Raw genomic sequence first — 56,909 nt, 5'->3', positions numbered from 1 at the left:
GGGCGATCTCCTGGTCACGAGCGGCAAGGGCAAGTGGTTCCCCAAGGGCCTGCCCGTGGCGAAGGTGACAAGGGTCGTCAAGCGCGAGCCCGGGCGCGACCAGGAGATCGAGGCCCAGCCCACCGTGAACTTCTCGCGGCTCGACGCCGTGCTCATCCTCGTCACGCCACCGGACGACGAGGAGAAGGCGGACAAGGCGCCGAAGGGGAAGGCGAAGCCGTGAGGTTTACGGCGTTCTTCGGCGCGGGTCTCGGCCTGCTCCTCCTGCAGTCGAACCTCTTCCGCGCGATCGTGGTGGCGGAGCGGGTGCTCTCGTCGCTCCTCTTGTGGCTGCACCTCTCCGATCACGAGGTACTGCCTGGCTTTCGTGCGGAACAAATGCTGCCGCTCGTGATCTACATGGGCGTCCACGAGTACTCGCTGGCCCGCGGCGCGGCGGTCGCCTTCGCGCTCGGGTACTTCACCGACCTCGTCGGCATCGCGCCCGTGGGGCTCTACACCTTCACCTACGTGGCGACCTTCGTGCTAGCGCGCGCCGCGGGAGTGCGCTTCGCCGCGCAGACGCGGTGGATGCAGGTGGTGCTCGCGCTCGTGTTCTCGCTCGTCCACTCGGTGATGGTCGTCATTCTCGTGGCCATCTTCTGGAAGGAGCGCGACGGCTGGATGCCGCGCATGATCGCGCCGATGGCGCTGCCGCACGTGCTCGCGACCAGCATGACGGCGCCGATCGTCTTCCGGCTCGCGCAGCGCATCCACGTGGGCACGCAGAACGCCCTGCGAGAGGGCGCTCCGCCATGAGCGATCGCCTCGTACCGCGCTCGGACGTCGGCGAATTTCGCAAACGTTACCAGTACATGGCACTGTTCGCGTTCCTGGCGTTCCTGACCATCGCCGTGCGGCTCTTCCAGCTCCAGGTGATCGAGGGCGGCGACTACGCGGCGCGCGCCCACGAGAACGTCATCCGGAGAGTTACGCTCCCGACCACCCGAGGCGTCGTGCGCGACGCCTTCGGGCGCGTGCTCGCGTCGAGCCGGGGCGCGTTCAACGTCTACATCGTGCCCGGCCGGGTGATGCCGAGCGCCCGGCCACCGCGGCGCTGGGGGAAAGACGAGCGCGACTCGTTCCCCCTCATCGCCGACACGCTCCGGCTGAACCCCGACGAGCGCGCGCGCCTCACCGCGCGCATCCGTGAGGCGTGCAAGACCGACGAGGACAAGTCCCCTTGCTGGCACAGCATCCTCGTACGCGAGGACGTGCCGCGCGACATCGTCGCAGAGATGAAGCAGCACGCGTGGGAGCTCGTCGGCAGCAGCGTGCTGAGCGCGCCGGTGCGCCTCTACCCCTACAAGAACCTAGGCTCGCACCTGCTCGGCTACGTGGCCCAGGTCGACGCGGAGACGCTCTCGAAGTTCCGGCCGGACGACTACAAGTCGATGAGCGCGGAGGACCGCGCGAAGGTGAACCCGCTCGGTTACGCGCCCGGCGACACGCTCGGCGCCACGGGCATCGAGCGCAGCTGGGAGGCCTATCTGCGCGGCCAGCGTGGCTGGGAGAAGCGCGTCGTCGACGCCCGCGGTCGCTACCGAACGGGCCCAGACGCCGAGCGCCTGCTCGACGCGCCGAAGCGTCAAGAGCCCCTCGCCGGCCGGGACCTACGGCTCACGATCGACATGGAGCTCATGCTGGGCATCGAGAAGGCCATGCGCAACGAGGTCTCCGGCGCGGTCGTGGTGGTCGACGTCCGGACAGGCCGACTGCTCGCGATGTACTCGAAGCCCGACTTCGATCCGAACGATCTCTCCGGCGGCGCGGGTCGCGAGCGCGTCCGCGAGACGTTCAACAAGCTCTACAACGACTCGCTGCGCCCCATGCTCGACAAGACCATGAGCGGCGCCTTCCAACCAGGGTCCACGTTCAAGCCCTTCTCCGCGCTCGCCGCGCTGGAGGCCAAGCTCGTGAACCCGGCCGAGAGCGAGCGCTGCGACGGCTTCCTGCTCTACGGCCGCCGCGTCTTCCGCTGCTCGCACGTCCACGGGCGCGTGAACATGCACGGGGCCATCGCCCAGTCGTGCAACGTCTACTTCTACAAGCTGGGCGAGACGGTCGGCATCGATCGGCTCGCGCACATCGGCGCGGAGTTCGGCCTCGGGCAGAAGACCGGCCTCGGCATCAACCCGGAGGCCCAAGGCCGCGTGCCTACGCGGTCATGGTACGCGCTGCGCTACCACGGGCAGTTCCGGATCGGCTACACGCTCAACTCGGCGATCGGCCAGGGCGCGACCACCGTGACGCCGCTGCAGCTCGGGCTCGCCTACGCGGCGATCGCGAACGGAGGCACGGTCTACACGCCCCAGGCCGTCCGCGCGATCGAGTCGTCCGAGGGGGCGGTGCTCCAAGACTTCCCGCCGCGTGTGCGGCAGCGCGCGCGCGTCACGCCGGCGAACCTCAAGCGCGTGACCGAGGCGCTCTACGCGGTCGTCAACGAGGAGCACGGCACCGCGTTCCCCGTGCGCGACACGTCGCTCGACATGGCCGGCAAGACCGGCACGGCGCAGACCGGGTACGTGGCGACGGGCAAGGACGACGCGAAGAAGGCCTGGTTCCTCGCGAAGGACCACGCGTGGTTCGCCTCGTTCGCGCCCTACAAGTCGCCGGAGGTCGCGGTCATCGTGCTCGTCGAGCACGGCGGCTCGGGCCCCACGATCGCCGCCCCCATCGCCGTGAAGGTGGTCCGCGAGTACACCCGGCTGCGCGCGCTCCGTTCGGGCAAGCCTGCGCTCGTCGGACCCGCGCCGCCGAAGCCGCGCCCCGCCGCCGCACCGACCCAGCCGCTCACGCCGGACCTGCCCTCGCCGGCGCCCGCGCAGGAAGACCCGGCCGATCCGCTCCCGCCCCCCACCCCGGTGGTGCCGACGGTGCTCCCGCCGGACGAGGCGCCACCGTGAGCGACACCGCCACCACCACCACCACCACCACCACCACCACCACCACCGCCACCACCACCACCCACCACCACCACCACCACCACCGCCACCACCACCGCCACCACCACCCGCACGACCGGAGGGACAGCGCCATGATGCGAGACTGGGGCCTGTCGAACCGAGGGTCGGCGCAAGCGCGCGAGCACTTCGACTGGACGCTCTTCCTGGCGAGCTCGATGCTCGCCGTGGTCGGCGTCATCAACCTCTACTCGGCCACGAGCGCCGCGCGCGCCGCGCTCTCGGACATCTACATACAGCAGATCTATTGGCTCGTGCTCGGCGGCATCTTCGCGACGATCGTTTGCGTCGTGGACTACCGCCACTACGAGCGCCTCGGCTACCTGCTCTACGCCCTCGGCATCGTGCTGCTGCTGCTCGTGTTCATCCTCGGGAAGGACATCCGCGGGAGCTCGCGATGGATAAACATTGGGAGCTTCAGCTTCCAGCCGAGCGAGTTCACGAAGATCTTCCTCATCATCGCGCTCGCGAAGTACCTTCACGACGACCCCAAGAGCGAGGGGCGGACGCTGGGAGATCTCCTCGTGCCGGCGCTCATCGCCGCCGTGCCGACGCTGCTCGTGCTGAAGCAGCCCGATCTCGGCACCGCGCTCATTCACGGGCTCATCTTCACGACCATCTGCCTGCTCACCCGCATCAAGTGGCGGAGCGTCGTGCAGCTCGTGCTCGGGGTCGGCGTCGCGCTCCCCCTCGCGTGGGCGTACGGCATGAAGGACTACCAGAAGAAGCGCATCACCACGTTCTTGAACCCCGAGGAGAACCTGCTCGGCTCGGGCTGGCACGCCCACCACGCGCGCGTGGCCATCGGCGCGGGCGGCGTCACGGGGCAGGGCTTCATGAAGGGCACCCAGAACCAGTTTCACTTCCTACCCGACCAGCACTCCGATTTCCCCTTCGCCGTGTACGCGGAGGACTGGGGCTTCCTGGGCGGCGTCTTCTTGGTGTTCCTCTACGCCTTCCTCGTGCTGTGGGCGATCCGAGTGGCCTCGTCGGCGAAAGACCGCTTCGGCGCGGTGCTCGCGATCGGGTGCGGCGCGCTCATTTTCTGGCACGCGGTCTTCAACCTCGGGATGGTGACGGGCCTCCTCCCGGTCGTCGGCGTGACCCTCCCGCTCTTCTCCGCCGGCGGCTCGAGCGTGCTCACCATCATGATGTCGCTCGGCCTGCTGATGAACGTGTCGATCCGGCGCCACGCCACCACGGGCGGGCTCATGTAAGCCCTCGACTCGGGCTTCACCACCGGGCGCGGGAGGGCGCACGCGGGCGCCAGCGACGCGGCCGACGCAAGGTCAGGGCTTCTTCAGCTCGCCCCAGACCGCCTGCGCCAGCGCGCAGTTGTTCACCTGCCGCTGCATCGCCGCGCGGGTCTCGGGGTCGGTCATGGCGTGCTCTCCGGCCATGAAGAACCGCCCCTCGGCGGTGCGGCGGAGGCGCGCGAGCACCTCTCGCGTCTTCAAGCTCACGAGCACGACGCGCGCGGGGTGGGACGTGGTCTGCAGCTGCTCGACCGTGGGGACCCCGCCGTCGGCCTCGGCCTTCGCCTCCGGCGTGTCCTCGTCGAGGACCAAGAGGAAGAAATGGGCCCGCCTCACGATCTCGATCGCGAGCGGCAGCTCGGTGTTCTGGGCCTTCTCGTACTGCTGGCGGAACACGCGGAGGCGCATCTCGTTGTCCGCGGACTTCACCTCGGACACCCAGCGGTCCTCGAGCACCCGCGCCGCCGCGTACGCCTGACGCAGGTTCCAAGGTCTGTCCTCGGCGGCGCCCGCGTCCGCGCTCGGCGCCCGGCCGCCCTTCAGGAGGCAAGCGGAGAAGCCATCCTTCTGGGAGTCCTCGGCGGCGCGGCGCAGCGTCGCCGCGTCGGCCGCCTGGGCGAGGCGAAGGCGAAGGTAGATGCCCGGGAGGGCGCGGAAGTCCCACGTCGCGGCCTCGGGCTTCACGAGGTCACCGGCGTACGGCTCCCGCGCGTTCTCGAGCGCGATGCCCTCGACGAGGTCGCGCACCGGGCCCCACTCCTTGCCGACGGTCACGGCGGCCGCGCGCTGCTTGCTCAGCAGGTCACTGCGCGCCGCGTCGAGCTCGCGGTTCGAGGTGAGGTACGCGGCGATGATGACCGCGAGGACCCCGCCGCCGACGAGCAGGAAGAAGGCCGACGTGGGCTTCCCGAACTTGCGAGCCATGCGCTCCTCGCGCATGACCGCGACCGATTTGAGTCCGCGCTCTACCATCACGCCTCCATGCCGCGCCGCGGGGGAGGGGCGCCCACGGCGGGCGCCGCTCCAAACAGAAACAGCCGCCCGGGAGACCGAGCGGCTGCCTGGTCGAGGGCGCCAGCGAGGGCGCCCGCCGACTACTTCTCCTTCGGGATCATGTTCACCATGAAGCTCACGTTTGGGTAGCCCGAGAAGGCCGCCGTCTGGAAGACGCTCTTCACGACGATGGCGGGCACATCCTGGTCGATCTGGAGGACGACCACGCCCGGGAACTCCTTGTTCGGGTGGAGCTGTTTCCAGAGCTCGCGCTTGCCCTTCAGCACGTTGAAGAGCTCGTCGATGCGTTGGAGGCGCTTGGAGTCCTCGATCGCGCGGGTGTTCCCCGCGAGGTTGCCGTCGACCAGGATCTGGCTTCCGGCGATCGCGACGAGCGGCGCGTCGATCATGTCGAGCGTGTTCTCCGCCTTGGGCAGCGTGACGCCCTTCGCGACCGTGGTCTCGCCCGACGCGGAGAACGTCATGAGGAGGAAGACGACGGTGACCACGAGGAAGTCGATCATGCTCGTGAGCGACAGCGCCGCCGCGATCGAGCGCTTGCCCCCGCCCGTCACCTTGTGCTGGACGAACTTGAGGGGGATGAAGTGCATCAGGCGTCGGCCTGGTTGTGCGATGGTCATGCCAGTCTCCTCAGTTCACCGCGAACGTGACGTTGAACGCGGGCACCTTCTCGGCCTTGCCGCCAACGGTGTAGTCGCGCTTCGCCTTGTAAATCGCGTCGATGGCGCCAACGAGGTAGACGTACTGGGTCTCGTTGTCGGTGTGCAGCACGGCCTGGTCGAACTTCTTGTCCGAGCCCTCGCGGTGCGTGCCGGTGGTCTTCCACTCGGCCTCGATCTTCGCCGCCAGCTCGGGATAGCGGACCACCTTGGTGGAGCCTTCCTTCTGGACGTTGTCCTTGCGGGGCACGTCGGTGGTGTTCACCACCGTGCCGCCCTGCTTCCACACGAGCTTGAAGTTGTTCGGGTCGTTCATATGAACGTGGAGCTGCTTCTCGGGCTCGACGGTCACTTGCTCGTCCGGTCGCGGCGGGCCGGGCACCTGCGCGTCCGCGTTCAAGCGCGCCATCTGCGACCAGACGGCCGTGATGAGGAGGAATGAAATCGTGACCATCAAGAGGTCGATGAACGGAATCATGTTGACCTCCGAGTCCATCGCTCGTCGGCCTTTTCCGCCCCCACCGCCTACGTCTACGCCTGCCATGATAACTTCTCCACCGATTCGAGTTCGAGGCGAAGGCCCGCGGACACCCCGCGGACCCCCGGCTCACCAGCTGGCCTGGCTACGAAACTCCGCGTCGAGACGACGCGCCTCGGCGCTCACGCGCTGAGGTTGACCTTCTGGCGGTTCGTGACCACGAGGTTGAGCACCTGGACGCTCGCCTCGTTGATGTCGTCCTCGAGCTGCTGGGTCTTGCCGTTGAGCACGGCGAACCCGATGAGGCCCATGAGGGCGACGATGAGGCCGAACGCGGTGCAGTTCATGGCCTCGCTGATGCCTTCCGCGAGGATGCGGGCCTTCTGGCTCGGGTCCACGCTCTCGCCGGAGACGGCGCCGAAGCTCGTGATGAGGCCGGCGACGGTGCCGAGGAGGCCCGTGAGCATCGAGAGGTTCGCCATGAGAGCGAGGTAGCCGGTGCGCTTCGCGATCTTGGGGATCTCGCGGAGGGCGGCCTCGTCCATCGCGGCCTGGACCTCTTCGTCGGGGCGGTTCACCTTGACGAGACCCGCCTGGACGATGCGCGCGAGGGGCGCGTTCGCGGCCGAGCACATCTTGACGGCCTTCGCCACGTCACCCGCGAGGATGCACTTCTGCATCGTGGCGAGGAAGACGTCCTTGTTGATGGACGATCCATACAAATAGATGGCGCGCTCGATGATGATGCCGATCGTCACCATGGACCAGAAGAGGATGACCCACATCATCTTCCCGCCCTCTTGAAAGTGCTTCCACATGCCAGCCATCTGAATCCTCCACTCGGGGCGGCGACCGCCGTTGCTTGAGCGCGACACTGCGGCGCGACTCACTGGTTCGACCTGCTAGAACGACCACGCGTACTTCGGTAGCGTCCGGCGCGCGGACGATATCTGAACCCCCCGACACGACGCAAGCCTCACGTTGGGTGAGACACACATTGGTCGGGAGGCGCGCAGAATTGCCGCTAGGACGCCTCCCGTCAAACAGAACTTTGGAAAAATATCAGGTACATGCCGTCTTCGAGGGGGGGCGAAAAATTACAGCGCTCATGCTGAATGGACGTCCAGCGACGTCGCGGCGGGGGCGCCGCGTCAGGTTGAAGGACCGGCGCCTCGGGCCGTCGGGCCCCGCTCCGCGAGAGGTCGTCGGCCCCATCAGAGCGGCCCCACCCGGAGGGCGCGAGCGTTTGGGGAGGAGCGGGCTTTTCGTTTGCTGAGGCGTTGACTTCGCCGATCCAAGCCTTGTATCGTCGCGAAGATTAGGGCGTGAGCGCGGTCGTTCACGGTCCGTGGTGTCGTAGGTTTCCGTGGTTTCGCTTCGGCGATTCGGTATGTTGGTTCGCGAGTCTGCGCTGAGGCTGTCCTACGGCACGGAGCCGTCGGCGCGACGCGCGAAGGTATAGAAAGGAGCATCGGGGATGTTCGTTGTCCTTCTGAGTGAAGGTAAGGCCGCAGCATCGGGCAGCGGCGGCTTGATGGAGGCGTTCAAAGAGAACCCCGTCTTCCTGTCGTTCAACCTGGTGGTGAGCGCCATCGTGCTCGCGGTCGTCGTCGAGCGCGCCGTGTTCCAGCTCGGTAAGTACCGGGTCAACTCCAAGGAGTTCTTCGCGCAGATCAAGAAGCTCGTCACCGCGGGCAATATCGATCGCGCGATCAAGCTCTGCGACGCGGGCGATTTCCCGACGCTGCAGCTCGTGAAGGCCGGCCTGACCAGCGCGAGCAAGGGTCCGGACGAGATCGACGCGGCGATGAGCGAGAAGATCAGCGACCTGAAGCCCGCGGTGGAGAAGCGCATCGGCTCTCTCTGGTCGCTGGCCAACATCGCGACCCTCATCGGTCTGCTCGGCACCGTCGTTGGCCTCATCCACACGTTCGCCGCCGTCGCCGATCCCAACCTGTCCGCCGCCGATCGCCAGCGCGTCCTCGCGAACGGCATCGCGGAGGCCATGTACAACACGGCGATGGGCCTCGGCATCGCGGTCACGTGCATGATCGCGCACCTGGTGCTCCACCAGCGCGCGAAGAACATCACGCACGACCTCGAGGCGACCCAAGAGCGCGTGTTCAACCTGCTCACGATCCAGACCCGCTCTGGGAACTACTGACCGAGGCCCACCATGGCGGAGGTCCCCGAAAAGCTAAGCGCGTCGCAGCGTGCGAAGGTGCGCCGCCTCTCTCAACCGAAGGAGCTTGCTCCTGACGAAGAGGGTGGCGAGCTCAACATCGTCCCGTTCCTCGACATCGTCACGAACGTTCTCATGTTCGTGCTCGCGACGATCTCCGTGACGTTCACCGCGACTATCGACAGCTATCCGCCGCGCGCGGGAGGCGGGGCGCGAGCGCCAACGACGAAGACCCTGAGCCTCACGGTCATCATCGTGAACGAGGGGTTCAGCATCAAGGCCGCGGGCGGCAACGTGGCCCCTGGCTGCGCCGACACGGGGCCTGGCATCGCCATCCCGAAGAAGGGCAGCGAGTACGACTACGACGGGCTGCGCTCGTGCGCGGCGAAGCTGAAGGCCTCGTCTCCGGACTTCGCGAACGAAGAGCAAGTGACCGTCAGCGCGAACCCCAACATCCCCTACCAGACGGTCATCGGCGCCATCGACTACCTCCGTGATGCGCCCAACCCGCAGGACCCCACCAAGACCATGAAGTTGTTCCCCGAGATCAACTTCGGCTTGGCAAGGTAAGGACTCGATGGCCAATCAAGCCCCCGCCGCCCGACCCGTGCTGGTGCCGCAGAAGGCCGCCAGCATGGCGACCTACAAGCGCGAGCTCCGCAAAGCGATCCGGAAGAACTCCGCCGAGCCAGAGATCAACTTCCTCAACATCACCGCGATGTTGGACATGATGACGATCATCCTCGTCTTCTTGTTGAAGAGCATGAGCTCGCAGTCGGCGTCGCTCCCGAAGTCGCAAGACCTGACGATGCCGAACAGCCTCCTCACGACGGAGGCCTCGCAAGACGGCCTCGCCGTGCTGGTCTCGAAGTCCTCGATCATCGTCGACGACGCTGAGGTCTGCAAGGTGCCGGCGGACGCCACCCACGGCGTCGAGGCGCGCTACAAGCGGAACGGGCCGAACGACCTGTTCATTCAGCCGCTCGCGGCCTCGCTCCAGCAGTGGCGCGAGCGAGACCGCCAGATTCGCCTCGCGACCGGCAAGGACGCGAGCTCCAGCGAAGCCATCCTCATCGTCGACAAGGACACCCCGTACCGCTTGTTGGTCGAGGTGCTCTTCACGCTCGGCCAGGCCGAGTTCGCGAAGTTCCACTTGATGGTGATGCAGGCTCCGAAAAAGTAGCGTTGCTCGCCGGTTCCCTCGCCTCGCCTCGGGCTCACGTCCGAGGCGCGGGTGTTTTGTGGCCATTCGAGGTCGACGCCGGGACGCGTGATCACCGCGCAGGATCGCGCGCGAGCACCACGAGGTCGGCCAGGTTGTGGCCCTTGGGCACGGCCACCGAGGTGCCGAGCGCCTCGTGGAGAGCGCCAGTGTCGAAGGCCCGGAGGGCCGCTCGCACGCGAGGCGCCGAGGGGAAGTCTTCGCGTCGCACCCACGCGCCCGCGTGGCCGCTCGCGCCGTCGACGCCGTCCGTCGCGAGGCACAGCAGGGAGACTCCGGCGGGCAGTCGCGGGCCAACCCTGGCGGCCAGGTGAGAGGCCCGGCCGCCTCGGCCCCGCTGCGACGCGAGCTGGGGCAGGCGCAGAGTGCACTCGCTCGGGAACACCCTCACCTCGCCGCGCTCGAGGGCGCGCGACGCCGTGGTGAGCCAAGCCGCCGCCTCGTCGACATCGCCCACGAGGGGGTCGCCCACCGTCAGCTGCGAAGGGGCCAAGCGCTGCGTGAGCCGCGTGGCGACCCGGCGCGCGAAGAGCTCCGGCGACAGCAGGAGCTCAGATGTGGCGAGGGCCGCCTCGCGGTCGCGCGGGCCCACGCAGGCCGAGAGTGGGATGCCTCCCGGCCACGAGCCGAGCCACCGCGCGATGGCTCGCTGGGCGGCGCGGAGACCGGCGGGGGACGGGAGCGAAGGCCCCGAGCCCACGTCGGTCCTTCGGCCCCCGATCACGTCGGACACGATGAGCGTGTGGACGGGGGACGGATAGGCGGCGCGCAGGAGCCCGCCCCCTTTGACGCGCGAGAGGTGGCGCCGCACGAGGTTGATGTCCGTGATGGGCGCGCCCGACGAGAGCAGCGACGCCACCACGGTGCGCTTCTGCTGGAACGACAGCCCCTGCGCGGGGGCCGCGAGGAGCGACGAGGCCCCGCCGGACAGGAGCACGAGCACGGGGCACTTCGCGCCCGCCACCAGGCGGAGCGCGCGCTCCGCGGCGTCGACGCTGCGCGCGTCGGGAACGGGGTGAGGAGCCGCGCACACGGTGAGCCCGCGGCGCGCGACGGGCCCCCTCGCGCCCTCGGGGTGCACGACGAGAGCGCGGCGTACTCGTGTGCCGAGCGCGTCGAGGGCCGCCTCGGCCATCGGGGTGGCCGCCTTCCCCACGGCCACGACCACCACCGGGCCGTCCCCGGCGACGGCGCCTCGCGGCCGCGCGAGCGCGCGTCGGACGAGCGCGTCGGGCGCGTACTCGGAGAGGGCCGCGAGGGCGACCTCGAGCAGCGGCGACGACCTCCAGGAGCGCTTCATCGCAGGATCCCGGCGAAGGCGATCTCGTGCCACGCGAGGCCGAGCGTGAGGAACGCCGCGCGCTCGCGCTCGGGCCCTGCGAACGACGCCTCCGACACCCAGCGGTCTGAGAGGCGCACCCCCGTGCGCGGTGAGAAAGAGGCCCTCGGCGTGGGCGAACAGCGGGAGCTCGAGCCCGAGGCTCGCTTGGACTCCCATTCGCGCGCCGAACCCGGCCGCGGGCGGCTGCGCGAAGAAGGCGCCGAGCTCAAGGCCGAACGAGTCGACGAGCAGGTCGAGCGTGGGGCTCCCGCTCTCCAGCCCCTGAAGCCAGCGAACGACGAACAGCGGTCGAAGCTCGACCCCGGTCGCGACCTGCCGAGCGGGGTCGGCCGCGCGCTGCAACGAGTCCTCGTACGTCACGAAGACGCCGGCCATACTGAGGTACCGCGCTCGCAGGTCGAGCGTCGGCCGTACCCCGTACGACGCGACCGTGACCCCAGCGCCCGGCGCGAGCTCGAGGTCGCCCTCGACGCGCCCGTAGCTCGTGTCGCCGCCAGCGTGGGCGACGCGCGACGCCCCCGCCAGCCCGAGCACGACGGCGACTGCGGTGAGACGGCGCGCACGCGCGCGCAGTGCGCTCACGCGAGCCCCAGCGCCTGCGTGACCTCGCTCCGGAGCTCGGGGGCGAGCACGATGCGCACGCGCTCCAGCACCTGACCGGCGAGGCGGGCGAGCAGGAAGGACACCTCGGAGAGGGGGCGCGCCGGCCCCTTCGCGAAGACCACGCGAAGCGGCTCCGCCTCACCGCCGAACGGCGTGACGGTCGCCGAGTCGAGGCCCACATGGACGCTCGGATCGAAGCCCCGCGCCACCGCGATGCCGCGAGCGATCTCGAGGGCCTCCTCGCGCGCGCCCGGCAGCGCCTGCTCGCCGAACAGCTCGATGGTCTTGTGGAGGCGCCGGCGGCGCACCCGGCGGCAGAGATCCGCGAGCGGCGGATCGTCGGCCTCCTCCCACGCTTGGAGCGCCACCCACAGCACGCCGTCGTCGAGGGCAAGGTAGTCGTCGAGAGAAGGCGGCGCGCCGCTCGCCGAGAGCGCGATCGCGCGGGGCGTGCCCGGGAGGCGCACGCCGTCGGCGACGAGGGCGCTCGCGCGAGCGAGGATCGCGCGGATCATCCACTCGGCCGAGCGGGTGGCCTTGTGCAAATACACTTGCTGAAACATGAACAGTCTCGCGAGGATAAACGCCTCTATCGCGGGCAGCCCCTTCGCGCCATCGACCGCGAGCCTCGGGGCGGAGCCGTCCGCTGGCGAGGGCGCAAAGCGCAGGCTCCGGAGCAGCCAGTCGAGGTCATAGAGCCCATAGCGCACCCCCGTCGCGTGAGCGTCGCGGAGCAGGTAGTCGCAGCGGTCGACGTCGAGCGTGCCGCTGACGGCCTTGGCCAAGTAGCCGAGCGGATGCTCGCCGCGCACGAGGGCCGCCACGCGCGCGGGCATGCCCGGATCATGGCGGGCGAGCACGCGGTGGACGTCGGTCTCGGGCGCCATCACGATGCGCTCGGTCCACACCTCGTGGTTCGTGCAGCCGGGGATCGCGTCCTCGAACAGGTGCGAGAGCGGGCCGTGACCCACGTCGTGGAGGAGGGCCGCGGCGAGCGCATCGCGGCCAAGGTCGGTCGTGATTCGCTGCCAGTACGGGAGCTCCTCGTGGATGCGCCGCAGGCGCACGAGCAGCTGCTTCATGACGTACGCCGTGCCCACGGCGTGCGCGAAGCGCGTGTGCTCACCGCCGGGGAACGCCATCGACGCGACGCCGAGCTGCCGGATACGCCGGAGCCGCTGCACCTCCGCGGTGTCCATCAGCTCCTCGACGATGCGCTCCTCGTCGGTCTCGAACGCGACGAGGCCGTGGACCGGATCGCGGAGTATCATCGTCGCACCTCGAGCCGCGCGTGCCCGACGCGGCCGTCGTCGGCGTAGACCTGCACCGCCAATGGACCGCCCGCCCACGCGACCGTGGTCTCGCGCGCAGCGGGCGTGACCCGCTTGCCGAGCGAGCGCTCGGAGTGCCACGTCGGCGAGAACGGGAAGAGCGCCGTGGGCGCCGGATCGATGGCCCAGGCGAGCGGCTCCTCGGGCTCGACGAGGCGAACGATGGCCTCGCCGCGCGCGCCTCGCTCGGCCGTCGCGACGACCGGGAGGGCATCCATCGCGGGCAGCGCCGCGTCGCGTGAGACCTCGAGGCGAGCGCCCGCGCGCAGCAGGCGCGCCCGCGCCGTCGCGATCGCCACCGCGCCCCCATCGCCGAGGATCGCGCGACGGCCGGTGCGAAGCGCCGCCTCCCCGGTCGTACCGCTACCGGCGAACGCGTCGACCACCAGGCCCCCGGGCGGGGATCCGGAGAGCAGTACGCGCTCGAGGAGGGCGACCGGCTTCTGCGTGGGGTAGCCGGTCCGCTCGGACGCGGCGGCGTGACGGAGCGGCGGGATGTCGTTCCAGAGCGCGTCGACGCGTCGCTCGCGGACGTACCCGGTCTCCTCGTCGCCCTGGAGGAAGTACTTCACGTAGACCTTGCCCGAGGGTGCGCGGAAGATTCGCCCCTCGGCCTCGAGCCGCTCCACGGAGGCGTCGGTGTAGTCGCCTCGCGGCGCCGTGGTGAACGCGCGGCCCTCGGCGTCGAAGCGCACCGCGCCCCGCGCGATCGGCTCGGGCCGCGTCGGCGGTACGAGCCGCGCGTCGGGACCCCCATAGACAACGAGGGTGTCCAGGGTTCGACCGAACTGGCCGCTCGCCGCCTGACGCCCGAGATTAGGGGCGCGCTTCCATACGATTTCATTGAGGAACGCGTCTTTACCGAAGATCTCGTCCAGGAGCACGCGCACGAGGTAGGACGCCCGCCAGTCGAGATGCACCCAGAAGGTGCCGGTAGGCGCGAGGAGGGCGGCGAGCGCCTCGAGGCGCGGCGCGAGCATGCCGAGATACGCCGCGAGCCCGCCCGAGCCCGCTGGGCCGCCGCGGGCCCACCGGTCGCCGTAGGCCGGCGCGCGCCGCGTGCGGCCGTCCGCCGTGCCGTCGAGACGAGCCTCGAGGGAGTAGTCCGCGTCGGAAAAATAGGGCGGATCGAGGTACACGAGGTCTACACGGCCCGCGAGCCCCTCGCGCGTGAGCGCGCCCGCGAGCGCGAGGGCGTCCCCGTGGGCGAGCCGCACGTCCGGCGCCTCGCGGTGTCGTTCGACGACGTGGAGGTCGGCGGGCGGCGCCTCGGCCCGCGCGCCGTCGTCACGGCCAGGCCAACAGAGCCGAACCTCCGAACGCGCCACGTGAGGGGTCGCGGCGCCGAGCGCTCGCTCCCCGCGCTCCCGCTCCTCCCCGTCGTTCCCGTCCTGCGCCGTGCGCGCGCGCGTTCGCGGTCTGCCCACGCGCAGAGGCTACGGAGATTGTGGCCTCACCGGAACGAGAAAAGCGCGCCGCCGACCGAACGCGGCACCCCCGCCAGCACGGGATTTCGCGCGAGAGTCGCTAACTTGAGCTACACTTCGCTCCGTGCGCGCTCCCCCGGAATCCGCCTCTGCGCCACTTCGGCTGACCGACGTCCTCGGGGCGCTCCCCAAAGCCGAGCTCGACAACCTCATCCTTAGGCTGGGCGTTCGCATCGACCCGGCCAAGCGTCTGGACGTGCCCGCCCAAGTGGCGCGGGCCCTGGTGCAGCTCCCCGATCTGCGCGATCCGAGCCGACTGCCCCCGTCGAGCATCGAGCTGCTCCACCGCGTCGCGGAGGCCAACGGCGTGCTCTTCGTGACGGCGATCCCCGCCGCGCTCGAGCCGCTCGCGGCGCGCGGCCTGGTCTTCGCGCGCGGAAAGAAGGGCGCGATCGAGCTCATCTTGCCGACCGCCTATCTCATCCAGCTCCGCTCCTGGGAAGGCGAGGACCCACGCGGGCTCCGGGCGCTGCTCGCGCAGGCCCCATTCGAGACCGCGAGCGCCGTCGCCGCGCACTATCTGGGGCGACCCGCGACCCCGCCGGTGTCGTTGTCGCTGGAGGCGGCGTGGGAGTGCCTCAGCGAGCCGGAGCGCCTCGCGGAGGAGCTGGCGCGGCTCGCGCCGACGGAGCGCGCGGCCCTCGAGGCGATCGAGCAGCAGGGTGGCGAGGTCGAGACCGACGAGCTGCTCGAGATCGAGCGAGAGCCGCTCCGCATGCGCACGGCCCAGGGCCCCACACAGACCCGGCGAGGCGTGGGGTTCTCGCTCGAGCGCCGCGGCTTCCTGCTGCCCGTGCACCCGAATCGACACATCGTTCCCAGCGAGATCGCGCGGATCATCGGCGCGTCCCAGCACGAAGGCCGCGAGCGACGCCGGCGCGACCTGCGGAGCTTCGTGCTCGGCGGGGATCATGCGCCGCGGCGCGCGCGCTTCAGCGAAGACCCGGGGGCCCTCGCGCTGGGCCTCGCCCTCGCGGTCCGCGAACCTGGGTCCGAGATCAAGCCCACGCTCGGGACGCCGAAGTCGCTCGTGCAGAAGCTCGCCCTCCGCTTCGGGCGAGAGCCGGGCCAGGTGGCCATGCTCGTGGCGCTCTCCCGCGCCATCGGACTATGGGACGTGGGCGCCCTCTCCGCGGCCAGCCCGCCGGGGGCCCACCGGCTGGGCGAGCTCGCGCCCGCGCTCTTCCAGGCCTGGCTCCGCGGCGGCGCGTGGGACGAGGCGCGACCAGACGCCGAACAGCTACGAATCGGCCCCGAGGCCCGCGACGGGAGCCCGGTCGGCGTCGTGCGGCAGATCGTGCTCGAGGCGCTGCGCGACCTGGGCTCTGACTGGCTCCCGCTCGACGCCGTGACGAGCTACTTCGACAACGATCACAGCGTGCCCGGGCTGGTGCGGCTCTTTCGCCGTTGGTGCGAGCGGGTGGGCATCGAGCCGACGGCGCCTCGGGCGGCGGCCCATCGGGTCCTCATCGAGAGCCTGCCTGCGCTCGGCGTGCTCGACCTCGGCGACGAGGACGAGGGGCGCCTCTCGCTTCGCATCACCCCGCGGGGGCGCGCGCTGCTCTCGGGCGGAGCGGTCCAGGGCGACGAGCCGCGGTCCAAGTTCCTCGACACCCACGTGCTCCGGCTCGGCCCGCGCGCGCGCGTCGCGGCGGTGCTCTGTGCCGCGAGCTTCGTCGAGGTGGGGCGAGTCGGCGCCACCCTCGACCTGCTCGTGGCGCCGCAGACCCTCGCGCGGGCCCTCGCCGCGGGCGTCGAGGCCGACGTGCTCAGGCAGCGCATCGAGGCGCTGGCGCCCCTGCCCGAGTCGCTCTCGCGCACGCTCGAGGCCGCGAGCCTCGTGCTGGGCAGGGCCACCTTCACCGGCGCGAGCGGGTTCCTCTGGCTCGAAGACGGAGAGGTGCGGGAGCTGCTCCTCCGGGCGAAGGCCACCCAAGACCTCTTCGTGGATCCTTCACCGCGAGGCGGGCTGCTCGTGCAGCCAGGGATCGACCTCGATCGCGTCGCCCGGCGCTGCCGCTCGGTCGGCGTAGAGGTGCTCGCCGACGGGATCGTCGTGCGCGCCCGCACCGCGGCGCCCCCGCCCGTCGCGCCGCGGACGAAGTCGTCGGCGCGGCTGCAGAAGCAAGACAAACCTTAGCAATATCAGCGCTCTGCAGCGCTCACTCCTCACGGAGCGCGAGCGCCTCGGCCGCCCACGCCGCGAGCGGCGCGCGCTCTCTCAATGCCACGACACGACCCCCGCGCACGAAGACCTCGGCCGCGAGCGGGCGCCCATTGTAGCGGCTCGCCATGCTGAAGCCGTACGCGCCCGCGTCGAGGAGCGCGACCGCGGCGCGCGCCCCCTCGAGCTCCCCCGTGGCCCTCGTAGGGAGGGCGTGGAATCCGAAGTCGTCCGAGCTCTCGCACACCGGCCCGACGACGCGGACGGCGCGAGTCGGCCCCCCCGGCGCGCCGAGCGGGGCGACCCGGTGGTTGGCCTGGTAGAGCGCCGGGCGCATGAGGTCGTTCATGCCAGCGTCGATCATGAGCCAGCGCCGCGCGCCGGCGATGTCTCGCCCGCCGCCCTCGAAGCCCTCGTCGTCACGGGGCGCGTCGGTCTTGCGCTGGAGCACCGAAGCGATGAGCACGCCGTGGGCACCGACGAGGCTCCGACCGGGCTCGACCACGTGGGTGAGGTGCTCGAGCCCGTGGGCGCGCGCGCGTGCGCGGGTCCGCCGCACGAAGTCGGCGGGGCGCACGGGACAGCCCGCCCCGTAGTCGATCCCGAAGCCGCCGCCGGTGTCGAGGGTGCGGAGACGCGCGCCCCTCGCGAGGGCCTGGCGCGCGAGCCCAAACAGCACCTCGGCGCCGCGCTCGTAGGCGTCGGTCGAGACGAACTGGGAGCCCACGTGGCTCGACAATCCAAAGAGATCGAGCTCCGGGCGCGCCGCGACGGCCGCCAGGGCCTCGCCGAAACGCGCGAGGGGTACGCCAAACTTCGCCTCGTCGTGCCCCGTCGCGATGTTGGCGTGGGTGGCGATCTCGTCGGGGTCGAGCCCCGGGTTCACCCGCAGAGACACCCGCGCGACGCGGCCCAGCGCGCGCGCGCGCGCGGCCACCCTCGCGATCTCCTCGACGCTCTCGAGCTGCACCGCGAGGATGCCCCTATCGCCTGCCCCGAGCGCCAGGTCGAGCTCCTCGTCGCTCTTCGCGACGCCGCTCATCACCACGCGGTCCGCTGGGATCCCTGCCCCGAGCGCGAGCAACAGCTCGCCCCCGCTCACCACGTCCGCGCCGAGGCCGAGCTTCGCGAAGCTCCGCACGATGGGCGCCGCGCTGTTCGCCTTCACGGCGTAGGCCACGAGGTGTGGCGCGCCCTCGAAGGCCTCGGTGAGCGCGCGCGCATCGGCGTCCATCGCGTCGAGATCGTAGACGTAGGCCGGAGTCCCTACCTCCGCGCTCCTCGCGAGCTCCTCGAGGACCACGCCCCCCAACAGCAGCCGGCCCCGCTCGTCGCGCGTCGTTGACACGGTGCGTTCATACCACGCGCGCGATTTATTTCCGTCGTCACGCCAGAGAGAGGTGGCATGGTGCGGGCCATGGTCATCCGACGCGCGAAGCTGCTCTGCACCCTCGGCCCGGCGTGCGACACCGTGGACGGGCTGCGCGCGCTCATCGACGCGGGCATGGACGTGGCGCGCTTCAACTTCTCCCACGGCACCCACGAGGAGCACAAGATGCGCCTCGACCGGCTGCGCCAGGCGAGCGAGCTCTCGCGAAAGGCGGTCGGCGCGCTGCAGGACCTCTGCGGCCCCAAGATCCGCACCGGCAACTTCGCGGCCTCGTTCACGCTGCCCACCGGCGTCGAGGCGACGCTCGTGGAGGGCGACTACTCGGCCGACGAGCGGGTGGTCCCGATCAACTACGAGGGCCTCGCGGGCGACGTGCGCGTGGGCGACAAAATCTTGTTCGACGACGGGCGAATGACGCTCGATGTCCGCGCGATAGAGGGCGACCGCGTCCGGGTGTTCGTGGAGCAGGGAGGCGGAATGCGCAACCACGTCGGCGTGCATTTGCCGAGCAAGACGATGCGGGTCTCCGCGCTGACCGAAAAGGACAAGGAGGACCTCGACTTCGGGCTCTCGAACGGCGTCGACTACGTGGCGCTCTCCTTCGTGCGCCGCGCGGACGACCTCCGCCTCGTGCGGGACATCTGTGAGGCGTACAACAAGCCGACGCCCATCATCGCGAAGATCGAGACGCCCGACGCGGTGGAGAACCTGGAGAGCGTCGTGGCGGCCTCCGACGGCGTGATGGTGGCGCGCGGCGATCTCGGCGTCGAGTTCCCGCCCGAGCGGGTGCCCGTGATCCAACGCCAGATCCTCATGGTGGCGCGACGGGTCCGGCGCCCGGTGATCGTCGCCACGGAGATGCTCCAGTCGATGACGAAGGCGACGCGTCCAACCCGCGCCGAGGCGAGCGACGTGGCCAACGCGGTCTTCGCGGGCACCGACGCCATCATGCTCTCCGGCGAGACGGCCACCGGCGACCACCCCACCCTCGCCGCATCGATGATGAGCCGCCTCGCGACGGAGGCGGAGACCTCGCCGTTCTTCGAACACCAGCCCTACACCTCCCGCGCGACGAGCGTCCCGGAGGCCGTGGCGCGCGGGGCCGTGAACACCGCAAAGGAGATTGGCGCGCGCTTCCTCGTGGCGTTCACCGAGACGGGCTCGTCGGCGCTCAACGTGAGCCTCGCCCGCCCGGCGATGCCGATCGTCGCGTTCTCGCCCAACGAGAAGACCCGCAGGCGCATGGCGCTGTATTGGGGCGTGATCCCACGGAAATGCCCTGCGCTCAGCGACACCGACAAGCTCGTCGACTGGTGCACGGGGGACCTGCTCGCGACCGGGCTCGCGTCCCCTGGCGAGCGTGTGGTGCTCGTCTTCGGCGCGCCCATCGGGGTCTCCGGGAGCACCAACTCGATCCGCGTGCACGTCCTCGGCTGACCGAGGCGCGCGCGCAGGTGAGGCGCGTCAGGCCATCGAGGCGTGCGGCGTGAGCCTCAGGAGGGGCGCTCCAGCGGCGCGACCGACGCGAGCGCGCCCTTCAACACCTTGCCGGTGGGGTTCCTGGGCAGCGAGGCGAGCGTGACGAGCTCCCTCGGAACCTTCGCGCCCGAGAGCACGCCGCGCAGCCAGAGGGTGAGCTCGCCGTGGTCGAGCGTCGCGCCGTCGCGCGGCACCACGTACGCCCGGACGCGCTCGCCCCACTCCTCGTCGGGGACGCCGACGACGGCGGCCTCCGCGACGTGGGGGTGCGCCTCGAGGGCGCACTCGATCTCCACGGGGTACACGTTCACCCCGCCCGAGATGATCATGTCGCGCTTGCGACCCTCGATGAAATAGCGCCCGTCGGCGTCACGCCGCGCCAGGTCGCCGACGGAGAAATATTCGTCGCGCATGCTCTGCGCCGTGGCCGCGTCGTCTCGGTGGTAGCCCGCCACGAGCATCTTGTTGCGCACGTAGAGCTCGCCGACCGCGCCCGGGGCGACCGGCAGGCCCGCGTCGTCGAGGAGGAGCACCTCGTTGCCCGGCAGCGCGTGGCCGATGGTCCCGGGCGCGGCGCGCAGATCGGCGGGCTTGGCCAGCGTGACGAGGCCCGTCTCGGTCGCGCCGTAAAAGTTGTAGAGTACATCTCCATAGGCGTCCATGAACGACGTCGCGAGCGAGGCCGACAGCGGTGCACCCCCGGAGAACACGACGCGGAGAGAGCGCGCGTCGTGCTCCGCGCGCAGCTCCGGTGGGAGCGCGAGGACGCGGTGAAGCATCGTCGGCACCACGGCGGTGGTGGTGACGCGGTGGCGCGCGACAGCCGCCAGGAACGCCTCCGGCTTCCACTCTTCGAGCAGCACGGCCGTGGCCCCCGTGATGTGCGAGAGCGAGAGGAATCCGTACGCCGTCGAGTGGTACATGGGGCACGCGACGAGGTGCACGTCACCTGCGCGGAGCGGGGTCTCGAGCAGGAAGCGGACCGCGCCGGCGAGGGTCTCCTTGGGAAACTTGCGCACCGCGCCCTTGGGCTTGCCGGTCGTGCCCGACGTGTAGACGACCACGGCCGCCTCGTCGTCGGCGCCCACCTCGGCCTCGTACCGACCACGCTCCGCGTAGAGATCGTCGAACGGCGTGACGAGGGCGCCCCCCACCGCGCCGCCCCCGTGGCCGACAGCGTAGACGTTGCGCGCGACGACCGGGTCCGCGAACGCGCGGCTCGCCTCGTCGACCACGCCGAGGAGCGCGGACTCCACCACGAGCGCGCGCGCGCCGGAGTGGTTCACGAGGTACGCGAGCTCCTCGGGCTGCGAGCGCCACGACACGGCGACGGCGGCGGCCCCTAGGCGCGCGCACGCGGCCGACACCAGCAGAAACTCCGGGCGGTTCTTGAGCATGACGAGCAGGCTCTTGCCCCGCCGCACGCCGCGCCGCCGTAGCCCGCGCGCGACGCGGTCGATGCGATCGTCGACCTCGCGGAAGGTCCACGCCACGTCGCCCTGCACGACGCCGAGGCGATCGGGGATGTTGGCCCCGTGGATGCGGTAGATGAGCGACGGGTTCTGCGCCCCGCGGAGGAGCGCGCGGGCGAGCTCGACGCCGCCCTCTCGTCGCAGGTCCCAGAGCATGCCCGTCTCCTGCGCGAGGCGCGCCACGAGGTACGCGCGCTCGGGCAGATCGCGGGCCCGGTCCAAGAGAGAGGGGAGCATTGCTCGGGAGACTATCAGCGGGCGCGACGCGAAGCAGCGCCGCCGCGCCGCGAGGTAGCGCTCGGCCCCCACGACCCGGTGACGCCTGCACGAAACCCCGTATACTCGCGCGCATGGTGTCCGCGCCCCCGCCCCCTCCGTCTGAGACCAACGTGGGGGTGGACGCCGCCGACCTCTCGATCGAGCAGCGTCAAGACGACGCGCGCGGCCCCATCTCGCTGCGTGTAGATTACAAGCGTCTGAACTCGTTCTTCGCGGACTACACGAAGAACATCTCGCGCGGCGGCACCTTCATCCAGACCGATCGCCCGCTGACGGTCGGCACCGAGTTTCTCTTCGAGCTCGGCGTGCCCGTGACCGATCCCGCGCTAGGCGATGGCCGCTTCAGGCTCTCCGGCGTGGTCAAGTGGGTGGTCAAGGCGAGCGAGGCGAGCCCCGGACGCCCGCCGGGCATGGGCATCCGCTTTCTCTTCCCCGACCGGGCCGACGAAGAGCGCCTCACCGCGTTCGTGCGGAAGCTCATGCAGCTCTCTCTAGGCCGCCACATCGCCGACCGCCTCATGGCGAAGGGGCGCGTGGTCGGGTAGCGCCGCGCGGCTGAGGTCGCGCGCCCCCGGAGGACCTGGAGGCTTCAGGCGGTCTCGGCCTCCGACTCCGCGGGCTTCGCTGCCTTCGTGCCCAACCCCGCGAGGACCCACCTGCGCGCGAGCAAGAGGCCGATCGGGCTCGCGAGCGCGATGAGCCCGTAGATGAGCCACATCATCTCCGTGTGCTGCGGTCCGCTCTTCGGGCAGAAGCGCTCGAGCACCCAGCCCGAGTAGAACCCCGTCGTCGTCTTCGCGACGAACCACGGGAGGTTGGCGATGCCCATGTACTGCGCCGTGCGCCCCGGCGGGGCGAGCTCGGCGGCATACTCGAGGAAACGCGAAGACCAGAGCGCCTCGCCGAGCGAGAACACGCAGAAGTAGGCGATGAGCATCGGCGTGCTCGGGCCGCCGCACAGCAGGAACGTCGCCATGGCGCTCACACCGGAGCCGAGGATCATCATCGTGAGCACGTGCGCTCGCTTCGTCAGCGCCGTCAGGAGGGGCACCCCGAAGAAGATGATGATCGGGTTGACCGAGTCGACCAGCCACTCCATGCGATCCCCGATCTCCTTCGGATACGCGCGGAGGACGTACTCGGGCATCGTGAGCCACTGGTGCGCGAAGAGCGTCCGCACGGGGAGCAACATGAAGATGAAGAACATGAAGCGCGTGTCGCGGAAGGGCGAGGCGGTCACGACGGCCTTCTCTCCCTCGCCGGTCGGGGCCGCGTCGATCAGACGGACGACGTTGGCCTCTGCCTTCTTCGTCATCAACGCGCCGAACACCAGGAGGGTGACCACGGTGATGGCGAGGCACACCCAGTTCACCGCGTTGAACCCCGAGAGGGCGCTCGTCCCCGCCTTGTGCTTCTCGTCGAACGTAGTCCGCACGCCCGCGGAGATGGGTCCGATGAGCGCCGCGCCGAGGTTGAAGAACGAGTAGAGGACGGCGTACCCCATCGCCCCGTTCTTCTCGTTCGTGTACTTCTTCACGCCCGCGTAGGCGATGGGCTGCAGCACGCCCTCGCCGAGCGCGACCACGATCAGCGACACCGCGAGGAGCACCGCTCCGCCCACGAAGGGCGCCGAGCCGTAGAGCGCCCGGCCCACGATGATGAGGAACAGCGCGAAGAGGATCCCCTTGCGGATCCCGAGCTTGTCCTCCGCGGGCTTGCCGACGAAGAGCATCACCAGGGTGAGCGCGCCGGTGAACACGGACACCCAGGTGCTCGCGAGCGCCGGGGAGATGCCGATGTCCTGCGAGATGTACGGTTTCATCAGCGGCAAGATGCCGAAGTAGGCCATCGACTCGAGGCTGAACGCGAAGATGACGAGCCACAGCGCCCGGGGCGCGCCGCGGAGCGCCTTGAATGCGTCGAGAAATTCCCTCACGGGGCCGTCGTATCGAAGGTTTCGCCTGGCGCCAAGGAGCGTCTTCGCGCGAGGCACGAATGACCCGCTTGCCCCCCGGAGAGCCCGCGACTCGCTCCGTCCCCGCGCCCGGCGACGCGGGCGCGCCGGACTCCTCCCCGCAAGTGGGAACCGTCCCAAGCCCGAAGTGCCCGTGGCTCGGTGAGCGTGGGACCTCGCCGACTCTCGAGTACTGGGCCATCGAGCGGAGCTCCCTCGAGGCTCAAGGGCACTTGCGCGCCGCCCGCAGCTCCGCCGCATGCCGCGCGCAGTAGGCGCCTGTCTCGCGGCACGCCGTGAGCAGAAGCTGGAGGTCTGCGCAATTGAGGGATTCCGTGCGCGGGAGGAGCACCGCCCTCACCTTCTCCCAGTCGCCCTGCGTGGGGCGCTCTGGGACCGTCCCGGCGTCGGGCCCGGCCACGAACGTCGGGAGCAGCCGGTCGTCGATCGACGGCGCCGCGGGAGCCAGCGCCGCGGGGGCCCGCGACGCAGGGGCCCACGCCGGGGCCTCGTAGACCGGCACGGGAAGCGCGGGCGCGACGGGCCGTTCGGCGGGTCGCTCGCTCGGGAGTTGCGACAGCGCGGCGGCGGGGGGCTCCTCCACCGGAGCGCGGCCGAGCCCGTCGACGACCGCCACGATAAGCGAAATGCCCGCGAGCGCGCCGCCGAGCGCCACGGCGATCGGCGTCATCGAGGGCGGCTCCGAGGTCGGCGCGCTCGCCATCGCGCGGGTCGTCGGCGCGGCGCTGAACGGCGCGAGGGGCACGAGGGGAATAACCGTCTGCCCAGGGCCGTACATCCGCTCGGTCGATTGCCTCGCTGGCCGCGGCGGGTCCGGCGCGGTGTCCGTCAGGCTCGGCGCCCAACGGGTCGGCGCGGCCTCAAGCTTCGTCGCGAGGATGGGCTGGAGCGCCGCCCACGCCTCCCGAGCGTCAGCGAAGCGAGCTTCGGGCGCTCGGCTGAGGCACCGAGCAAACCAAGCGTCGAACGCCGGACCGAGGTCAAGCGCGCGCCCACTCGCCCGGGCGCGCTCGCTCGCGCGCGGGATCGGATCGAGGAGCAGCTCCCGCAGCAGAGCCGCGATCGCGCCCTCGTTGGCGGCGTTCCAGAAGCTCGCCCCGGTCATCGCGTGATAGACGATCAAGGCAAGCGCCCACACGTCGGCTCCTGGTGTGAGCGGCGTGCGCGTCGTCTGCTCGGGCGCCATCCACCGAGGCGACCCGAGCGGCTCGGTGCTGCTGTTCTTCGCGGTCTCGCTGCTGAGCTGAGCGATGCCGAAGTCGAGCACCTTCACGAAAAGGTCATCGCCCGCTCGGCGAGCTGTCGCGATGAACACGTTCTCGGGCTTCAAGTCGCGATGAACGACGCCGGCGCCGTGCGCGGCCGAGACTCCGTGAAAGAGCTGCTCGAAGATCCGGCGCGCCTCATCACGCGAGAGCGGTCCGGTCGCGTTGATCTTCTGCGCGAGGTCCTGGCCTCGCAGGAGCTCCATCACGAGCCACGGCGCTCCCGTCGCCGTATCGATTCCGGCCGCGTGAACCTCGACGATGTGGTCGCTGTCAATCCGAGCGCCGACCGTCGCCTCTCGCTCGAAGCGCGCTCGAAAGGCGGGGCTCTCCACGAGATCGGGGTGCATGAGCTTCAGCGCGCGCTGCTTGCCAGTGCTCACCTGGTCCACGACGTACACGGAACCCATGCCACCGGCACCGAGCCGCCTCACGATGCGGTATTCGCCGGCGAACACCGACCCGGCCGCCAGGCGCAAGTGGCCACTCATCGCGCGGCCGCCTGGGGCAACGTTGGCAGTGACACCCCACCATCTCATCACATCCAAGGTGGCCGCGAGGCTCGAATCCGAGGGGGCGTCGAGGCCTCGCCAACCCGTGCGCCGCCTCGCCGACGACGAGCGCCCCGAGTGACCTGGGACCGAACATGCCGCGCGACGCCTTGTCCGGCCTGCCAGCGGGATCCGGGAGGCCGGCCGAGCGACTCCTAGTCCCCTGGAGTCGTGGTTCGTATCAGAAGTCCGGTCTTCGGTGTCATGCCGAGGAGCGATGGGGTGCCCCGTTTTCGGCGGCGGCGGGCCCGTCCTCAACTCGGACGTCGTTCCGCGCGGTGGAGGCGGCGCTTGCGCTCAGGGGACAGTGGTTTCGGGTGTGACCGCGCGAGAACGCCGACCCTCGAACATGAGTATCCTCCCACCGCCGCCGAAAACGGGACACCCCCTCGCTCCCTTGTGGCGAAAGGCCGAGCCGCGCGACTTCTGGAAGGGATCACGCTTCCAGGAGACTAGCTCAGCGCCAGCATGCGCTCGATCGGCACGCGCGAGCGCTCGAGGAGCTCGGAGCTCATCTCCAACCGCGGGCTCAGATCGCGGAGAGCGAGGTACACCTTCTCCAGCGAGTTCTTCTTCATGTGGGGGCACTCGTTGCACGCACAGCTCGCCTCGGGCGGGGCCGGGACGAAGAGCTTCTCCGGCGACGCGAGCTGCATCTGGTGGAGGATGCCCGGCTCCGTGGCCACGATGAACTCGCGCGCCTCGGAGGTCTTCGAGAAAGTGAGGATCCCCGTCGTCGAGCCGATGTAGTCGGCGTGCGCGAGCACCGCCTCCTCGCACTCGGGGTGAGCGAGCACGAGAGCCTTGGGATGCCGTTCCTTCAGGCCGAGGAGCTTCCGCTCGCTGAACGTCTCGTGCACGATGCAGCTCCCCTGCCAGAGCTCCATCGGGCGCGAACGGCCGATCTTCGCGTTGAGCCACGCGCCGAGGTTCCGATCGGGCCCGAAGAGCACGACCTGGTCGTCGGGGATGCCGCGGACGATCTTCTCCGCGTTGGACGACGTGACGATGTAGTCGGAGAGGGCCTTCACCTCGGCCGAGCAGTTGATGTAGCTCACTGCGACCGCGCCCGGGTGGCGCGCCTTCCAGGCGGCGAACTTGTCGGCCGGGCAGCCTTCGGCGAGGGAGCACCCCGCCTCGACATCGGGCAACACCACGATCTTGTTAGGGTTCAGGATCTTCGCGGTCTCGGCCATGAAGTGAACGCCCGCGAAGCAAATCACGTCGGCTTGAGTCTTCGCCGCGGCCTGCGCGAGCTGCAGCGAGTCGCCCAGGAAGTCGGCCACGTCCTGGATGTCGGAGTCTTGGTAGTAGTGGGCGAGCAGCACGGCGTTTCGCTCGCGCTTCAGCCGGGTGATCTCCGCCTCGAGGTCGAGGGAGGGGTCGACGTGCGAGGCGGCCGCGCGGCCGGCGATCGGGAGGCGGCTCTCGGGCCGAGGCGGACGGGGCGTGCGAGGCGAGCTGCTCATGACAGGAACGTAGGAGCCCTAGGGGCCCGCCGTAAAGGCCTCTTCAGATGTCGGTCATCATGGTCGTGACGACGTAGTCGCACGCGAAGATGGCCACGATGCTGGAGACGACCGCCTTCGCCGTCGCCTCGCCCACGCCGCGCGCGCCGCCAGAGGCGAAGAACCCCTTGTTGCAGCAGATCGTGCTGACGACCAGGCCGAAGATGGCGCTCTTCACGACCAGCATGCGGATGTCGGAGAACTGCACGAAGGTGCGAATTCGCTCGAGGAAGATGCCCGGATCGATCGACTGCCAGACGACCGCCACGAGGTACGCCCCGGCCATGCCGGAGATCGCGAAGAAGAGGCCGAGCAGCGGGAGCACGAGGGTGGTCGCGAGGATTCGGGGCGCGACGAGGTACTGGATGGGGCTCACGCCCATGGTGGTGATGGCGTCGATCTGCTCGGACACGCGCATGTTGCCGAGCTCGCTCGCCATGGTGCTGCCGGCGCGCGCCGTCACGACGACGGCCGCCAGCACGGGGGCGAGCTCCCGCGCGAGCGCGAGCGCGACGACGCCGCCGACCATCCCTTCGGCCGAGAACTGCCGGAACCCCACGATGACGCTCACCGTGAACGCCATTCCCGTGAAGAGCCCGACGAGCCCGGCGATGAACATCGAGCCTGCGCCGATGAACTCGATCGCCCCGAGGATTTGGGTGAAGCGAAAAGGCGGGCGCACGAGCCAGCTCGCCGCGCGGAAGGCGAGCATCACCGTCGAGCCCACCTCGTCGAGGAACGCGAGCGGGCCCGACACGAGCAAGTCGAACCCGCGCGTGATGAGCGACGCGTTCGCGCGGGGGGCTGTGGTCTCGCTCACGCCGGTGACACTAGCACCCCTGCGAGGTTCACTCTCGCGACGCGGTTCGGTGCGCGAGGCGGCCACCGCGGCGGGCCGTCTCGCGGCGGGGCCCAGCGCCAGCGCTCCCGCGGCCGCGGGGGCGGTCCCGACGCGGCGCTTCGGCCGAGGTGCGCCGGACGGCCGTGGGCGGGAGGTGCGCGCGGGCGTTGTAAATCGCTTGCGGTGGTCTATGGGTCGCCCATGCTCTGGATGCTCAAGAACTGCGGAGGGACAGGGCACCTGGCGACGCTCTTCGCGCTCTGCGCGCTCGGCTGCGCGGCCGGAGCGCTGACCTTGGCGATCGCGAGGCGCGCGCGCGCGGCGGGCCGGCTCGCGGCGCTCGCGCTCGCGCTCTGCGGGTGCGCGTCGATGACGGGCTTCGCCGGGACGTTGCTCGGCCGCAAGGCCACCCAAGACGCGGTGGCGAGCGCGGCGCTCTCTCCCTCGAACGTCGCGCTGGCGCGCTCGGTCGGGTTCGCGGAGGCGCGCGACTGCGCACGGCTCGGGGCCGGCGGCGCGCTCTTGCCCTTCCTGCTGGGCGCCACTGCGGCGGCGCTCGCCCTGTTCCGCGGCCCGCGCGACGCGGGTGACGCGGGCGAAGGGGGAACCGAGGGAACCGTCACGAGCGCGGCGGAGCCACCACGGGCGAGCGTGCCCCTCGTGCTCGCCGGCGCCGCGTTCGCGTTCACGGGGCTCTTGGCGTCCGGCGGACTCGCGACCGCCGCGGTCGTCGGTGCGTCCTACGAGCCGGCGGTGTGGTCGCTGATGTCCACGTCGCAGCGGGTCGTCTCGGGGAGCGGGAGCCTGACCGAGGCGTGCGGCGACTTCGAGGTCGCGCTCGAGCAGGCGACCGCGGAGCGCATCGCGACGGTCGTTGACGTGCCGGAGGCGGCCGAGCGGTGTGTCCGCGCACGCCTCACGCAGGTCATGACGACGCCGCAAGGCGGTCGCGCCGCCGCGGCGCGCGCGCTGGTGGCGAGCCCTCTGCTGCGGGCCACCCGAGCGGGCGAGCGGGCGGCCGTCACGCGGCAGCTCCAGGAGATCGCGACCGCGACCGAGGAGTGACCGCGAGGCCTCACGGTTTCGTTGGCGCGCGCCAGTCTACGGGAGCCGCTCAGGGCTCGCGGTAGAACCGGGGGACGCGGCGCGAGATCGAGGTGAGGATCTCCCACGGGATCGTGTCGGCGTGGGCGGCGAGCTCGTGCGCGCCGATGTGGTCGCGGCCGTGCGGTCCGTCCTGCGCGCCGGTGACGATGACCTCGTCGCGGAGCGCGGCGCCCGGCACGTCGGTGACGTCGAGCATGGTCATGTCCATCGACACGGCGCCCACGATGGGCGCACGCACGCCGCGCACGAGCATGTGGCCGCGGTTCGTGAGCTTGCGGGACAGGCCGTCGGCGTATCCGATGGGAACCGTCGCGATGCGCGAGGGACGCGACGTGCGGTGGAGCGCCCCGTAGCCTACGGGCTTGCCAGCCTCGAGCTCGCGGATCGACACGATCTCGGTGCGCACCCGGATCGCCTGCCGCAGCTCGGAGGAGAGGGGCTCACGCTCGCCTTCCGCCACGGGCGAGACCCCGAAGATGGCGATCCCCGGGCGCACCGCGTCGAGGCTCGACTCGCCTCGCAGCAGCGCGGCGCTGTTGGCCGCGTGGCGCACGCGGGCGCGGACGCCGTGGCGGCCGAGCGTCGCCGTGGCCTCGTCGAAGAGCCGGAGTTGATGGGCGGTCTCCTCGGGGGTGGCCGCGTCGGCGCACGCGAGGTGGGTCATGAGGCCGTCGACGCGGAGCTCGGGGAACTCGTGGAGCGAGCGCGCGAAAGGGGCGAGGTCGGCGAGCGGCACGCCGAGGCGCGCCATGCCGGTGTCGATCTTCAAGTGGACCGCGTGGGGTGCGGCCGCGCCGAGCTGCCGCACGGCGCGCGCCAGCTCCTCGAGCTGACCGCGGTCGTAGACCACGGGCACGAGGCCACGCTGGACCACCTCGTCATGACCCCCGCCGTACGCGCCGCTCATCACGAGGATGGGCGACGTGATCCCCGCCTCGCGGAGCTCGATCGCCTCCTCCAGGAGCGCGACGCAGAAGCCGTCCGCGCCGGCCCTCTCGAGGGTGCGCGCGACCGCGGGGGCGCCGTGCCCGTACGCGTCGGCCTTGAGCACCGGCCACACGCGGGCCTCGCCCGCGTGACGCTGCAGGACGCGGAGGTTGTGCCGCAGCGCCGCGAGGTTCACCTCGGCGCGGGTCGGGCGCACGGCGTCGGCCGGCGCCGCGCGACGCGGGCGGAGCACCCGGATCTCCGGGGAGCTCGGGCGGTCGCGCAGGGAATCGAGATCGGGGGGAGTGGACGCCATCGCCATGGTCTTGCCTTCCTCGTCACGGAACGCGCGCCGCAGGAGCGCGCTTCCGGGAACCTCGCACGAGCGCGAGGGAGGCATCACATTTCAGGATCGCATTTTCAGGGCACGAATTGTCCTACATCGGCCCCAACGAAAGGCAAGGCGCGCCTCACCGTCGCTCGGCGCTACAACAGCCCGCGCGGCACCGGGCGTCGGCGTCCCAGGGGACACACGGGCCGGCGTCCGCGGGCGTGACAGGGTCGACGCACGGCAGCTGCCCGTACTTCACTTTCGCCCTCGCGGCGCGGTTCAAGGCGTCCACGAAGCACGAGCCCGCGACGAGCACGCAGTCCGCGTCGGTCGCGCACGCGCGATCGGCGTGCGGGACGTTGGACCACGTGGTGAGCGCGGCGTCGCACAGATCGCTCCGCCCGTGCCTCCAGGTCTGCCGCACCACCGGGCTCCCTTCGGCGCGCCCGCACCGCTGGCCGCGCAGCGCCGCGTCGGCGCTCGAGGGGGGCGGGACCGGCGTCGCGGGCGCAGGCGCAGGCGGGCGGCTCGCGCACGCAACCACGAGGCACGCGGGCACGAGCGCGGTGGCGAGGATCTTCACGGGGACGCCTCGCCCCCGGCTCGGGCGCGCCATCGACCTTCGTTCGCGGCTTCGGGGCCCATTTGCCGGTTCACGCCTTGAGTCTAGATGGGCGAGCGTGATTCTCGAACACGAAACGCGCGCCACGGGCGCCACCTCCGAAACACCCGGGCACACGCAGGACGCGCTCCGAGGTCGCCCACCGATCGCGGGTGTGGACCGCGCGAAAATTCTTCGCGAACCCTGCGACCACTGGGAAGGGCTCCAACGCGACGAGACCCCCACAGCCCCGAAGGAGACACTGCCATGGACCCCCACGAGACCCGCGTGACATTCCCCGGAGGCAAGCGCGTCGACGCGGCGTTTGGGCCGCACGTCGTCCGCACGGATCAGTCGTCGGCTCATGGGGGCGCGGGCTCGGCGCCGGAGCCGTTCGAGCTCTTCCTGGCCTCGCTCGCGACCTGCGCGGGCATCTACGCGCTCGGGTTCTGCCAGGCGCGCGACCTCGCGACGGAGGGCCTCGACCTCGTGCAGCGCGCGACGTTCGACCCCACGACGAAGCGCCTGACGCGCGTCGACCTGGTGGTCACGCTTCCGCCTGATTTTCCAGAGAAGTACCGCGCCGCGATCGTCCGCGCGATGGAGGGGTGCCGGGTCAAGAAGACCCTCTTCGATCCGCCGGAGGTGACGGTCACCGCGGAGGCGACGCCCAGCCTCGTCGCGCCGCGCGAGGGGTCCGGCGAGGCGCTCGCGCCTGCCGCGGGCGGAGGGGCGTAGCAGCCCGGGATGAGCGCCGCGCGCCCCTCTGGCGCGCGCTCCGCTCAGGTACCGAGGATGCGATCCTTCGCGCGGAAGTACTTGCGCACGTAGGCGACGATCTGTCCGTCGGTCGGGTGATCGACGGTCTCGACACCGACGACCCGCTCGGCGAACCCCGCGTCGTGCTTCGCGGCGTGCTTGATGAGCTCCAGCTTCGCCTTGCCGGGGCCGAGCACGAGCACCTCCGTCGCGTCGCCCACGGCCTTCACGATCTGCTCGAAGTATTGCTGGGCCTCGCGCGATTCGGTGTGCGTCGCGTGCGGCACGTGCCCCTTCACGTGGTGCTTCGGGGAGTGAACGAGGGTCTCCTGGACCTCCTCGGGACCGACGTGAAACACCTTGGCGTCCGAGTGGTCGAGCCAGACCGCGGCGTGGTACATCATGTGACTCGACGTAGCACGTCCGTGCCGAGCTGGCGTGGATTCGCGCTCAGCGCCTCGCCAAAGGGGGGAGGCGTCGCGGCCCGCGCCGACGGCGCCGGCGGGCGTGAAGAGCGCCGCTCGCGCGATGCGCACGGCCTCGGCCTCGACGCGCGCGAGGCCCTCGGCGGGGGTCCCCGGCAGCGCCTCGCGGAGCACCGGGAAGGTCGCGGTGGTCGCGATGATGAGCTGCAGGACGAGCAAGACGTACGCGTCCTCGTCGACGTCGGGAGGGTGCAGACCTCGCTCGCGACCGCGCCGCACGTAGGAGGCCACGGCGCCCATCCAGAGCCGGACCTTGTCGCGGATCAGGGCTCGCGCTTCGGCTGGGCGGTCGAGGGCGTGGCGGAGAACGACGCGCGTGCGGTCGGCGTCGTCGGCGAAGAAGCGGACCACCTCGCCTATCACGGCGTCGAAGCGGCGCTCCCCAGCCGTGGCCTCGAGCAGGAGCCGAGGGAGCGTGCCCTCCCAGTGGCGCACGATGGCGTCGAGCACCGCCTGGAGCACGAGCTCCTTGGACTGAAAGTGGTGCAGGATCGCCGGCTTCGTGACGCCCACCGCGTCGGCGATGTCCTGCAGCGCCGTGCCGTCGAAGCCGCGCGCCGAGAAGAGCCGCGTCGCCTCCGCCACGATTCGGGTGCTCATGCCCGGTTCGGGGCGCGACGGGGCGCGGGCGCGGCGAGGTCGGGCGGCCATGCGCAACGCTTACCTAATGGTAAGCCAGTGTCAACCGTTCGGTCCGCGACGCGGCGGGGACGCGGCGCCCCGCTCGCGCACGAGCAGCGCCCGCTTGCGCTCGACGCCCCACCGGTACCCCGAGAGATCGCCGTCGCCGCGCACGACGCGGTGGCACGGGATCACGACCGACACCGGGTTCGCGCCGCAGGCCCCGGCGACCGCGCGGACGGCCCGCGGGACCCCCGCCGCGCGGGCGAGCTCGAGGTAGCTCCGGATCTCTCCGGGCGGGATCTCCGAGAGGGCGCGCCACACGCGCAGCTGGAACGCGGTCCCCCGGACGTCGAGGGGGAGGGTCGTGGCGCGGGCCGGCTCCTCGACGAGCGACACGAGCTCGCTCACGGTCGCCGCGAGGGCGTCGTCGGCGCGCGCGAGGTTGGCGCGCGGGAAGCGCCGCGCGAGATCCGCGCGGAGGGCCTCGCGATCGTCGCCCAGGAAGACCGCGCACACGCCGCGCGCGGTCACCGCGACGAGCACCTCACCGAGGGACGACACACCGAACGCGTAGCGGATCGACTCGAGCGCGCCGCCCGCACGAAACGCCGAGGGCGTCATCCCGAGCGCGCGGTCGGTCGCCTCGTAGAAGCGCCCGAGGCCACTGAAGCCGGCGTCGAACGCGGCCTCCGTCACGCTCGTCGCCGCGCCCAGCGAAGCCCGCAGGCGCTCGGCGCGGCGCTCGGCCGCGTACTCGCGTGGCGTCACCCCCGTCGCGGCCTTGAAGACGCGCTGCACGTGGTACGCGCTGCGCCCCGCCGCCCGCCCCAGCTCGGCGAGCCCCGGCGGTGTGGGGGCGTCCAGCAGGCGGCAGAGCGCCGTGATCTGGTTGGCATCGCGCACCGCGGCGGGCGGCCCGGCGGGCAGGCACCGGAGGCAAGCTCGAAAGCCCGCGCGCTCGGCGTCAGCGGGCGTGTCGTGGAACGCGACGTGCTCCTCGCGAGGGCGGCGCGAGGGGCACCCTGGGCGGCAGTACACGCCCGTCGTCGCGACCGAGTAGACGAAGCGACCGTCCGCGGAGGCGTCGCGCTCCGCGACGGCGCGCCAGCGGGCGTCCGGAGGGTGAGGGGCGCGGGCCGGCGTGGGGCGGCGCGTAGGGCGCGCGGCAGGAGCGCGCGCAGGGCGAGACGGAGCGGACGGGGTGGACACGCCGATACCCTAACGCCGGCGCTCGGGCGCTGCACTCCGGAGCTTGCGGTCCAATTCGGATCACTGGTGCGTCGCCGCAGACGCGCCGCGCGGGACGACTGGGGCGCGTTCGCGACCTGCGTGACGCGGCCACGTCTGGAATTTGGCTGCGATGTGCCGCGCGCTCCTTGGCATTCGCCGTGCACCCCCACGAGACATGAGCACTTCCACCTCGCCTCGGGTTCGCATCCTTGGATCGTTCACCTCGCTCGCCGTCGCATCGCTCCTCGCGATCGGCTGCAGCTCCACCACCACCCCCCCCACCTCGGACGGGGGCGCCGGCACCCCGACCCCGACCGGCACGCCGACCGGTACCACGCCGCCGAGCGCTTCGCACGACGGCGCCTACTCCGGAACCTACGCCGGCGACGACAAGGGCCCCGTCACGATGAGCGTCGCGGGGACCAACGTAGACGTGGTCGCGACCGTCGGCGGAAAGCCGTACCCCGGCAGCGGCACCCTCAACGGGGCGGGCGCGGTGAACGTCGGCGTCGGCGTGGGAGGCGGCCTCATCGTCACTTTCGAGGGCTCGTTCGCGAGCGGCAAGGGGACGGGCACGTGGCGCTCGTCCGCCGGCGGGAAAGGCACCTGGTCGGTCGCGCGGTAAGCTCGTGCTCGTAGGAGACTGCGCGCTCAGCCGTCGTCGTCGTCACGCGAGAGCCCGAGCCGCGCGAGGGTGCGCTGGAGAAACCTGCGGGAGACTCCAGCGCGCTCGGCGGCGCGGGTGACGTTGCCCTCGGTCTCGCGCAGCATGGCCCGCACGTAGACGCTCTCGAACGCCTCGACCCACCTCTCGCGCGCCTCCTTCAGCGGCAGTGAGAGCGGCACGAGCACCTCGAGGCCTTCGGGCAGCGGGGCGGGCGCCGCAGGCGAGCCGCGGGGCGCGGAGCCGGACTCGACGGAGGCGTCTTGCACCTGGCCGAGCGCCACGGCGCGCTCGACGTAGTTTCGGAGCTCGCGCACGTTGCCGGGCCACGAACGAGCCTCGAGCGCGCGCAGCGCGTCGGGGGAGAGGCGGGTGTGCGGCGGCGCGATCCTCTCGAAGAACCTGCGGGCGAGCAGCGGCACGTCGCCCTGTCGCGCCCGCAGCGGCGGGAGGGTCAGCTCGACGACCGCGAGGCGATAGTAAAGGTCCTCGCGGAACGTGCCCTCGTTCACCGACCGGGCGAGCGTGCGGTGGGTGGCGGCGATCACGCGCACGTCGACGGGCACGAGCCCCGTGGCGCCCACCCGGCGAATGCTGCGCGACTCGAGCGCGCGCAGCAGCTTGGCCTGCATGGCGACGGGCATCTCGCCAATCTCATCGAGAAAGAGGGTGCCGCCGTGGGCCTCCTCGAACGCGCCCTTGCGGTTGTGGATCGCGCCGGTGAACGCGCCGCGTACGTGCCCGAAGAGCTCGCTCTCGATGAGCGACTCCGGGATCGCCCCGCAGTCGACCGGCACGAACGGTCCCCCACGGCGCGGGCTCGCGGCGTGGACCGAGCGCGCGGCGACGTCCTTGCCCGTACCGGTCTCGCCCGTGAGGAGGAGCGTGGCGTCCGTAGGTGCGACGCGCTCGAGCACCGAGTAGAGCTGCCGCATCGCCACGCTCTCGCCGACGAGCTCGCCAAAGGCGTCGCGCGGGGAGAGCGGCACGATCTCGCCCTGCCCCTCGACCTCGACTCGAAACGCCGAGGCGCCGAGCTGGACGACCGCCCCCGGGAGCAGATCGGCGTCGCGCACCGTGACCTCCCCCACCCTCGTGCCGTTCGTGCTGCCGAGATCCTTCAGGGCGATGCCCGCGGCCCCGATCTCGAGCGCGCAGTGCACGCGCGAAACGGAGCGATCGGCGAGCACCAGCGAGCACGCCGCGGACGAGCCGATCGTCGCGCGGGTCCCCTGCACCTTCACGCGCAGCCCACGCGAGGGACCGTCGAGCACGACGAGCGACACCGAGAGCACGCGAGCGCCCGCGTCCGCGGCGACTCGGCGGGTCTCGTCATCGAAGGCCATGACGATCCATCCAGAATACATACTTCATTTCAAACACTTAGACCTGAGCTACTGTGGGGCATAGGGGTTGGGAGGCGGCGTCCCCGGGCGCACGATCGGCGCTGGCGTCGACGCCGTGGCGCTGGGAGCGGCGGGCCGCGGCGGCGGCGGCGCCGGCGGCGGCGCTGCGCTGCGCGCGGGGGCCTTGGCGGACGCCGCGGGCATCGACGCGGGCCGCGGCGCGGCGGTCGCGGAGGCAACCATCGACGGCGCGAGGCTCGGAGCCACGGCAGGCGGCGCGGGCTCGCGGGGGATCGAGGCCGCCGGCGTCGAGGGCGTCGCGTCGGCCGCGCGACCCGAGCCGCCGAGGGCGACCGCGGCGACGATCGCGAGGGAGAGCCCGCTGAAGGCGAGGCCCGCGGCCAGCACGATGCCAGCGACGCGCTCGATGGGGACGCTGCGCGCCGCACCGGGCACGATCCCGTGGTCATGAACGCTCGGCAGGCTCGGCCTGCTCGGGTGGGTCGGCGTGCTGGGCAAGCTTGATCCGCTCGGGTGCGACACCATGGTGGCGAGGTTGGGAGGGCCCGCGTCCGAGGAGTGGGGAGCCGCGTACGCGGGCGCGCAAGGGACGCCAGGCTCCAGCGGCAAGGTCCGCGCCTCGGCCGGCGCCGCTTGGCCGAGCGCACCGCCAAGCGGCGCGGTCGTGGGCTCGAGGGGCAGCGTGTGTCCGACAGCGAGCGCTCCACGCCCGGCCAGCGGGAGAGTGCGCGCGTCGAGCGGCTGCGTGTGCGGCACGACCTCCGCGACCGTGGGCGGCGCGATCTCCGCCGCCCTGACGCCTTCGAAGAGGCTCGCGACCGACGGGACGTCGACGCTCTTCTCGCGGAGCTTTTTGCGGCGCTCCTCGAGGGCGTCGCCGACGGACGCCTTCACGAGCTCGCTCACGTCGCGCGGCGTCGCGACGAGCCCCGCCGCGGCCGCGAGTGTCTCGAGCTCGAGGGCCATCGCGGCGGCGGTCGGGTAGCGCTCGGCCGGATTCTTCGAGAGGGCCCGCGCGAGGACAGGCTCGAGCGGCGCGGCCTCCGGGGTGAACCGCGACACCGCGGGCGCGGCGGCGCCGAGCACCTTCTGCACAGTGTCCGCGTCGTGGTTTCCGCGAAAGAGCCTCTGCGCGGCGAGCGTCTCCCAGAGCACCACCCCGACCGCGAAGACGTCCACTCGGCGGTCGAACGGCTCGCTGCGGAGGTACTCCGGGGCCATGTAGGCGAGCTTGCCCTTGAGCTGCCCGCCCATCGTGGCGTCCCCCTTCTTCTCGAACTTCGCCACGCCGAAGTCGACCACGCGCGCGACCCCGTCGAGGCCGACGAGAATGTTCTGCGGAGACACGTCGCGATGCACGAGGCCGACGACCTTTCCGCGGTCGTCGACGAGCTCGTGGGCCGCGTGGAGGCCGGCCAGCGCGTCGAGCGCGATGCGCACCGCGACGGCGGGCGTGATCCGCGGACCGCCGTTGAGCGAGCTCGTGAGCAGCTCGGAGAGCGACGCCCCCTCGATGTAGTCCATGACGAGCGAGATCGCGCCGTCGCAGACCTCGACATCGCGTACGTCGACGACGTTCACGTGGCGAATCGACGACGCGAGCGCGGCCTCGGCCAGCAGCTCCGCGCGGAGCTCGGCGCGGTCGAGCAGGTGCGGGTGCGGCTTCTTGATGGCGACGAGCTGCCGAAAGCCCATCCCGCCCCGCGCCGTGCCGATCCACACGGTGGCCATACCGCCGGAGGCGAGCTTCAGGAGCGTCGCGTAGCGCGAGTCTGTCGGCGCCGAAGCCATGCCCGAGGGAGCCTACCAGATCGCCCGTGGAAGCCGCGTCACGCCCGCGCGGGTCAGAAGGTGCCGACGAGATGGAGCCCACCACGCGAGGAGCCGAGCTCGGGCGCGAGCCTTACGGTCGTCGCTTTTCGATCGCCGACGCCCCAGTCGACCCAAAGGAGCCCCGCGGCGAACGTCACGGCCCCGAGCACGCCGGTCGTCGCGATGAGGATGTTCGCGCGCGTCTGGCGGGCAGAGCCACTCGAGGCGAGGTCTTCGCACCCCGCGCCCGCGAGCTCCGGACAGCGGGCTGCCTCGAACTCGTCATGGAGGTTGCCGGCAGTGACGCCGGTCCACACCGCGGCGGCCGCCGCCACGACGGTGAGACTGCCGCCGACGATGAGTACGAACGGAGGCAGGGGCTTCCCTCCCTGCGCTTCGGGCGCGGGCTCGGCGCGCTTCGCCGGGGATGCCAGGGACGCGGGCGGCGGCGCGGCGCCGGCCCCGGCCCCTGACAGAAGAGACGCGGGGGGTGTGGCCTTGAGGTCCGCGGCCGCGGACGGGTGGAGCTCGAGCGCGACGTCGGGCAGCACCTGCACACGGCGCGACTCGTCCTGACCGCCGACGCGAAACACGATCGTGTGCTCGCCGACGACGACCACACGCTCCACGTTGGGCGCGACCTCTCGCCCGTCCACGGTGGCGCTGCAGGGCGCGCCCTCGTTGCAAACGACGGTGATGCGCCCGGTCTTGCCCGCGAAGGCGGCGCGCGCCGCCTCGACGCTGCGCTTCAACGTGGGCGGCGGGTCGGCGGGCGCACCACGCGCCGCGCGGGCCACGAGCTCCATGCCGAGGACGGGGAGCTTGGCGGCGACCGCCGCGTCGATCGCGGCGCCCAGCGCGACGGGGCTCGGGGCGAGGGCGTCGGCGCGAGCGAACTCCTCCGCGGCGCGGCCGAGATCACCTCGGTTGTGCGCCTGAACGCCGCGGTCGTAGGCCTCGCGCGCCGCCTGCTGCCCGCCGTCCGCGTGAGCCGCCGCTGCGACGAGCACGGCGAAGAGGAGAGGCGCGCTGCGAGCTACCCAGGTCACGAAGCGTTACGCTACCATCGACTCGGCTCGCTGGCTCGACGCATGCCCACCCCGCACATCCCTCGTCCCGCCCTCCTCGGGTCGCTCGCCTCGCGCGCCGCGCGGCTGGTGTTCGGCGCGCTCGTCATCGGCCTCGCCGCCTGCACCTACGACTGGACGGTCGGCACCGAGTCGGCGCCAACCGCGGGCAGCGCTTGCGGGGGAGCGTCGAATTGCGTCTGCGCCGGCGGCGCGTGCAGCGCGAACTGCCCCCAGGGCCTCTGCGACTTCGTGTGCGGTCCCGCGGACCGGTGCGCGTACGACTGCTCCGGACGCGAGTGCGACTTCGTGGGCCAGTCGGGCTCGACCCTGACGACCACGTGCGCGGGCGGGGGCTGCGTGACCGTCTGCAACGCGGGCGCGAGGTGTGTGAACTCGTGCTCGGGGGGAAGGTGCACGTTCAGGTGCGCCGCGGGCACCTGCACGAACACCTGCACCGGCGGGTCGTGCACGGACCTCGCCCTCTAGCCCGGACAATTCATGAGGTTCGTGCGACGAGGCACCGAGACCGCGGCGAAATGCTCGCAACTCCGCACCGCAGGTCCGAGGCGTACTGTCCGTACTCCGCAGGTCCGAGGCTCACGCGGAAGCCCGATGAGTTGTCCGGGCTAGCAGCACCGGCAGGGCCAAAGGCCGGAGGCGTGAGCAGCCGGACACGACACGACACGACACGAGACGACACGACACGACACGAGACGAGAGGAGTCGCGATGAGCGGTGCAGACGAGGTTCAGCCTGAACACCCCCTGCGAGGCGGGAGCGCGCGCCAGGCCGACGAGGCCGACGTGGTCATCGTGGGCGCGGGCCACAACGGCCTCGTGTGCGCGCTGCTGCTTGCGCGCGCGGGCCTGCGTGTGAGGGTGCTCGAGGACAAGTCCGTGGTCGGCGGCGCCTGCCGCACCGAGCGCCCGTTTCGGCGCGCCGAGGCGAAGGACCTGCCCATCTCGAGCGGAGCGTATTTGCTCGGCCTCGTGCCGCCCGAGCTGCTCGCGAAGCTCGAGCTCGCGTTGCCGCTGCGACGGCGCGATCCGCACTATTTCCTGCCGACCACCACCGGGAAGTACCTGCTGCTCGGTGGGGACGCCAAGGCGAACGAGCGGGCGTTCGAGGCGTTCTTCAGCGCCGCCGACTTCCGCGCCCACGAGGCCATGAACGCCGAGCTCGCGGCCCTGCGCGAGGACGTGGCGCCCACCTGGCTGACCGAACCGCTCTCCATCGAGGCGACCGCCGAGCGCTACGTGCGCCCTGCTCTCCGGCGCGCGTTCGTGGCGCTCTGCCGGGGTTCCGTTGGCGACTACCTGAATCGCTTCGGCTTCGAGAGCGATCTCGTGAAGGCGATGTACGCCACGACCGACGGCTTCTCGGGGATCGACGGCGGGTGGGAGTCTCCAGGCACCGGCATGAACTTCTTGCTCCACAACATGTGCCGACTGCCAGGCGCCGACGGCACGTGGATGATCCTCGAGGGAGGAATGGGCACGCTCACGAGCACCCTCGCCGCCGCGGCTGCGGCCCTCGGCGCGCGCATCGAGACCGGGCGCGCGGTCGTCGAGGTCGAGCACGAGGGGGGCGTCGCTCGAGGCGTGGTGCTCGCCGACGGGTCGCGCGTCCGCGCGGGGGTCGTCGTGTGCAACGCCGATCCGTTCCGGATGCGCGACCTGCTGGGGCGCGACCGACTGCCGCCGGGCTACAACTCCCGCCTCGACGGCTACCGCCGGGACGGCACGACGCTGAAGGTGAACCTGGCGCTCTCGGCGCTGCCGCGGTTCTCGTGCCTGCCGGAAGACCGCGGGCAGTACGGGCCCACCATCCACCTGCTGCCCGAGGGGCCCGACGTCCTCGGCGCGGTCGCGACCGCGTACGCCGAGGCGCGCGCCGGCAAGCTGCCGCGCTTCCCGACCATCGAGTGGTACATGCACACCGCCATCGATCCCTCGCTCCGCGACGCGCGCGGCCACCACAACTCCGCGCTCTTCGTCCAGTGGGTGCCGCACACCCTCGCCGAGTCGACGTGGGAGGCAGAGGAGGCGGGCTACGTCGCGCACCTCTTGTCGCTCTGCGACCGCTTCGCGCCGGGCACGAGCGACCTCGTGGTCGACACGTTCGCCCTCACGCCGCCGAAGATCGAGGCGCACTTCGGCATGACCCGCGGCCACATCCACCACGTGGACAACGCGTTCGGCTTCGCCGACCGCCTGCCCTACCGCACGCCCATCGCCGGCGTCTACTCGTGCAGCGCCGGCACCCACCCGGGCGGCGGCGTGATTGGGGCCGCCGGGCACAACGCCGCCGCCGCGGTGCTCGCAGACCTCGGGAAGGCGGGATGAGCCGTTCGGGCGGAATTTTCTGTTGAGAGTGCGCGCCCTCGCGGGCCCTCGCGGAGGGCCGGGCGCGGCCCTCGAGGGGGGTGGATCAGCAAGCGACCTGGTCGAGAAAACGTTGCGATCCACCGCGCAGTGACGTTCGCGCCACCGTTCGCGCGCGCCCTCCCCGACGCCGCGTCCGTGCGCGCGCCCTGCGGTCGCCCCAAAATGCGTAACGCACGTCGGCCGGGGCTCGACGTGCGTTCGCAGGTGACGCTCGCGCTGCGGCTCAGAAGCCGGAGCGCCGCACGCCGCCGTACGCAGAGGTGAAGTTGCGCGTATTGTACACGCACCCGTAGGCGCAGCCGCGGCACTCGAAGACCGTGGGCGAACCCCAGCCGTCGCCGCGCTCGTAGAGGACGATGTGGCCCGCGCCGTTCGAGTTGTAGACCATCGCGTCGCCGCCGCGGAGCGCGCCGCGCGACACGCTGGACCAGCGGCTGGAGCCGCGCGCGAAGTCGAAGGTGCTGTAGGGGTGAGAGTTGTCCGCGAGGTCCACGTCGCCGTACTGCCACGCCTTGCCGACCATCCCGGAGCAGTCGGCCCCGTAGCGGCCCGAGTGCGAGCAGGAGGGGCAGCTGCCCGAGCACGAGCCCCGGGTCGATGAGCTCGGGCCGCTCCCCAGCCAGGCGCCGCCGCCCCACCAGTACGAGAACCCCACGGAGGCGCGCGCCCGCGCGATCGCGTTCGCCGGGGACGGCCCGCCGCTCACGCTCCCCCCCGAGGTGCCACCGCCGGAGGGTGCGCCCGAAGACGGCGCCGTGGGCGCGTAGTAGTTCGAGTGAGACCAGCCCGCCGTGCCACGGTATTCGACCCGCAGGAAGCCGTTGTTGAGCGTCGTCGAGAGCAGCTTCACGACCGTGCCGTTGGGCACGACCGCGAGGATCGTGTGGCTCGTAGAGGCACCGGTCCGAAGGTTCACGTTCGCCGTGGAGCGCACCTCGGTGGTGCCGGCTCCCGGCGCGAACCCCTCCACGCCGGCGCCCGCCGGATCGGTGAAGGCGGCGCCTGACGGATCGGTCGGCGCCACGCCGTCGTCCGCGGCGACCATGGGCGCGTCGTCGCCCGCCTCGCCACCGGCCGTGGCCTCTTCGCTGCCACCACCGGCGGCGCCGCCGCGGAGGGAGTCGGTGGGCTCGACCGCGCAGCCGAGCGGGCCGAGGGTGAGCGGGAGGGCGAGCGCGACGAGCGCGAGAATTGCTGTGGGGCGCATGTCTCCCCTTCAGCAAGTGTCGGGCCAAACGCGACCCGCAAGACGGCTAGAATTTTCAACCAATTCAACGAATTAGCGCCCATCTACACACATGGTAGGGCGCGCTCTGACAGTGACCTTCCCCTCGTCTCGATGTAGGTCTTACGTCCACAGCCCTCCTTGGATCCCTCCCCCGATGAAGAACCGCCCCCTCCTGACCGTCGCCGCCGTGCTCGCGCTCGTGGGCCTCGCGGCCATCCTCGCGCGCCGGAGCGGAGCGCCTCCCGAGCCGCGCTCCCGCGAGGTCGCCGCGAGCGCCGCGACCCCACCGGAGCCTCCCGAGCCGCCGCCTGTGGCGGCCGCCGCGCCGGGCACGTTCGCGGAGGCCAGCTCCGCGGAGGCGCCACTCCCCGCAGCCCCGCTCCTGAAGGCGCGTTGGGGCAGCCGCGACGGCGAGCTCGGGCACGTCCGGGCCGCCGAAGGCAACGCCGAGGGGCCGATGAGCTTCGCGCTGTCCGGGGCCGACGTGGTCGTGCTCGACCAGGTGAACGGACGCGCCGTGCGCTACGACGCGAAGGGGCGCCAGGTGAGCTCGGTCGCGGCGACCCCCACCACGCAGGACGTCGCCGTCGCCGCGGACGGGACGACCGTGCTGCTCGATCGCTTGGTCGACAAGAAGATCACGCTGTTCGACCCCCGCGGGCGGCGCGTGGGCGAGCTCGCCCTGCCACAGGCCGCCGGCGAGACGGGCCTGCTCACGGGGCTCTTCGTGGACGGCGCGGACGTGTACGTCGAGAAGGAGCACGGGGCGCTCGTCCGCATCGGCACGACCGACGGCAAGGCGAGCGCGGAGCCCATGTCGCTCCAGGGCCGCCCGAGCAAAGACGGCGCGCTGCTGCTCTCGGCCGCCCTGACCGACGCCGCCGCGGGCCTCACCGCGGTCAACGCCTTCGACCGCAAGGCCGGCGCGCTCCGCTTCGCGCGGCAGGTGACCTTCGCGCGCCCCGCGCACGGCGTGGCGCTGCTCGACACAGACGCGAAGGGCACGATCTACCTGGGCGTCTGGGCGGGGCCGGGCTCGCAGGTCCATGTAGCCTGCATGGATCCGACGGATGGCCACGTGCTCGGGCGAGTCATCGTGGCCCTCAGCGAGACGCCGGAGGAGGCGTTTCGCGACTTCGCCGTCCGCCCCGACGGGACCATCGTGTCCTCGTACCGCACCGACGACGGCGTCGAGCTGCGCACGGCGCGCTGCCCCTGAGGCCACGCGCCAAGGCGAGCGCTACGGCGACGGCGGGGCGCCGTACGCGCCCGACGGCGCGACCGGGAGCACCGGCGGCGCCGCGTCCGCCGCGAGGGGCACCGCCCCCGCGTCGCGCTCCTCCACGGGCACCGGCGCGCCGTACACGGGCGCGATCGCCTGCGGGGTCGGGCTGCACGCTGCGACAGACGCCGCGACGGCCGCGACCGTGAGCGCGCCAAGGAAAATATGCGCGCGCGTGCCAACCGCCGGGGCCGCGTCGACCGCGCTGGCAGGCACGAGAGGGGCGGGCTCGGCGCAGAACGGGCACGAAGCGTCGGAGCCGCGCACGTGGCGAGAACAGGAGGGGCACGGGGCGAGCGACATGGCGTGGAGGGTGCGCGACCTCGCCCGCGGGGTCAACCACGCGCTGCCGCCGGACGCGAAGCCGCTCAGCCCTGCTCGGGGACGAGCGTGAGCAGATACTCGCCCTCGCAGTGCATGAAGCCGGCGTTCACGGTCTGCGAGTCGCCGATCTTGGAGAACACGTCGGCCTTGCGCGAAGGCGCACGCGCCGCCGTCGTCGCCCACCGCGCGACCATCTCGGTGGTGATGGGCGCTTGGGTGCGAGAACGCGGGTAGCGCGCGGCTCCCGGGAGCGCGCCGAGCGCCTCGTCTTGTGCGCTCTCGTCGGGCACCTCCGACTGGACCTCGGCGGAGCAGGCCGGCAGGGCGCCGGCGCACGCGATCGCGAGGGCCACCAGGGAGGCGCCGAGGGGGAGACCGGTCGTGCGGAGGGCCATGATGATCGGCCAACCTAGCGCCGGAAGTGCCACGAGGCGAGCGCTTCGCAGAACCCGCTTCATGACCGATGTCAACGCCATGCCGGCGGCGGAGAGGTCTCGTGCCGCCATGCACGCGACCGACCTCCTCGTTCAGGAACACGACCTCATCCTCCGCGGGCTCGCGGTCCTCGGCCGGCTCGCCTGGCTGGCGCAGCAGGCCCCGCAGGAGGCCCCGGCCATCGTGGAGCCACCGTTCCCTGTCGCCGACGGCCGGGCGATGGTCACGTTCCTTCGCGAGCTCGCCGACGGCCGCCACCACGCGAAGGAGGAGCAGGTGCTCTTCCCGGCGCTGGAGGCGGCGGGCATCGCGCGGAGCGGCGGGCCGCTCGGCTGCATGCTGGCCGAGCACGATCACGGACGCGCGGCGATCCGCGCGATGGACGCGGCCCTCTCCGCCGCCGCGTCGGACCCGGGCGCGTGGCGCACGTTCGCGGTCGCCGCGCACACCTACGTACACCTACTAAGCGCCCATATTTACAAGGAAAACAACGTACTGTTCCGCATGGCCGAGCAGGCCCTGGGGCCCGCAGAAGACCCGCGGCTCATGGCCGCCTACGCCGCGGCCGAGCGCACGTCCGGGCTCGCGGAGACGGCCACGTACGTGACCCTCCTCGAGCAGCTCGAGGCGCGCTACCCGGCCGCCAGCGCCACGCCGAATGCGCGCGAGCTCGACGGCGCCCATCCATAGCGCACGCCGCGGGCGTGCCGCCGATGCGCCTGTCGAAATCTCCGTGTCGAGGGACTACCGTGCCCTGGATGGAGAAGCTCCGCGTCGACATCTGGTCCGACATTGCCTGCCCGTGGTGCTACGTCGGCAAGCGGCGCCTGGAGGCTGCGCTCGCGCGCTTCGACGAGCGGGAGTCCGTCGAGGTCGTCTGGCGGTCGTTCGAGCTCGACCCCTCCGCGAAGGGCGCGCCGGGCCCCACGGTCGACGGCGACTACGCCGCGCGCCTCGCGCGGAAGTACCGCACCTCGCCCGCGCAGGCCGAGGGGATGATCTCGAACATGACGGCGACCGGCGTCGCCGAGGGGCTCGAGCTCCGCTTCGATCGCGCGCGGGTCTGCAACACGTTCGACGCGCATCGGCTGCTCCACTGGGCGTCGCAGCAGGGGCCGACCCAGCAAGGCGCTTTGAAGGAGCGCCTGCTTCGCGCCTACTTCACCGAGGGCGAGGCGCTGGACGACCTCGATACGCTCGCCCGCCTCGCCGGCGACGTGGGCCTGTCCGCTGAAGCGGCGCGCGCCGCGCTCGCGACGACCGAAGGGGCTCGGGAGGTTCGCGCGGACGAGGCGATGGCGCAGAGCATCGGGGTCACCGGGGTGCCGTTCTTCGTGTTCGACGGGCACATCGGCGTGTCCGGCGCGCAGCCGCCCGAGGTGCTGCTCGGGGCCCTCCGGCGTGCGTGGAGCGACGCGAGCGACGCCAGCGAAGCGACCGACGCGACCGACGCGAGCGAGGGCGAGCGGTGCGATCCGGACGGATGCGACGCCGGGCGGCCTCGCGCCTGACGTCGGTGCGCTCACTCAGCTAAGCTGGGCAGTTTGCGCGCCGCGCCCGCGCGCTCCTCACGCTCGAGGAGCGTCCCGTAGATGGCCGGGAGCACGAGCAGCGTGAGCAGCGTCGAAGAGAGCAGGCCGCCGATGACGACCGTCGCGAGCGGCCGCTGCACCTCGGCCCCCGCCCCGGTGGCGAGCGCCATGGGCAAGAAGCCGAGCGACGCGACGAGGGCGGTGGTGAGCACCGGGCGGAGGCGGCCCGTCGCCCCGAGGCGCACGGCCTCGAGCGCCGCGACGCCCTCGCCGCGCAGGTGCTCGACGCTGGAGACGAGCACGAGGCCGTTCAACACGGCGACGCCGAACAGGGCGATGAAGCCCACGCCCGCCGAGATGCTGAAAGGCTCTCCGCGCAGGAGCAGCGCGAAGAGACCTCCCGAAATGCTCATGGGCACGTTGAGGAAAATCACCAGCGCCGGGCGGAACTTGCCGAACGTCGCCACCAGCAACACGAGAATGAGCGCGAGCGTGATGGGCACCACCACCGCGAGCTGGGCCGTGGCGTTCTTGAAGCGCTCGTATTCGCCGGCCCACTCGGTGAAGTAACCTGGCGGGAGCTTGATGTCGCGGTCGAGGCGGGCGTGGGCCTCCCCGACGAACGAGCCGACGTCGCGGCCGCGCACGTTCAGCTGGACGGTGATGCGGCGCTGCAGGCGCTCACGACTCACTTGAGACGGCCCTGGGCCAAGCTCGATGCGCGCGAGCTGCCCGAGCGGCACGAGGCGACCGTCGGGCGCGCGCACGGGGAGCGCCGCGATGGACTCCCGGTCTCTGCGGGCCGACTCCGCGAAGCGCACCTGCAACGGGAAGCGCTCGCCCTGTTCGACGACGTCGCCGACCTGCATCCCGCCGAGGGCCGACACGGTGTCGAGCACGGCCTTCGCCGAGAGGCCGGCGCGCGCGATCGCGACGCGATCGACGCTCACGGTGAGCACGTTGAAGCCCGCGATTTGCTCGGCCCGGACATCCTTTGCGCCGGGGATCTGCCGCAGCACGCGCACCATGCGGTCGGCGTTCTGCCGAAGGAGCGTGAGGTCGTGCCCGTAGAGGTGGATCGCGAGATCGCTCTCGATGCCCGCGAGCAGATCGTTCGTGTTCATCTCGATGGGCTGGGTGAACCCGAAGCCGGCGCCCGGCACCTCGACGGAGATCTTCTTGTCGAAGGCCTCCACGAGCCCTTCGCGGTCGCGCGCGGTGGTCCACTCCTCGCGAGGCTTCAACATGACGTACACGTCGGTCATGTTGATGCCCATGGGGTCTACGGCGATCTCGGCGCGCCCCGTGCGGCACACCACGCTCGTGACCTCCGGGAAGGTGAGCAGGGTCTTCTCGAGCCTGCGCGACTGCTCGAGCGACTGCTCGAGCGAGACGCTCGGCAGGCGCACCATCGCGAGCACCGCCGTGCCCTCGTCGAGCTTGGGCAGGAACTCCTTGCCCATGCGCGCGCCGAGGGTGAGGGAGACAGCGAAGATGGCGACGGTGGCTCCGCCCACCAGCCTCGGCCAGCGCGTCGCCCACGCGAGCGCGGGCACGTAGAGCCGGTCGGCCAGGCGCAGCACGGGGCTGTGCGTGTCCACCGTGTCGCGCGAGAGCGCCCACGACGCGAGCGCGGGCACCACGGTGAGCGACAGCACGAACGCCGAGCCGAGCGCGAAGAGCACGGTGAGCGCCATCGGCCGGAACATGCGCCCTTCGGTGCCCCCGAGGGCGATGATGGGCACGTACACGAGCGCGATGATCGCCTCGCCGAAGGTGGTGGCGGAGCGCACCTCGATGCTCGACGCGATGACCACCTCCTGGCGCTCCTCGTCGGTGAGCGTGCGCCCGAGCTGCGCGCGGCGCTCGCCCATGCGACGGATCGCGTTCTCGACCAGGATGATCGCGCCGTCGACGACGAGGCCGAAATCGATGGCGCCGAGGCTGATGAGGTTGCCGGAGATGCCGAACCCCCACATCCCGACGAACACGCCGAGGAGCGCGAGCGGGATCGTGACCGCGACCACGAGCCCAGCGCGCACGTTGGCGAGCATCACGAAGAGCACGACGAGCACGAGCACGCACGCCTCGACGAGGTTCTTCGAGACCGTGCGGACCGTGCGCCGCACGAGCTCGGTGCGGTCGTAGTAGGCGTCGATGACGCAGCCCTCGGGGAGGGTCTTCTGGATCTCGGCGATCGCGGCCTTCGTGTCGCCTACGACGCGCCCGCTGTTCGCGTCCCGGAGCATCATCACGACGCCGACCACGGCCTCCTCGGCGCGGCCGTCGCGCGTGACGGCGCCATACCGCACCATGGGGGCGTACCGCGGCGTGCCCACGTCGCGCAGGGTGAGCGGCGCGCGGCCGGGCTCGGTGCTCACGACGACGCTCCCCAGATCCTCGGGAGTGACGATGCGCCCCTCGCCGCGGACGGTGACGTTCTCGCGGCCGTCCACGATGTAGGCGCCGCCGGCGGCCAGGTGGTTCTGCTCGAGCGCGCGCACGACCTCGGCGACCCCGACGCGCGCCGCGGCCATGCGCTCGGGCTCGAGCGTGAGCTCGAGGGTCTTGGCCTCGCCACCGAAGGTGTTCACCTCGACCACGCCAGGCACGAGGCGGAGCCGCGGGGCGATGAGCCACTCGAGGATGCGGTGCCGCTCCATGAGCGACTGCGGGCCCCTCACCTCGAAGTGGTACACCTCGCCGAGCCCGCTCGACACCGGGCCGAGCTCGGGCGTGCCGTAGCCGGCGGGGATGTCTCGCGCGGCCTGCGCGAGGCGCTCACCGACGAGCTGACGCGCGAGGAAAATCGGCATCTCGTCGCTGAAGACGAGCGTGACGACCGAGATGCCCGCGCGCGAGACGCTGCGCACCTCCGCGAGCTTCGGGAGGCCGGCCATGCTGCGCTCGACCGGGAAGGTGACGCTCGTCTCCACGTCCACCGGGCCGAGCGTGGGCGCGGCGGTGATGACCTGCACCTGCACGTTGGTGACGTCGGGCACGGCGTCGATCGCCACCTTGGTGCTGGCGAAGAGGCCGATGACCAGGAAGACGAGCGCGAGGACGACGACGAGGCCTCGCGAGCGAACGGAGAGCGCGATGAGGCGGTCGATCAATCGTTCGATCCCATCTGCTCGCGGAGGACCTCGCTCTTCAGGATGAACGAGCCCGACGAGACCACGGGCTCGCCGGCCACGAGCCCACGCAACACCTCGACCGCGCCCTCCAGGTCTTGACCCCGCTCGATGGCGCGCAGCTCGAACTTGCCCTTTGCCTTCTCCACGAACACGAAGGGCGCGCCGTCGATGGTCTGCACCGCGCCGCGAGGCACCGTGACGACCGCGAGGGCGCCACCGTCGGTGGTCTCCGGAGCGCCGAGCACCCGCGCCACGGCCGACATGCCAGGCTTGAGGCGACCGTCGGCGTTCGGCAGGACGATGCGCGCCCGGAGGACGCGGCGCTCGGGATCGACCGTCGTGTCGACGTGGTCCACCTTGCCCGCGAACGTCGCGTCTGGGTACGCGATCGCGGAGACCCGCGCCTCGTCGCGCTCGTGCACCTTCGCGAGGTCCCGTTCGTACACGTCGACCGAGAGCCACACCTCGGTGGTCTCGCCGACGACCACGAGCGTGTCGGTCGCGCCGACCGGCTGCCCGACGCGCGCGTGCACCTCCAGCACCGTCCCGGCGAGAGGCGTCACGAGCGGCACCGTGGACGACACCGGCCCCTCGGCCCCCCGCACTCCGAGGGTGGACAGCCGGCCCTCCGCCGCGCGGAGCTCTGCCTCCGCCTGGCGCTTCTCGTTGCGTGCGGTCTGCAGGCTTCTGTCGGACGACGCGCCCGCGTCGTTCATCTTCTGTTCTCGCTCGACCTCGAGCGACGCGAGGTCGAGCCGCGCCTTGGCGGAGGCCCAGTCGGCCCGGGCGCGCCCGACCTCCACGCCCACCAGCGTGGCGACGACCGCGCCCCGCGCGACGACCTGCCCCGGCGCGACGTTGACGCTCCCCACGCGACCCGAGATGTTCGGCCCCACCCGCGCGACGCGGCTCGGGCTGAAGTCGACCACTCCCACCAGGGTGACGCTCGAGCGACGCGGCTGCGTCACCACGGGGGCCACGACGATGCCCGCGGCTTCGAGCGCGACCGGCGAGAGGGAGACGTCCACCCCGGGCTCCTTCGCCGCGGCCTTGGCCGGGGCCGCGGGGGGGTCCCTGCCCTTGCACGCCGCTCCGAGCGCCACGATCGCGACGGCGGCGCAGGTCGCGCGCGCGGTCGCTCGACCGGTCGGACGGCGGAGCGCGTCGACGAGACTCTGGAGCGGGCCAGACATGACGCCGGCAGAGTGACAGATCTCCTCACCAACGCCCAAAAACGGGGATGCCCTCCCCGGCCGACGGCCCTCCCGTCCCCCACCTCGACGGCCTGTCGACGACTCCCCCCGGCCCGTCCGCATCCCAACCGCCCTGATCGCGGTCCGGCGGCGCGCGCTCACCTTGCCATCGGTCCACACGGCTCGGCTCTCCCGCATGGACGGCCTGGCGTTCCGCCTCGTATTCTCGCGACCATGGCCGCGAAGAAGAAGAAGACCCCCGCGAACACGACCTCGAAGACCGGCTCGCAGCCCCGCTCGCCCGCCCGCAGCACCGCCGCGCGAGCCCCCACGAGGAAGGCCGCCGCGGCCCCGCCCCAGGGCCTCTCCTCCGCGGACGAGGCCCTGCTCGCGAGCTACCCCCCCGAGTTCGACCGGCTCCCCGATCAGAGCGTCCCGCGCATCCTCACCATGGCCCGTGAGGTCCTCGCCGCCGGAAAGCAGGCGATCACCGCGCTCGCCGCGCACACGCGCGTGGGCAAGGCCGACCTCGAGCGCCTCGAGGCCGACGCCGCGCTCCTCGCGAGGTGCGAAGACATCTGGGGGCGCGCGCGTGACGTGCGGGTCGACTCCAAGGACATCGCGGAGGGCGAGGCCCTCAAGTCCGACGCGCTGGCGGCGCTCGACTACTGGCTCGAGGCCGACGCCGAGGTCGCCGCGCGGGTCTCGAAGGTGCGCGAGGGCACCGGCATCGCCGATCTCGCCGACGACCTCGAGAAGCTCGCGGACCTGCTCGACGAGAACGCCGCCGCGCTGAAGAAGGCCGACCTCGCGAAGGGCGCCGCGGCCCGCATGCGCGCCCTGGCCGAGAGCCTCGCCTCGGGCCTCGCGGGCCGCCGCAGCGACGTCTCGAGCCGCGCGCTGCTCACCAAGCGCAACCTCGCGTTCTACGGCCTCGTCGCCAAGATGGACGCCGTGTGCGCCGCCGGCCGCTACGCCTTCCGGAAGGAGCCGCGCAAGGCCAAGCTCTTCGCGTCGGTGGCCACGCGCAAGCGGGTGCAGCGCAAGTCACGCGCCCCGAAGAAGACCGGCCCCGCCACGCCCGACGCGTAGCAGCCCGCGCCTCGGCTCCGGTCATTTCGAGAGCGCGTTCGGTCAACCTCTCGCGTCGTTCGCGCACGCAGAATTCCGGATAAAATGCGGCCTGGACACTGCCCGGTCACGCTGCGTGCGACATCGCGCGTGACCGGACGAGGCCTGACGTTGACCGGACGGGTCGCGCGGCTTCGCGGGCGCCTCCGGGGGGCGTGAAGGTCCACGCGCGAGGTCTGCTCGGAGCCGCGGCGAGCGTGGCCGCGCAGCGCCCTGCCTCCGCCCGGACGCGCCGTGACCTCAAGCGGACGCGCGCGACGGGTGACCGATTTTCTCACGCGAATGCGCGTGGGGTACACCCGGAGAGCATGAGACCGCTCCTCGGATCCACCGTCGCGCTCGCCCTGCTCCTGGGCGCGGGCGTAGCGCGCGCGGACGTACCCCAGGCCCCGCCCGTGGAGGCCGCGCGCGCGACGCCCTCGGCGGCCGCCGCGCAGGACGCCGGCGTGCCCGCGATGACCCTCGCCGAGGCGATCGCGTACGCGAAGGCGCACGCCCCCGAGGTGCGCGCGGCGGAGGCGCGGCTCAAGGCCCAGGTCGCGCAGTCCGAGAGCGTGGGCGCCGAGTGGTACCCCAGCGTGGGCGCCACGGCGCAGGTCTTCGGCGCCACGGGGAACAACTGGACCGGCACGTTCGTGGGTCAGCGCAGCTTCGACCTGCCCCGCGTGGGCGCCACTCGCTCCAACACGCTCGACATGGCGCCCTACGCGTCCACGATCGTCGCGGCGGGCCTGAACCAGCCGGTGTACGAGTTCGGGCGCATCGCGGCCAAGCGAGCCGCGATGGACTCGCTCGTCCAGGCCGAGCAGCACCGGGGGCGCCAGGACACCCTCGACCTCCTCTTCAACGTGGAGGAGGCCTTCGTCGCCGTCCTCACCGCGAAGGCCCTCGCGCGCTCCGCCGACGGGGCGGTGACGCGGGCCCGGGCCATCCGTGACCAGGCCGCCGCCAAGGTGAAGGCGGGGCTCGTCGCGCACGGCGCCGTCGCGCGCACCGAGGCCGATCTCGCGCGCGCGGAGGCGCAGGCCGTCCGCGCCGAGGGGGGCGTCCGCGTGGCGCAGAGCACGCTCGCGGCCGCGATCGGCTCCGACCGCGTCGCGGTCGACGCGCGCGAGGCCCCGGCGACACGCGCGGAGCTCCCCGCCCTCGGCCTGGCCGTGGAGCGCGCGAAGGCGCGCTCGCCGCGGGTCCTGCGGGTGCTCGCCGAGCTCGAGGCCGAGGAGCGCCGCACGAAGGCGATCGCGGCGGAGAGTCGCCCCACAGTGTACGCCACGGCGTCCATCTCGGTGCGCGGCGGCGGCGCCCCCAACTCGGCCAACACCGAGCTCACGGGGCGCGGCATCCTCCCGTACGTGCCCAACTACGACGTGGGCCTCGTGCTCTCGTGGCCCATCTTCGACGGCGTGACCTCCGGCCGCGAGGAGGCGCAGCGCGCCCGCGAAGACCTGAAGCGCACCGAGCTCGTCGTGACCGAGCGCCTCGAGATGGCCGCCCTGCGCCGCGCCTACCTCGAGGTCGAGACGGCCCGCGGCGCCCTCGCCTCGCTCGACCGCGCCATCACCTCCGCCCGCGAGAGCTACGCGCAGGCCGAGGCCGGCTTCGCGGCCGGGATGACCAGCAACGTGGACGTCGCGAGCGCCTCGCTGCTCGTCATCGACGCCGAGTCGAACCAGGCCGTCGCCGCCTTTCAGCTCGCCCGGGCCCGCGCCCAGCTCGGGCGCCTGCTCGCCGAGGAACCCAAGAAGTGAACAACGATCCCCATGGGCACCTCGCCCGAGCAGCTTCAGTCGGCCCCCAACCCCATGGTGCCCCTGGTGATCGGCGGCGCGGTCGCGGCGGTGCTCGCGCTCGGTGGCCTCCTCCTCGCGCGGTCACTCGCGGCCACGAACAAGGTCGCGCTGTCCGCCGACCCGAAGGGCGTCACGGCGGTGCCCGCGAGAGCCACGACGTACCGGGCGTCACGGAAATACGTGGCTACCCTCGAACCGTGGCTCGTCGCGAAGGTGGGGCCCCAGCTCGTCTCCGCGTATGTCGACACCGTGCTGGTGCGGCCTGGCGTGAAGGTCAAGCGCGGCGAGATCCTCGCTACGCTCGACTGCCGCAACGCGTCGGTGGCCACCCAAGTGGTCGCGTCGCAGGCCCGCGCGCTCGAGGCGCGGCAGCGGGCGACGGCCGGCGAGACGGCGCGTCTGCAGGGCCTCCTCGCCGGGGGCTTCGTCTCGCAGAACGAGCTCGAACAGAAGCAGGCGCAAGCCGCGGCAGAGTCATCCCAGATCGCGGCGATCAACGCGCAGGTGGCGGGCCGCTCGCTCGAGGTGAACGACTGTGTGTTGCGGGCGCCGTTCGATGGCGAGGTCGCGGTCCGCTCCGCCGATCCAGGGACGTTCGCGCGCCCTGGCGCGAGCCTGGTGACCATCGTCGATCGGCATCTCGTTCGCCTCGTCGGCGACGTGCCCGAGACCGACAGCGAAGGGGTGGAACCCGGGACCCCCGTGCAGGTGCGCTTCCTCTCCAACGGGACGACCCGCGCTGGTTTCATCGCGCGGAGGAGCCCGGCCGCCGATCCGTCCACGCGCACGGTGCGGTTCGAGGTCGACTTCGCCGAGCTCGAGCGCGCCATCCCCGTCGGCACGACCGCGGAGATTTCTCTGGAGATCGGCGCGACGACCGACGTGAGCGAGATCTCGCTCTCCTCCGCGAAGGTGCGCAACGGCAAGGCCAACGTCTTCGTCGTCGAGGGGGACGCCGCGCGCGCGATGTCGGTGCCCGTCGTAGGGGAGCGTGAGGGTTCGCTGTTCGTGACGCGCGACCTTCCCCCGGGAGCGCTGGTGGTCACTCAAGGGCGCGCGGGGCTCTCGAACGGTGACAAGGTCGCGGCGAAGACCGAGGCGCCGCCGTCAACGCCCGCGCCCACACCGACAGCTCCCGCGGCGATGAACCCGGGCGTCACGCCGGGCTCGTCCGGCGCGCCCGACGGGGGCAAACGATGATCTCCGTGTCGCTAAGGAACCCCATCGCGGTGCTCATGATGAGCCTCGCGATTCTGGTGTTCTCGGCTGTCGTCACGCCTCGCCTCTCGGTCGACACGTTCCCGGAGCTGACGCCACCCGTCCTCGTCATCGGCACGCAGGTGCCGGGCATGGGCCCGAAGGACGTCGAAAAGACCATCACCTGGCGCCTCGAGAAGTTCGTGAGCGCGACCCCGGGCGTAGACCACGTGCAGAGCGTGTCCCGGTCCGGCCTCAGCGTCATCTACGTGTGGCTGAAGTGGGGGACGGACCTCAACTCCGCGCAGACGCTCGTGCAGCAGCAGGTCGCCTTCGCGATGTCCTCAATCCCGAAGAGCCTCGGCGTCGTGCCGCCCTTCGTGCTCCAGTACGATCCGACGAACGCGCCAGTGGTCCAGATCGCCGTCTATGGCGGTGGGCTCACCGGCCCCCAGATCTACGACTACGCGGCCAACGCGATCGCGCCTCGGATCGAAGGCATCCCCGGTGTCGCGAGCGCGTCTCCCAACGGCGGGCGCGAGCGACAGATCAACGTCGTGGTCGACCCGATCCGGGCCGCGGCCCGCGGCGTCACCTCTACGGACGTGAGCGCGGCGGTCGCGCGCACCAACGCGCTCCTTCCTTCGGGGAAGCTCATCGCGCCGACGTTCGACGCGAACGTGTACACCAACGCCGTCCCGCGGGCCGTCCGGGAGATCGGCGACGCCGTCGTGAAGCTGGTCGACGGCAGGCCGGTGCACGTGAAGGACGTCGCGCGCGTGGAAGACGGAGGGTCGCCGGACACGCAGTCGGTCAGCATCGACGGCGAGGAGGCCGTCTACCTGAACGTGCTCCGCGTCCCGGGCGGGAACGTCATCGAGATCGTCGACCAAATCACCAAGACCCTCGCCACGCTCAAAGACCTCCCGCCCGGCATGAAGGTCGTCCCGGTGTTCGACCAGTCGACGTTCGTGCGCGCGACCTACAAGGGCCTCCGCAAGGAGATCTTCCAAGCCTTCGTGCTGGTGGCCCTCGTGATCCTCCTCTTCCTCCAGAGCCCGCGCTCCGTGGTCGTCGCCGGCATCGCGGTCCCGATCTCGTTCGCGATGATCTTGATCGTGCTCTACGGGACGGGACAGACGTTGAACGCGTTCACCCTCGGCGGCCTGACGCTCGCCATGGGGCCGCTCGTGGACATCTCGGTCGTGGTGCTCGAGTCGGTCCACCGACAGCAGAAGCTCGGCCTGAGCGCGTACCGCTCGGCGCTCGAGGGCGCGCGGGTCGTGGCAGGGCCCGCGCTCGCGGCCACCCTCGCGACCATCGCCGTGCTGCTGCCCGTGGCGCTCCTCGCAGGGCTGGCGAAGAAGCTCTTCGTGCCCCTCGCCCTCACGGTCGCGACCGGCATGATCGCCGGATACTTCGTCAGCATGACGGTCACGCCGGTGGCGTGCAGGTACTTCCTCGGCCACTCGGAGCCCGGGAGGATCGCGAAGGGGGTGGCCGCCGCGATCGCCAAGGTGTCGGGCGGCTACGCGCGCGCTCTCGAGCACGTGCTCCCGTTCCGGAAGGTGGTCATCACCGCGGCCGTCGTGCTCATCGGCGCGAGCGGGTACGCGGCCTCGAGGCTCCCCCTCACGTTCTTCCCCGAAGTCGACGAGAGCATGGAGCGGGTCTACGTCCGCTTCGCGCCGGGCACCTCGCTGAAGGAGGCGACCCGCAAGATGAACGCGATGGGGAAGCTCCTCCACGAGAAGCTCCCCAAGGACACGGTCGAGCTCGTGCTGACCAACGTCGGCTCGCCTGGCAAGGCGCGGAGCGCCATGAACAGCCCGAACTCGGGGCCGCACATGGGCTTCATCCGCCTCGCCCTCTCCGACGCTGAGCATCGCACGGAGACGCAGCGCGAGATCGCCGACCAGATGCGCCACATCCTCACGTCGAGCTACCCCGGGGTCGATTTCCTCGAAGCGCCCGGCGGGCTCGTGGCCAGCGTGTTCGCGAACGGCTATCTCGCGCCCATCGTCGTGGAGGTCCGCGGCGAGAACCTGGAAAAGCTGATGGCTGACTCGCGGGCGGTCGCAGACGTCGCGCGCGACGTCCCTGGGCTGCGCGACGTGTACGTCACCCTGGACACCGACTTCCCCGAGATTCGCGTCGAGACCGATCCGCGAGCAGGCCGGGCTCGTCGGGGTGACGCTCCGCGACGCCGCCCAGGCCACGCTCGAGGGCACGCTCGGGAACATCAACACGCCGGGTGTGTGGGTCGACCCGGACAACGGACAGTCGTACTACGTGGTCACCTCGTACGACGCCCTCGCGGTCGAGGACAAGAACGCTCTCGGCGCGCTCCCCGTGCGAGCGACCGTCGGCTCAGGCTCGGTGACGCTCGCTTCGTACGGAAAGCTCGAGCGAGGCACCGGGCCGATCGCGATCGAGCGAAATCAGCTCACGCGCGCGGCGACGATCCTCTTCCAGACCGAGCACCGCGACATCGGATCGGCGGCTGACGAGCTCGAGCGGAGACTCGGGAAGGACCCGCGAACCAAAGGCGTCACGATGTCGTTCGTCGGGCAGATCGAGCTGATGCGAACGACCTTCTCCGGGCTCGGGGTCGCCGTCGGCCTCGCCATCATGGTCGTGTTCATGATCATGGCGACGCAGTTCAAGTCCCTGCGCCTCCCGCTCGTGATGTTGTTCGCGATCCCAGTGTCGCTCGTCGGGATCGTGCTCGCGCTGCTCGCCGCGGGCCAAGGGTTCTCCATCGTCGCGCTGATGGGGGTGCTGATGGTCATCGGG

General features: G+C 71.5%; 48 protein-coding genes. 23 read left to right on the top strand and 25 right to left on the bottom strand.

Annotated elements, in window-relative coordinates; all coding sequences use genetic code 11:
* The 4 genes from IPQ09_26045 to rodA form a co-directional block, all read left to right on the top strand.
* Positions 1–223, top strand: a 223-nt coding sequence (locus IPQ09_26045) for a rod shape-determining protein MreC (GenBank protein MBL0197615.1), incomplete at its 5' end; no start/stop codon positions are given.
* Complete coding sequence (locus tag IPQ09_26040) at positions 220–798, top strand: hypothetical protein (protein MBL0197614.1); 579 nt, start codon at positions 220–222, stop codon at positions 796–798. The genes IPQ09_26045 and IPQ09_26040, both read left to right, overlap by 4 nt.
* Entirely contained in the window at positions 795–2,945 is a 2,151-nt protein-coding gene (gene mrdA / locus IPQ09_26035) for a penicillin-binding protein 2 (protein MBL0197613.1), read from the top strand. The genes IPQ09_26040 and mrdA overlap by 4 nt, the downstream gene beginning before the upstream one ends.
* Before the next feature lie 131 nt (positions 2,946–3,076).
* Positions 3,077–4,219, top strand: a complete 1,143-nt coding sequence (gene rodA, locus IPQ09_26030; GenBank protein ID MBL0197612.1) for a rod shape-determining protein RodA — start codon at positions 3,077–3,079, stop codon at positions 4,217–4,219.
* Positions 4,220–4,291: 72 nt separating this feature from the next.
* On the opposite strand, the gene IPQ09_26025 is transcribed toward rodA, so the two are convergent.
* From IPQ09_26025 to IPQ09_26010, 4 genes are all read right to left on the bottom strand, one after another.
* Complete coding sequence (locus tag IPQ09_26025; GenBank protein MBL0197611.1) at positions 4,292–5,182, bottom strand: hypothetical protein; 891 nt, start codon at positions 5,180–5,182, stop codon at positions 4,292–4,294.
* Between the two features lie 170 nt (positions 5,183–5,352).
* The gene (locus tag IPQ09_26020) at positions 5,353–5,862 is read right to left on the bottom strand and encodes a biopolymer transporter ExbD (protein ID MBL0197610.1); all 510 of its coding nucleotides are present in this window, start codon (positions 5,860–5,862) and stop codon (positions 5,353–5,355) included.
* Positions 5,863–5,902: 40 nt separating this feature from the next.
* Positions 5,903–6,475 carry a biopolymer transporter ExbD gene (locus tag IPQ09_26015; protein MBL0197609.1) on the bottom strand — a complete coding sequence of 191 codons (573 nt, stop codon included), beginning with the start codon at positions 6,473–6,475 and terminating at the stop codon, positions 5,903–5,905.
* A 116-nt stretch (positions 6,476–6,591) separates the two neighbouring features.
* The gene (locus tag IPQ09_26010) at positions 6,592–7,236 is read right to left on the bottom strand and encodes a MotA/TolQ/ExbB proton channel family protein (protein ID MBL0197608.1); all 645 of its coding nucleotides are present in this window, start codon (positions 7,234–7,236) and stop codon (positions 6,592–6,594) included.
* A 704-nt stretch (positions 7,237–7,940) separates the two neighbouring features.
* Here IPQ09_26010 and IPQ09_26005 point away from each other — a divergent pair.
* From IPQ09_26005 to IPQ09_25995, 3 genes are read left to right on the top strand one after another with little or no spacing between them, the layout of a single operon-like run.
* Positions 7,941–8,573, top strand: coding sequence for a MotA/TolQ/ExbB proton channel family protein (locus IPQ09_26005; GenBank protein ID MBL0197607.1), 633 nt, complete (start codon positions 7,941–7,943; stop codon positions 8,571–8,573).
* Positions 8,574–8,585: 12 nt separating this feature from the next.
* Positions 8,586–9,161, top strand: coding sequence for a biopolymer transporter ExbD (locus tag IPQ09_26000; protein ID MBL0197606.1), 576 nt, complete (start codon positions 8,586–8,588; stop codon positions 9,159–9,161).
* Between the two features lie 7 nt (positions 9,162–9,168).
* Positions 9,169–9,774: a biopolymer transporter ExbD gene (locus IPQ09_25995; protein MBL0197605.1), complete on the top strand. Its 606-nt coding sequence runs from the start codon at positions 9,169–9,171 to the stop codon at positions 9,772–9,774.
* A 91-nt stretch (positions 9,775–9,865) separates the two neighbouring features.
* On the opposite strand, the gene IPQ09_25990 is transcribed toward IPQ09_25995, so the two are convergent.
* Genes IPQ09_25990 through IPQ09_25980 form a run of 3 tightly spaced genes read right to left on the bottom strand, consistent with a single transcriptional unit; the run spans position 9,866 to position 14,516 of the window.
* Positions 9,866–11,737 (bottom strand): glycerate kinase, encoded by a 1,872-nt coding sequence (locus tag IPQ09_25990; GenBank protein MBL0197604.1) that lies wholly within the window; start codon positions 11,735–11,737, stop codon positions 9,866–9,868.
* Positions 11,734–13,029, bottom strand: a complete 1,296-nt coding sequence (locus IPQ09_25985; GenBank protein ID MBL0197603.1) for an HD domain-containing protein — start codon at positions 13,027–13,029, stop codon at positions 11,734–11,736. The genes IPQ09_25990 and IPQ09_25985 overlap by 4 nt, the downstream gene beginning before the upstream one ends.
* Positions 13,026–14,516, bottom strand: a complete 1,491-nt coding sequence (locus IPQ09_25980; GenBank protein ID MBL0197602.1) for a site-specific DNA-methyltransferase — start codon at positions 14,514–14,516, stop codon at positions 13,026–13,028. Before IPQ09_25980 ends, IPQ09_25985 begins: the two co-directional genes overlap by 4 nt.
* Positions 14,517–14,640: 124 nt before the next feature.
* Here IPQ09_25980 and IPQ09_25975 point away from each other — a divergent pair, with 124 nt between their 5' ends.
* Entirely contained in the window at positions 14,641–16,716 is a 2,076-nt protein-coding gene (locus tag IPQ09_25975; GenBank protein ID MBL0197601.1) for a hypothetical protein, read from the top strand.
* 22 nt (positions 16,717–16,738) lie between these two features.
* Here the strand turns inward: IPQ09_25975 and lysA are convergent, their stop codons facing one another.
* Positions 16,739–18,088: a diaminopimelate decarboxylase gene (gene lysA, locus IPQ09_25970; protein ID MBL0197600.1), complete on the bottom strand. Its 1,350-nt coding sequence runs from the start codon at positions 18,086–18,088 to the stop codon at positions 16,739–16,741.
* Between the two features lie 69 nt (positions 18,089–18,157).
* On the opposite strand from lysA, the gene pyk reads away from it, so the two are divergent.
* A complete protein-coding gene (pyk, locus tag IPQ09_25965) occupies positions 18,158–19,567 on the top strand; it encodes a pyruvate kinase (protein MBL0197599.1) in 1,410 nt (469 codons plus the stop codon).
* Between the two features lie 56 nt (positions 19,568–19,623).
* Here the strand turns inward: pyk and IPQ09_25960 are convergent, their stop codons facing one another.
* Positions 19,624–21,318, bottom strand: coding sequence for an AMP-binding protein (locus tag IPQ09_25960; GenBank protein MBL0197598.1), 1,695 nt, complete (start codon positions 21,316–21,318; stop codon positions 19,624–19,626).
* A 113-nt stretch (positions 21,319–21,431) separates the two neighbouring features.
* Between IPQ09_25960 and IPQ09_25955 the strand changes: the two genes are divergently transcribed.
* Positions 21,432–21,905 (top strand): TIGR02266 family protein, encoded by a 474-nt coding sequence (locus tag IPQ09_25955; protein MBL0197597.1) that lies wholly within the window; start codon positions 21,432–21,434, stop codon positions 21,903–21,905.
* A gap of 44 nt (positions 21,906–21,949) precedes the next feature.
* Here the strand turns inward: IPQ09_25955 and IPQ09_25950 are convergent, their stop codons facing one another.
* The 4 genes from IPQ09_25950 to IPQ09_25935 all read right to left on the bottom strand — a co-directional run bounded on the left by IPQ09_25950 (position 21,950) and on the right by IPQ09_25935 (position 27,371).
* Positions 21,950–23,296: an MFS transporter gene (locus IPQ09_25950; GenBank protein ID MBL0197596.1), complete on the bottom strand. Its 1,347-nt coding sequence runs from the start codon at positions 23,294–23,296 to the stop codon at positions 21,950–21,952.
* Between the two features lie 241 nt (positions 23,297–23,537).
* Positions 23,538–25,091 carry a protein kinase gene (locus IPQ09_25945; GenBank protein MBL0197595.1) on the bottom strand — a complete coding sequence of 518 codons (1,554 nt, stop codon included), beginning with the start codon at positions 25,089–25,091 and terminating at the stop codon, positions 23,538–23,540.
* A 512-nt stretch (positions 25,092–25,603) separates the two neighbouring features.
* Positions 25,604–26,620 (bottom strand): quinolinate synthase NadA, encoded by a 1,017-nt coding sequence (gene nadA / locus IPQ09_25940; GenBank protein ID MBL0197594.1) that lies wholly within the window; start codon positions 26,618–26,620, stop codon positions 25,604–25,606.
* A gap of 43 nt (positions 26,621–26,663) precedes the next feature.
* Positions 26,664–27,371: an ABC transporter permease gene (locus IPQ09_25935; protein MBL0197593.1), complete on the bottom strand. Its 708-nt coding sequence runs from the start codon at positions 27,369–27,371 to the stop codon at positions 26,664–26,666.
* A 330-nt stretch (positions 27,372–27,701) separates the two neighbouring features.
* On the opposite strand from IPQ09_25935, the gene IPQ09_25930 reads away from it, so the two are divergent.
* Positions 27,702–28,565 (top strand): hypothetical protein, encoded by an 864-nt coding sequence (locus IPQ09_25930; GenBank protein ID MBL0197592.1) that lies wholly within the window; start codon positions 27,702–27,704, stop codon positions 28,563–28,565.
* 49 nt (positions 28,566–28,614) lie between these two features.
* Here the strand turns inward: IPQ09_25930 and alr are convergent, their stop codons facing one another.
* Positions 28,615–29,751, bottom strand: coding sequence for an alanine racemase (alr, locus tag IPQ09_25925; protein MBL0197591.1), 1,137 nt, complete (start codon positions 29,749–29,751; stop codon positions 28,615–28,617).
* A 253-nt stretch (positions 29,752–30,004) separates the two neighbouring features.
* Positions 30,005–30,448, bottom strand: coding sequence for a hypothetical protein (locus IPQ09_25920; protein ID MBL0197590.1), 444 nt, complete (start codon positions 30,446–30,448; stop codon positions 30,005–30,007).
* Between the two features lie 285 nt (positions 30,449–30,733).
* Between IPQ09_25920 and IPQ09_25915 the strand changes: the two genes are divergently transcribed.
* A complete protein-coding gene (locus IPQ09_25915) occupies positions 30,734–31,204 on the top strand; it encodes an OsmC family protein (GenBank protein MBL0197589.1) in 471 nt (156 codons plus the stop codon).
* Between the two features lie 44 nt (positions 31,205–31,248).
* Here IPQ09_25915 and IPQ09_25910 read toward each other — a convergent pair whose 3' ends face one another.
* Positions 31,249–32,310, bottom strand: coding sequence for a TetR/AcrR family transcriptional regulator (locus IPQ09_25910; protein ID MBL0197588.1), 1,062 nt, complete (start codon positions 32,308–32,310; stop codon positions 31,249–31,251).
* A gap of 81 nt (positions 32,311–32,391) precedes the next feature.
* Positions 32,392–33,543, bottom strand: a complete 1,152-nt coding sequence (gene ada, locus IPQ09_25905; protein MBL0197587.1) for a bifunctional DNA-binding transcriptional regulator/O6-methylguanine-DNA methyltransferase Ada — start codon at positions 33,541–33,543, stop codon at positions 32,392–32,394.
* 196 nt (positions 33,544–33,739) lie between these two features.
* Here ada and IPQ09_25900 point away from each other — a divergent pair, with 196 nt between their 5' ends.
* Positions 33,740–34,189 carry a hypothetical protein gene (locus IPQ09_25900; GenBank protein ID MBL0197586.1) on the top strand — a complete coding sequence of 150 codons (450 nt, stop codon included), beginning with the start codon at positions 33,740–33,742 and terminating at the stop codon, positions 34,187–34,189.
* Positions 34,190–34,215: 26 nt separating this feature from the next.
* Here the strand turns inward: IPQ09_25900 and IPQ09_25895 are convergent, their stop codons facing one another.
* The 3 genes from IPQ09_25895 to IPQ09_25885 are packed head-to-tail and all read right to left on the bottom strand — an operon-like array spanning position 34,216 to position 38,456.
* Entirely contained in the window at positions 34,216–35,574 is a 1,359-nt protein-coding gene (locus IPQ09_25895) for a sigma 54-interacting transcriptional regulator (GenBank protein MBL0197585.1), read from the bottom strand.
* A gap of 48 nt (positions 35,575–35,622) precedes the next feature.
* Positions 35,623–37,386, bottom strand: a complete 1,764-nt coding sequence (locus IPQ09_25890) for a protein kinase (protein ID MBL0197584.1) — start codon at positions 37,384–37,386, stop codon at positions 35,623–35,625.
* A 53-nt stretch (positions 37,387–37,439) separates the two neighbouring features.
* Positions 37,440–38,456 (bottom strand): hypothetical protein, encoded by a 1,017-nt coding sequence (locus IPQ09_25885; GenBank protein MBL0197583.1) that lies wholly within the window; start codon positions 38,454–38,456, stop codon positions 37,440–37,442.
* Positions 38,457–38,498: 42 nt separating this feature from the next.
* On the opposite strand from IPQ09_25885, the gene IPQ09_25880 reads away from it, so the two are divergent.
* The gene (locus tag IPQ09_25880) at positions 38,499–38,963 is read left to right on the top strand and encodes a hypothetical protein (protein MBL0197582.1); all 465 of its coding nucleotides are present in this window, start codon (positions 38,499–38,501) and stop codon (positions 38,961–38,963) included.
* 242 nt (positions 38,964–39,205) lie between these two features.
* On the top strand, positions 39,206–40,822 hold the full coding sequence (locus tag IPQ09_25875) for an NAD(P)/FAD-dependent oxidoreductase (protein MBL0197581.1): 1,617 nt from the start codon (positions 39,206–39,208) through the stop codon (positions 40,820–40,822).
* A 265-nt stretch (positions 40,823–41,087) separates the two neighbouring features.
* Here IPQ09_25875 and IPQ09_25870 read toward each other — a convergent pair whose 3' ends face one another.
* Positions 41,088–42,071: an SH3 domain-containing protein gene (locus IPQ09_25870; GenBank protein MBL0197580.1), complete on the bottom strand. Its 984-nt coding sequence runs from the start codon at positions 42,069–42,071 to the stop codon at positions 41,088–41,090.
* A gap of 175 nt (positions 42,072–42,246) precedes the next feature.
* On the opposite strand from IPQ09_25870, the gene IPQ09_25865 reads away from it, so the two are divergent.
* Positions 42,247–43,311: a hypothetical protein gene (locus IPQ09_25865; GenBank protein MBL0197579.1), complete on the top strand. Its 1,065-nt coding sequence runs from the start codon at positions 42,247–42,249 to the stop codon at positions 43,309–43,311.
* Between the two features lie 21 nt (positions 43,312–43,332).
* Here the strand turns inward: IPQ09_25865 and IPQ09_25860 are convergent, their stop codons facing one another.
* Both IPQ09_25860 and IPQ09_25855 read right to left on the bottom strand, forming a co-directional pair.
* Complete coding sequence (locus IPQ09_25860; GenBank protein ID MBL0197578.1) at positions 43,333–43,677, bottom strand: hypothetical protein; 345 nt, start codon at positions 43,675–43,677, stop codon at positions 43,333–43,335.
* Positions 43,678–43,742: 65 nt separating this feature from the next.
* Positions 43,743–44,093, bottom strand: coding sequence for a hypothetical protein (locus IPQ09_25855; GenBank protein ID MBL0197577.1), 351 nt, complete (start codon positions 44,091–44,093; stop codon positions 43,743–43,745).
* 61 nt (positions 44,094–44,154) lie between these two features.
* On the opposite strand from IPQ09_25855, the gene IPQ09_25850 reads away from it, so the two are divergent.
* Positions 44,155–44,823 carry a hemerythrin domain-containing protein gene (locus IPQ09_25850; GenBank protein ID MBL0197576.1) on the top strand — a complete coding sequence of 223 codons (669 nt, stop codon included), beginning with the start codon at positions 44,155–44,157 and terminating at the stop codon, positions 44,821–44,823.
* A 68-nt stretch (positions 44,824–44,891) separates the two neighbouring features.
* The gene (locus IPQ09_25845) at positions 44,892–45,644 is read left to right on the top strand and encodes a DsbA family oxidoreductase (GenBank protein ID MBL0197575.1); all 753 of its coding nucleotides are present in this window, start codon (positions 44,892–44,894) and stop codon (positions 45,642–45,644) included.
* Positions 45,645–45,655: 11 nt separating this feature from the next.
* Here the strand turns inward: IPQ09_25845 and IPQ09_25840 are convergent, their stop codons facing one another.
* Positions 45,656–48,781, bottom strand: coding sequence for an efflux RND transporter permease subunit (locus IPQ09_25840; GenBank protein MBL0197574.1), 3,126 nt, complete (start codon positions 48,779–48,781; stop codon positions 45,656–45,658).
* Positions 48,778–49,995, bottom strand: coding sequence for an efflux RND transporter periplasmic adaptor subunit (locus tag IPQ09_25835; GenBank protein MBL0197573.1), 1,218 nt, complete (start codon positions 49,993–49,995; stop codon positions 48,778–48,780). Before IPQ09_25835 ends, IPQ09_25840 begins: the two co-directional genes overlap by 4 nt.
* 234 nt (positions 49,996–50,229) lie before the next feature.
* Here IPQ09_25835 and IPQ09_25830 point away from each other — a divergent pair, with 234 nt between their 5' ends.
* From IPQ09_25830 to IPQ09_25810, 5 genes are all read left to right on the top strand, one after another.
* Positions 50,230–51,087: a hypothetical protein gene (locus IPQ09_25830; protein ID MBL0197572.1), complete on the top strand. Its 858-nt coding sequence runs from the start codon at positions 50,230–50,232 to the stop codon at positions 51,085–51,087.
* 347 nt (positions 51,088–51,434) lie between these two features.
* A complete protein-coding gene (locus IPQ09_25825; GenBank protein MBL0197571.1) occupies positions 51,435–52,874 on the top strand; it encodes a TolC family protein in 1,440 nt (479 codons plus the stop codon).
* A gap of 12 nt (positions 52,875–52,886) precedes the next feature.
* On the top strand, positions 52,887–54,116 hold the full coding sequence (locus tag IPQ09_25820) for an efflux RND transporter periplasmic adaptor subunit (protein MBL0197570.1): 1,230 nt from the start codon (positions 52,887–52,889) through the stop codon (positions 54,114–54,116).
* Positions 54,117–54,121: 5 nt separating this feature from the next.
* Positions 54,122–56,620: an efflux RND transporter permease subunit gene (locus tag IPQ09_25815; GenBank protein ID MBL0197569.1), complete on the top strand. Its 2,499-nt coding sequence runs from the start codon at positions 54,122–54,124 to the stop codon at positions 56,618–56,620.
* A 49-nt stretch (positions 56,621–56,669) separates the two neighbouring features.
* A partial coding sequence (locus tag IPQ09_25810) for an efflux RND transporter permease subunit (protein ID MBL0197568.1) occupies positions 56,670–56,909 on the top strand: 240 nt, incomplete at its 3' end.

This window comes from Myxococcales bacterium, assembly GCA_016720545.1.
Lineage (GTDB): Bacteria > Myxococcota_A > Polyangia > Polyangiales > Polyangiaceae > JAAFHV01.
Note: the sequence above shows the minus strand (reverse complement) of the source record. Positions and strands in the feature narration are given on the sequence as shown.

Excerpts from the sequence above, each read along its gene's own strand:
- IPQ09_25900 (MBL0197586.1), top strand. The coding sequence starts at position 33,740 with ATGAGCACTTCCACCTCGCCTCGGGTTCGCATCCTTGGATCGTTCACC.
- nadA (MBL0197594.1), bottom strand. The coding sequence starts at position 26,620 with ATGAGCAGCTCGCCTCGCACGCCCCGTCCGCCTCGGCCCGAGAGCCGC.
- IPQ09_25860 (MBL0197578.1), bottom strand. The coding sequence starts at position 43,677 with ATGTCGCTCGCCCCGTGCCCCTCCTGTTCTCGCCACGTGCGCGGCTCC.
- IPQ09_25945 (MBL0197595.1), bottom strand. The coding sequence starts at position 25,091 with ATGAGTGGCCACTTGCGCCTGGCGGCCGGGTCGGTGTTCGCCGGCGAA.
- pyk (MBL0197599.1), top strand. The coding sequence starts at position 18,158 with ATGGTCATCCGACGCGCGAAGCTGCTCTGCACCCTCGGCCCGGCGTGC.
- IPQ09_25910 (MBL0197588.1), bottom strand. The coding sequence starts at position 32,310 with ATGAGCACCCGAATCGTGGCGGAGGCGACGCGGCTCTTCTCGGCGCGC.
- mrdA (MBL0197613.1), top strand. The coding sequence starts at position 795 with ATGAGCGATCGCCTCGTACCGCGCTCGGACGTCGGCGAATTTCGCAAA.
- IPQ09_25985 (MBL0197603.1), bottom strand. The coding sequence starts at position 13,029 with ATGATACTCCGCGATCCGGTCCACGGCCTCGTCGCGTTCGAGACCGAC.
- IPQ09_25935 (MBL0197593.1), bottom strand. The coding sequence starts at position 27,371 with ATGCTCGCCTTCCGCGCGGCGAGCTGGCTCGTGCGCCCGCCTTTTCGC.
- IPQ09_25955 (MBL0197597.1), top strand. The coding sequence starts at position 21,432 with ATGGTGTCCGCGCCCCCGCCCCCTCCGTCTGAGACCAACGTGGGGGTG.
- IPQ09_25845 (MBL0197575.1), top strand. The coding sequence starts at position 44,892 with ATGGAGAAGCTCCGCGTCGACATCTGGTCCGACATTGCCTGCCCGTGG.
- IPQ09_25830 (MBL0197572.1), top strand. The coding sequence starts at position 50,230 with ATGGCCGCGAAGAAGAAGAAGACCCCCGCGAACACGACCTCGAAGACC.
- IPQ09_25960 (MBL0197598.1), bottom strand. The coding sequence starts at position 21,318 with ATGCTCCCCTCTCTCTTGGACCGGGCCCGCGATCTGCCCGAGCGCGCG.
- IPQ09_26015 (MBL0197609.1), bottom strand. The coding sequence starts at position 6,475 with ATGGCAGGCGTAGACGTAGGCGGTGGGGGCGGAAAAGGCCGACGAGCG.
- IPQ09_25895 (MBL0197585.1), bottom strand. The coding sequence starts at position 35,574 with ATGGCCTTCGATGACGAGACCCGCCGAGTCGCCGCGGACGCGGGCGCT.
- IPQ09_25890 (MBL0197584.1), bottom strand. The coding sequence starts at position 37,386 with ATGGCTTCGGCGCCGACAGACTCGCGCTACGCGACGCTCCTGAAGCTC.
- IPQ09_26000 (MBL0197606.1), top strand. The coding sequence starts at position 8,586 with ATGGCGGAGGTCCCCGAAAAGCTAAGCGCGTCGCAGCGTGCGAAGGTG.
- rodA (MBL0197612.1), top strand. The coding sequence starts at position 3,077 with ATGATGCGAGACTGGGGCCTGTCGAACCGAGGGTCGGCGCAAGCGCGC.
- IPQ09_25915 (MBL0197589.1), top strand. The coding sequence starts at position 30,734 with ATGGACCCCCACGAGACCCGCGTGACATTCCCCGGAGGCAAGCGCGTC.
- IPQ09_25835 (MBL0197573.1), bottom strand. The coding sequence starts at position 49,995 with ATGTCTGGCCCGCTCCAGAGTCTCGTCGACGCGCTCCGCCGTCCGACC.
- IPQ09_25855 (MBL0197577.1), bottom strand. The coding sequence starts at position 44,093 with ATGGCCCTCCGCACGACCGGTCTCCCCCTCGGCGCCTCCCTGGTGGCC.
- IPQ09_25850 (MBL0197576.1), top strand. The coding sequence starts at position 44,155 with ATGACCGATGTCAACGCCATGCCGGCGGCGGAGAGGTCTCGTGCCGCC.
- IPQ09_25930 (MBL0197592.1), top strand. The coding sequence starts at position 27,702 with ATGCTCTGGATGCTCAAGAACTGCGGAGGGACAGGGCACCTGGCGACG.
- IPQ09_26020 (MBL0197610.1), bottom strand. The coding sequence starts at position 5,862 with ATGCACTTCATCCCCCTCAAGTTCGTCCAGCACAAGGTGACGGGCGGG.
- IPQ09_25875 (MBL0197581.1), top strand. The coding sequence starts at position 39,206 with ATGAGCGGTGCAGACGAGGTTCAGCCTGAACACCCCCTGCGAGGCGGG.
- IPQ09_25995 (MBL0197605.1), top strand. The coding sequence starts at position 9,169 with ATGGCCAATCAAGCCCCCGCCGCCCGACCCGTGCTGGTGCCGCAGAAG.
- IPQ09_26010 (MBL0197608.1), bottom strand. The coding sequence starts at position 7,236 with ATGGCTGGCATGTGGAAGCACTTTCAAGAGGGCGGGAAGATGATGTGG.
- IPQ09_25870 (MBL0197580.1), bottom strand. The coding sequence starts at position 42,071 with ATGCGCCCCACAGCAATTCTCGCGCTCGTCGCGCTCGCCCTCCCGCTC.
- IPQ09_25820 (MBL0197570.1), top strand. The coding sequence starts at position 52,887 with ATGGGCACCTCGCCCGAGCAGCTTCAGTCGGCCCCCAACCCCATGGTG.
- IPQ09_25865 (MBL0197579.1), top strand. The coding sequence starts at position 42,247 with ATGAAGAACCGCCCCCTCCTGACCGTCGCCGCCGTGCTCGCGCTCGTG.
- IPQ09_25880 (MBL0197582.1), top strand. The coding sequence starts at position 38,499 with ATGCCCACCCCGCACATCCCTCGTCCCGCCCTCCTCGGGTCGCTCGCC.
- IPQ09_25825 (MBL0197571.1), top strand. The coding sequence starts at position 51,435 with ATGAGACCGCTCCTCGGATCCACCGTCGCGCTCGCCCTGCTCCTGGGC.
- IPQ09_26025 (MBL0197611.1), bottom strand. The coding sequence starts at position 5,182 with ATGGCTCGCAAGTTCGGGAAGCCCACGTCGGCCTTCTTCCTGCTCGTC.